We start from the raw sequence: 57,178 nt of genomic DNA, 5'->3' as shown, positions 1-57,178 counted from the left end.
GACGACACCAAGACCTGGCCCGAGCAGGACTTCCCGCCCCGGCCGGTGGGCCGGATGGTCCTCGACCGGATGCCGGAGAACTACTTTGCGGACAACGAGCAGATCTCCTTCGGCACCGGCGTCCTCGTCGACGGCCTGGACTTCTCCGACGACAAGATGCTGGTCGGCCGCACCTTCTCCTACAGCGACACCCAGCGCTACCGGGTCGGCCCCAACTACCTCCAGCTCCCGGTCAACCAGCCCAAGCACGCGCCGGTGCACACCAACCAGCGCGACGGCCAGATGACGTACCACATCGACGGCGGCGGAGCGAATCCCCTCGTCAACTACGAGCCGTCCATCACGGGCGGCCTCCAGGAGGCGGTGTACCCCGCGCACGAGGAGCAGGGGCCCGAGATCCGCGGCCGGCTGACCCGCGCCCGCATCCCGCGCGCCAACGACTACCAGCAGGCCGGCCAGCGCTATCTGCTGATGGAGCAGTGGGAGCGCGACGACCTCGTGAAGAACCTGGTGGGCCAGCTCTCCCGGTGCGACCGGCCGGTGCAGGAGCGCATGGTGTGGCACTTCCTGCTGGTCGAGAACGAGCTGGGCGTGAGGGTCGGCGAGGGCATCGGCGTCTCGCCCCAGGACGTGGCGGGTCTTGAGCCGCTGGCCGGGCAGGACCTCACCGACGAGGACCGCAAGCGGCTGTCCCGGCTGGGCGAGAACCCGCCGCGCGACGTGGAGGGCCTGACCATGACCCACTGCGTCCCCGACGAGCGGCACACCGTGACCCGCTGACCACCCGCACGCGTGGGAACGGGCGCCGGTCCCGGGATCTCCTCCCGGGACCGGCGCCCGTCCTCGGCGTCACGCTGGCGCGGCCGGCGCGCGCCGGCCGCGACGACCGCTCAGTGCACGCTCAGCAGGCCCTGCCGCAGCCGCCCCAGCAGCCGGTTGAGCAGCCGCGAGACATGCATCTGCGAGATCCCCAGCCGCTCGCCGATCTGCGCCTGCGTCAGCTCCTCGACGAACCGCATGTGGATGATCTGCCGGTCCCGATCGTCCAGCTCCTCCAGCAGCGGCGCGAGGCTGTGCAGATCCTCCACCAGCTCCATGCCCATGTCCTCGGCGCCGATGAAGTCGGCCAGGACGCTCTCGCCGTCCTCGCTGCTGCTGACGGCGGCGTCCAGGGACGCGGACGTGTAGCCGTTGGACGCCACCCGGGCGTCGATGACCTCCTGCTCGGGGAGGTTCATCAGCTCCGCCAGCTCCTTGGTGGTGGGCTTGCGCCCGAGCCGGCTGCTCAGCTCCTCGGTGGCCTTGGCCAGCTCCACCCGGGCCTCCTGGAGCCGCCGCGGCACATGCACGGCCCAGGTGGTGTCCCGGAAGAAACGCTTGATCTCGCCGACGATGTACGGCACCGCGAAGGAGGTGAACTCCACCTCGCGGGAGATCTCGAACCGGTCGATCGCCTTGATCAGGCCGATCATGCCGACCTGGACGATGTCCTCCATCTCCTGGGGACCCCGGCTGCGGAAGCGGCCCGCCGCGTACCGCACCAGCGACATGTTCATCTCGATCAGCGTGTTGCGGGCGTACTGGTACTCGTGCGTGCCCTCTTCCAGGTGCGCGAGCCGGTCGAAGAACACCCGGGACAGAGCGCGTGCGTCGGTCGGCGCGACCTGTGAGGGGTCGGGCACCTCCGGCAGCTCCGTCCGAGCTCGGATCGCCTTCGCCTCCGCGGTCAACGCCATCGCGCGGCCCTCCCTCTCAGCTGCTGTTCCTGCCCGTCGTGACCGCCCCGTCACCGAGTGCGGCCTGGGCAGCGTGTACCCGGCTTCCAACCTCTCACACCATTATTTCTCCACCGGAGCGATTTCACCCACGGGGGCCGGCGCGCGCGGCCGGCCGCGCGCGCCGGACGCGACGCGCTGAAGTGGCCCCGGACGCGCTGAGCGGCGATCGTGTCCGTGAGGGTGTTCCGCTCCGCGGCCCGGGGAACGCGCCCCTGGAGCGCGCGGGACGCCGACGGCCGGTGCGCGCCCGCGAGCCGCGACCGGGAGGAGCGTGGGTGAACAGGCAAGTGCGGTCCGGCGGTCGCCGCGGCGACCCGGCGGGCACGCCCGACCCCAGGCGCTGGAAGGCCCTGTGGGTCACGCTGGCGACCGGCTTCATGAGCCTGCTCGACGTCACCATCGTGGCCGTGGCGCTGCCGTCCATGCAGCGCGACCTGGGCACCTCGGCGTCCTCCGTGCAGTGGGTGGTGTCCGGCTACGCCCTGGCGTTCGCCCTGGTCCTGGTGCCCGCAGGCCGCCTCGGCGACGCGATGGGCCGCCGCCGGATCTTCCTGTGCGCCCTGGCCGGCTTCGTGCTGTGCAGCGCCGGTGCCGGTGCCGCGCCCAGCATCACCTGGCTCGTCGTGGCCCGCCTCGCCCAGGGCGCCTGCGCGGGCTGCCTGGCCCCGCAGAACTCCGCGCTGATCCAGCAGATGTTCCGCGGGGCCGAACGCGGACGCGCCTTCGGCCTCTTCGGCGCCGTCGTGGGCGTCTCCAGCGCGGTCGGGCCGATCACCGGCGGCCTGATCCTCGCCCTGGCCCACGGCACCCAGGGCTGGCGCTGGATCTTCTACGTGAACGTCCCCGTCGGCGCCGTCGCCCTGCTGCTCGGCCTGCGGCTGCTGCCCAAGGTGGCGCCCGGCCGCCGGGAACGGCTCGACCTGCCCGGCGTGACCCTGCTCGGCACCGGCGTCCTGGCCCTGATGCTGCCCCTGGTCTTCGCCGAGAGCGGCGGCCTGCACCGGCTGTGGTGGCTGTTCCCGCTCGGCGCGCTGCTGCTGGCCTGCTTCGCCCGGTGGGAGGCGCGGGTGGCGGCCCGCGACGGACAGCCGCTGCTGGACCCGCGGCTGCTCACCGGCACCCGCGGCTACGGCCTGGGCACCGCGCTCGGCGCGCTGTACTTCGTGGGCTTCAGCGGCGTATGGCTGGTGTTCGCGCTCTTCTTCCAGAACGGCCTGGGCTACGAGCCGCTGCGCTCCGGGCTCGCGGTGACGCCGTTCGCCATCGGCTCGGCCGCCGCCGCGGTCGTCTCCGGGCGCCTGGTGGAGCGGCTGGGACGGCTGCTCACGGTCTGCGGCCTGGTCGCGGTGGTGCTCGGCCTCGGCGCCACCGCGCTGATCCTGCACTCCGCCCCGCCCGCCATGCTCACCTGGCTCGCGGCGCCCGCCCTGCTCGTCGGCGGGCTCGGCAGCGGCTGCGTCATCTCACCGAACGTGACGATGACGCTCCGCGACGTACCCGTGCGGATGGCCGGGGCGGCGGGCGGCGCCCTCCAGACCGGCCAGCGCCTGGGCGGCGCCGTGGGCACGGCCGCGCTGCCCGGCCTGTTCTACGCAGTGCTCGCCGCCACCGGACAGGATTACCGCGCCGCCGTTGCGCTGGCCGTGGGCTCCGCGCTCGTGGCGATGCTGGCGTCCCTGGCGGTGGCCGTCCTCGACTGGCGCCGCGACCACCGGCGGCGGCCCCCGGCCCCGGCGTCCGGCGGGCCCGCGCGCACCCCCTCGCCGGGTCCGGACGGCTCCGTTCACTCCGACGGCCGTACGGACAGGTGCGCAACGCGCGGCGGGGGTTCCCCCGGACGCGGTACGCCCGGACCGGGGCCAGGTTTGCCGCGCACCGCACAGGACACCCGGCGCGGTGACACCGACCTCGATCACGGCTGGGAGTGAGCGACCGTGGCTGGAGACCAGAAGGCCAAAGGCAAGAAGGAACAGATGAAGGGCAAGGCCAAGGAGACGGTCGGCCGCACCGTGGGCAACGAGCGGATGACCGCCGAGGGCCGCGCCGAGAAGACCAAGGGCGACGCGCGCCAGGCCAAGGAGAAGGGCAAGGACACCCTCAAGCCCTGACGCCGCCGTCACGCAGGACTTCGCGGGCCCCAGCCGTACACCGGCTGGGGCCCGCGAAGTCCTGCGTGCGCCGCCGGGGCTCAGCCCGGCAGCCTGGCCCGCAGGCCGCCGACCGCGGCGGCCGGTCCCGCAGTCGCCCGGACCGAACGCCGCACCAGAGCGGCGTCGCGCCGCAGCTCATGGGCCCGGTGCCGGCCGCGCCACAGCCACGACGGCGCGGCACCGGTGTCGTCGGCGGCGATGAGCAGCCCACCGAGCATGGAGAGGTTCTTCAGGAAGTGGATGCGCTGCTGCGCCCGCTCGCCGGGGTCCTTCGCCTCCCAGAAGCGGTGCCCGGCCAGCGTGGTCGGCACCAGCGTGGCCGCCAGCGCCAGGGCGGAGAGCCGGGGGAGCCGCCCGAGACCGAGCAGCACACCGGCGGCGACCTGCACACCCCCGCTGAGCCGTACGACCTGTTCGGTCCGGTCGGGCAGGAGGGCCACGCGTTCGGTGACCGGACGGACGACCGGTTCGGCCAGCGGGGTGACGGCCTCGGGGTTGCGGACGGAGTTCAGGCCGCCGACGACGAACATGGAGGCGAGCAGGGGACGACCGGCCACGCGCAGCAGACTCATGGTCCTCTCCAGACGTGAGGGGTGTACGGCCTGTGCCGGGTTCCCGGACCCGCCGGATGCATTCGAGCCGGAGGGACCGGACCGGATCTGGCCGGAACACCGGGCAACCCTCTTCGTCTTTCGGAACTGTGACAGTTTTCCGGGACATTACGGAACCGGAGAGCGGTGCGCACCGGTCTTGTCCGACGACCGACGAGCCGGGAACCGACCCGGCCCCATGCATTGGGGGAACACTCACATGCCCATGCGTGTCCGCACCCGACGAATCCTGATCGCCGCCGCCGCGCTCACCGCGGCCGGCTCCCTGACCGCGATGACCCCGGTGGCCGCGGGCCCCGGGACCTCTCCGGCCCGTACGGCGCGCACGGCGGCCGCGCCGGGGACCGCCGCCCGTACCCTCTCCGCGTCCGTCGCGCCCGCCGCTGCCGCCCAGGGCGACCCGCGCAGCGTCACCCAGCGGGTCGCCGACTTCTACGGCGCCTACATCGACACGGCCTGGGACGGCTCCGATCCCGCCGCGGGCGCCGACGCCAAGGCGCTGAAGGCGTTCTACCTGACCGCGGGCGCCCGCAGGGCCGTCGCCGCGTACGAGGCCAGGGAGCACGCCGACGGCGTCCTCTTCGCGCAGAACGTGCCGGTGAAGTGGAAGGTCGCCTACGCCGGCTCGGGCGGCGGCCACGCCACCAGCAGGGTCTACCTCACCTGGAGCGACGGCAGGAACGCCCAGGTGACGAAGATCGACGTACGGTCCGACCTCAGGACCCGCAAGATCACGGACCTCAGGCCGGTCCGCTGACGGCGGCGGCGGTCGGCCCACCCCTCCCCGGGGCACGCCGCCCGCCCCGCCGCCGCTCACGGGACCACGCGGACACGCACCGTATCCGCGTGGTTCCGGCACGCCGCCCGGGGAACCCGGCCCGGCATGGACGCCGACCGACGCCCCCGCCATCTCCTCGCCGACCAGACGCTCCCGCTGCTCGCGGCCGGGTACACCTGGCTGCCCCAGCTCATGGAACGCAGCACCGACGGCGTCGTGGAGACCCGCCTCCTGGGACGGCCCGCGCTCGCGCTGCGCGGACCGGACGCCGTGCGGTTCTTCTACGACGAGCGGCACGTCCGCCGCGACGGAGCACTCCCCGGACCGGTCAAGGCCACCCTTTTCGGCCACGGCGCGGTCCACACCCTGGACGGCGAACAGCACCGCGCGCGCAAACGCCTGTTCCTGCCGCTGCTGCACGCCGACCGGATCGCGGGCGTCGTCGACGAGGTCACCCGGGCGTGGGACGAGGCCGCCGCCGACTGGGCACGCCGTCCGGACGTCGTCCTCTTCGACGAGGCGGCCGTGGCGCTCACCCGGGGCGTGCACCGCTGGGCCGGGGTCCCCCTGGACGCACCGCGGGCGCGGGCGGTGGCCCGCGACCTGATCGCGATGGTCGACGGCTTCGCCTCCCCGGGCCCGCGCCACTGGCGCGCCCGGCGCGCCCGCCACCGTCAGGAGGAACGCCTCGCCCTCCTGGTGGCGAACGTGCGCGCGGGCCGCGTACCGGCACCGGCGGGCTCCGTGCTGGAGCGGGTCGCCCGGCACCGCGACGCCTCGGGTGCCTGGCTGCCGCCGTACACCGCCGCGGTGGAACTGCTCAACGTGCTGCGCCCCACCGTCGCCGTCAGCTGGTTCGTCGCCTTCGCGGCCCACGCGCTGCACCGCCACCCCGAACACCGGGCCCGGCTGCGGAAGCCGGACCCCGCCGAGTCCGTCGCGTTCGCCCACGAGGTGCGCAGGTTCTATCCCTTCGCGCCCTTCCTCGGCGGCCTGGCCGCCCGCGACCTGACCTGGCGCGGGCACACGCTCCCGGCGGGCGGCATGGTCCTCCTGGACGTCTACGGCCAGAACCACGACCGGGCCCTGTGGGGCGATCCGTACACCTTCCGCCCGCACCGCTTCCTCGCGCACCCGCCCGCACGCGACGAGCTGATCCCGCAGGGCGGCGGCGACCCGCGCACCGGGCACCGGTGCCCCGGCGAGGGCGTGACCCTCGGGCTGCTCCAGGCCCTCGCCGTGCGCCTGGCCCGGCTGGAGTACGACGTCCCCGACCAGGACCTGCGCATCTCGCTGCGCCGCGTCCCGACCCGCCCGCGCAGCGGCTTCGTCATCAGCGGCGTACGCCCGCACGGGCGGCGCGCGACGGTGTGGCCGGGACCGGTCCGGGAACCCGCCGGGCCGTCCGGCGGTACGCATCACCTTCGAGCGGCGAGGAGCCCGGCCATGGGACACGGCGGAGACGTCATCCAGGAACTGACCACCGACCACCGCGAGGTGGAGGAGATCTTCGCGCAGATCGAGGCCCTCCCCACCGGGGACCGACGGCGCAAGAACCTGGCGGACCAGGCCACCATCGAACTGGTCCGGCACTCCGTGGCCGAGGAGATGTACCTCTACCCGGCCGTACGGCGGCTCCTGCCGGACGGCGACGCGATCGCCGACCGGGAGATCGACGACCACGCGCGGGCGGAGCGCACCATGAAGGACCTGGAGGGCTGCCCGGCCGACGAGATCCGCTTCGACCAGCTCATGGGACGCCTGATGCGCGAGATCCGCGAACACGTCACGGACGAGGAGCAGAACCTCTTCCCCCGGCTGCGCGAAGCGGCGGGCGCCGGGGAACTGGAGGAGCTCGGCGACAAGGTGCGCGCGGCGAAGCGGACCGCGCCGACCCGGCCGCATCCCTCCGCCCCGGACACGCCGCCCGGCAACAAGCTCCTGGCGCCCGGCGCGGGCATGATCGACCGGCTCAGGGACGCCCTGTCCGGGCGCGGCGGGGCCGGCTGAGACGAGCCGCCGCCCGCACGGAGCGCCGGCGCGTTCCGTGCGCCGCACCGCGGGTCGCTGCCCGCCCGCGGCCCCCGTCGGTGCTGGGATGGAGCCGGTGGAAGGATCCGGAGGTCCGCGGCGCGCCCGTCCGGATCCCCGGACCGTGGGAAAGGGGCGGCCGGTGCAGGGCGAGCAGGGACCCGGACCCGGTGCGGCGGACGCGGGCCGCGCGGCCCGCGCGGACGGCTTCGCGCGGGCCGAACGCGCCGTCGGCGCGATCGGCACCACCCTGGACGTCCGCAGGACCGCCGCCGAACTGGCCGAGTTCCTCGCCGGGGAGTTCTGCGAGGCCGCCACCGTGGACCTCTTCGACCACCCGCGGGGCACCGGCCGCCGGGCGGCCGGGCCGCCCGGCGCCCTGCACCGCGCGGCCGTGTCCGGCCGCCGCGCCCTCCTCGCCGGCCTCGAACGGGTCCCGCGCCTCGACGTCGTCGTCCAGGCGCTGGACGCGGGCCATCCGATCACCGCGTCCTTCACCGCGGCCGGCGGGGTGAGCCTGGCCGCCCTGTCGGTGCCGCTGCTCGCCTGGGGCCGGGTCTACGGCGTCGCCCTCGCCCTGCGCACCGGGCGGCTCTTCGACGACGACGAGACGGCGGCGGTGCACTACACGGCACGCGTGGCGGCGGCCCATCTGCGGCACGCGGAGGAGCACGAGGAGATGGGCGAGCAGGTCCGCCGGCTCCAGCAGGTGCTGGTGGCCGACCCGGGCCGCCCGCACCCCAACATCGAACTGGCCACCCGCTATCTGCCCGCCGACCGGGGCACGCTGGTGGGCGGCGACTGGTGCGAGACGGTACGTCTGCACTTCGGCCGGACGCTGCTGGTCATCGGCGACGTCATGGGCCACGGGCTGGACGCGGCGGTCGACATGAACGCCTACCGCTCGATGCTGCGCTACGTCGCCGCCGCCGACCTGCCGCCCCACCGCATCCTGCGCCAGGTGGACGCCACGATGGCCGAGGAGCGGGGCCGCCGCCCGGCGACCTGTCTGCTGGCGCTGCTCGACCCGGCGCGGGGCACCGCCACCTACGCGGGCGCGGGCCATCCGCCACCGGTCGTCTTCCACGGCGACGGCACCGCCGGGCCCGTCCCGGTGCCGGTCGGCCCTCCGCTCGGCACCGGACTGGGCGCCTACGAGCCGGTCGGGCGGCCACTGCTGCCCGACGACACGCTGGTCCTGTTCACCGACGGCCTCATCGAGCGGCGCGGCGAGGACATCGACGTCTCGCTCGCCCGGCTCGCCGCCCTGCGCGTCCGGCCGGGGCAGGCCGTGTCCCGGCTGCTGGACGAGATCCTGGCCGGGCTGGCGGCGGGCCGGGCCGACGACGACGTCGCCGTCCTCGCGGCCCGCCCGCGCCACCGCTCCTGACCGGCGCGGCCCGCCCGGCCGCCGCCGCCTCGGCCTCCGGCATCGCGGATGCCTCAGCCGCCGGTGCCGCCGGCCGCCGCGGTGGCGGCCCGCGCGGACTCCCAGAGCGCGCCGGTGAGCCCCGCGGGATTGCCGGCCGGGATCAGACCGGCGCGCAGCACCGTCTCGGCCAGGGGTTCGAGGAGCGCGGCCAGCCGCGCCCCGGCGTCCGCCCCCACGGCCGCCCACGGCTGCGCCGCCGCCGCGTCCGTCCGCGCCTCGATGTCGGCCCGCCCGGCGACCCCGGCCGCGGTCAGGGCGCCGTCCGCGTCGAGCCAGCCGCGCGCCCGCAGGGCGGCCTCGGCCGCCTGCCACGCCTGCGGCTCCCAGGGACGGATCTCCCGCAGCAGCCCCGCGTCGGACTCGCCCGCCGCCGTCTTCAGCACCATCGCGGCGACCGGGCCGAGACCGAGGGAGACCAGGACGGCCACATGTCCGTCCCCGCGGTGCTCGCGCAGCGTCGTCAGGGCCTGCCAGAGCCGCAGATGCGGCTGCGCGGGCCGGTCCAGGGCCTGGTTCGCGGCGGAGAGGACCCGTCCGGCGGTGTCCGCCGCCTCGGCCGCCGCCCACGCCAGGTCGGCCGCCTCGGTCAGGGCGGCACCGGTGACCGCGTCCCGCCCGAACAGGCGGGTCAGGGCCTCGTCCATGGCGTGCTGCCGGGCCGCGAGCGCGTCCGCCGGGGCGGCCAGCTCCCACGCGTCCGGGAGGGCACGGCGCACGTGGTGCGGCGGGAAGACGTAGAACGAACTGGTGACGACCGGTGCGCCGACCGGGCCGAGCGGGGCTGCGCGCAGCGCGAAGTAGCCCATCCAGAAGCCGCGCAGACCGGCCTCGGCGGCGGCCTGCCGCGCCTCGGGCGCGAAGTAGACCAGGCTGTGGACGGGCTCGTACCGCTCCCACAGCGTCCGTGCCAGTACCGCGCTCATATGGCTCCTCCCCGAGACCCGCCCCGCCCGCACGCACGCACGCCGTCGTACGGCCGTCATGGGCAGCAGCATGGACCATGACAGCCGTCATAACAACCCCGTGGCCGGCGCGCCCGGCCCGGCTCAGTGCCTGCCCGGCGTCAGCTCGGCCAGCAGCAGCGTCCGGTCGTCGGAGACGTCGTCGGCGCCGGAACCGGCGAGCAGCCTGCGGCACAACGACGGCAGGGCGTCCGGGCCGTCGGGCTCCGGCGCCTCCTCGGTACCGGCGTCGAGGTCCCGGGCGAGCCGGGTGATGCCCTGGTCGATGTCGCGGGTGCGGGACTCGACCAGACCGTCGCTGTAGAGCAGGACGAGGGAGGGCTCCGACAGCGGCAGCACGGTCGGCTCGTAGCGGCCCGTGCCCAGCCCCAGCGGCAGTCCCGGGGTGACGAGGGAGACGCGCCGGGCCGGGCCGCCCGGCCCCCGGATCAGCGGCGGCGGATGACCGGCCCCGACGAAGGTGCACAGGTTCAGATCCGCGTCCCACTCCGCGTACATGCAGGTGGCGAAGGGCGCGCCGGGCGTGTCACCGGCGACGGCGTCCAGCCGGTGCAGCAGTTCGCTGGGGCCGATGTCGAGCGCCGCCAGGGTCCGCACCGCGGTCCGCAGCTGGATCATGGCGACGGCGGACTCCGGGCCGTGCCCCATCGCGTCGCCCACGATCATCCCGAGGCGGCGCCCGGCCCGGGGCAGCACGTCGTACCAGTCGCCGCCGATGACGGTGTCCTGCCCGGCGGGCCGGTAGCCGTGGGCGACCCGGCAGCCCTCGAAGCTCTGCCCGGTGTCCGGGAGCAGGCTGCGCCGGATCGCCAGCGCGGTGCGGCGCTCCCGCTCGTAGCGCCGGGCGTTGTCCAGCGCGACACCGGCCCGGGAGCCCAGCGACTCCACGGCCACGGCCTCCACCCGCGCGAACGGCTCGCGGTCCGGGCCGCGGGTGCAGGCGATGAAGCCGACCGCCGTGCCGCGCAGGCGCAGCGGGACGATGAGGAACGACGCGCTGCGCACCAGGGCGTCCACGCCCATGTGGTCCGGGCCGGTCTTGAGCAGCCGTTCGGCGGTGTGGTCGTCGACGCCGTCCAGCAGCTGCGTCTGCCCGCTGGCGACGGCCCGCGCGTACGGCGTCTCGCGCGGGAAGACCAGTACCTCGCCGACCGGCAGCAGATGCTCCCAGTCCTCGGCCGCGTCCGCTCCTATCCGCAGGGCGAGGCGGCGCGCCTCGATCTGCGGCGGATCGGCGGCCATGCGCGCCTCCTCCTCCACCAGCCAGCGCTGGAGCAGGTAGACCGAGGCCGCGTCGCAGAAACCGGGCGCCAGCGCGTGCACGACATGGCGGCCGGTCAGCTCCAAGTCGAGTTGCGACCCGATGGCGTCGGCGGCCGGGGAGAAGTACCGGCGGCGGACGGCAGGCGCGGGGTGGGCGCCTTCCGGCTCACGGCGGACGCGGGGTTCGGTGCGTTCTGTGTTCCGCAGGGTCGTTGCCTTCCGGGTGGGGCCGGTGTCGGCGTGGGGCGGGTGGTGAGGTGCGCGGCGGTGTGTCCGGAGCGCGGGAAGCCGTCCGGCTGTGGGGTGGGTCCGGGGCTTCCAGGTGGTCGGGTGTACGGGGGAGCGGTGGCGTGTGCCGTGCGCAACTATATGATGCCGGGTCAAGGTCACCGATCAGTAGGGGAGTTGGTCATGCTCCAGGGGGACGGTCTGCCGCAGGGCGTGGATCCGGGCAAGGCCAGTGTGGCCAGGATGTACGACGCCATGCTGGGCGGTGAGCACAACTTCGCCATAGACCGCGAGGCGGTGGCCGCCTTCACGGCGATCGACCCCCAGGTCCGCACCCTGGCCCGTGCCAACCGGGCCTTCCTGGGCCGCGCGGTGCGCTTCCTGGCGGAGGCGGGCGTACGCCAGTTCATCGACCTCGGCTCCGGCATCCCCACCCAGGGCAACGTCCACGAGGTCGCCCAGGCCGCCGCTCCCGGTGCCCGGGTGGTGTACGTGGACAACGACCCGGTGGCGGTCGCGCACAGCGAGGCGCTGCTCGCCGACAACCCGGGCGCGGCCATCGTCGCCGGTGACATCCGGCGCCCGGAGGAGATACTCGCCGCGCCCCGGGTGCGCGAACTCATCGACTTCGGGCAGCCGGTCGCCGTCCTGATGATCACGATCCTGCACTTCGTCACCCCGCAGGAGGACCCGGCCGCCATCGTCGCCGCGTTCCGGGACGCGCTGCCCGAGGGCGGCTGGCTCGCCCTGACCCATGCCACCGACGAGGACCGCCCGGACACCGCGGCGGCCGTCGGGCAGTTGTACCGCGACCGGGCGACGTCACCGGTCACGGCCCGCTCGTACGACGCGATCCTGTCGCTGTTCGACGGGTTCGACCTGGTGGGCCCCGGCCTGGTCCATGTACCGCTGTGGCGGCCCGGCGACGCGGACGAGATCCCGGAGAACCCCTCCCAGTACTGGGTGTACGCGGGCGTGGGGCGCAAGGCGGCGGCGACGCCCGCCCGTTGAGGCGTAACGTCACCTCTCGCCGCGGGCACGGCCGCGCGGGCCGGCCGGCACGGCGCGGCCCCGCCCGGACAACAGCCGATGCGCCGATGACGGCCGATCCCGCGACGGGGCCGCAGGCCGGCGTGCGGTCCGCCACCGGGCACGGGCGCGGGGACCTGCGCTCCCGGCGCGCCGGACGGATCGGAGAGGCGAAACCGCGGGCGGCCGGGCCGTTCTCCGTCAGGCGCCGTCGTCCGACGTCAGGCGCCGCAGCAGCAGGAGCAGCTGCTCCCGGTCGTCGTCGGACAGCGCGGCGAAGCACGAGGCCAGCACCTCGTCGGCGACCTGGTGGCCGGAGGCGAGGACGCGCTCGCCCGCCGGGGTGAGGTGGTGCTCGATCCGCCTGCCCCGGCCCGGTGTGCGCTCGACCAGCCCCTGCGAGGCCAGCCGGCCCACGAGCGTGCCGAAGGCCTGCTCGCTCTGGAAGGTGGCGGCGGCCAGCTCGCGCGCCGAGGCGCCCGGCGTACGGCCGACCGCCCGCAGCGCGTCCCACTGGGCGAGCGTCGTCCCCACCGCGGACAGGGCGCTGTCGAGCGCCCGGTGCTGGCGGTACTGGGCGAGCTTGACGGCCCGGCCGAGTGTCTGCAGGTCGGCGTCCATGGGGAGAGTCTAGAGCATGACTAAGCTAGCTTATATAAAGATGCTTAGTTACAGTGTCCGGCATGTTCACGGACCACACGGCGCACGCGTACCCCGACCTGCCCCTCACCCTCTCCGCGTCCGGCACCGGCCGCCCGGTGCTGATCCTGCACGGCGGCGGAGGCCGCGCCACCGTCGCCGGGATCGCCGCGCGCCTCTCCCGCACCGCCCACACCCTCACCCCCGTCCACCCCGGCTGGGAGGGCACCCACCGGCCCGCGTGGCTGACCGGGGTCGACGACCTCGCCCTCGCCTACCTCCACCTCCTGCACGACCGCGGCCTGGACGACGTCCTGGTCGTCGGCTCCTCGCTGGGCGGCTGGACGGCCGCCGAGATGGCGGTGCGGGACACGGCCGGGGTGATCAGCGGCCTGGTCCTCGTCGACGCCGTCGGCGTCCGGGTACCGTCCGAACCCGTCACCGACGTCTTCGCCCTCGACGCCCGCGGTCTGGCCGAGCGCTCCTGGCACGACCCGGCGCCCTTCCTCGCCGCCACGGCCGGCGCACCGCCCGGAGAGGCGGCCCGGCGGCAGGCCGACCTGGCCACGATGCGCGTCCTGGCCGGCGACCCCTACATGCACGACCCCAAGCTGCTGCGCAGGCTCGGACGCGTCCGTACGCCCGCCCTGCTCGTGTGGGGGGAGAGCGACCGCGTGGTGACTCCCGCCTACGGCGCGGCGTACGCCGGTGCCTTCGCCGACGGCCGGATCGAGGTCGTGCCCCGGGCCGGCCACCTTCCGCAGCTCGAACAGCCCGACGCCACCCTCGCCCTGATCGAGGACCATCTGCGCCGGACGGGGAGCCCCGCACGCCGATGACTCCCGCCCCGGCGCGTGGCGCCCACGGCCGGGCCGGAGCGCCCCGTACGGTGACCGGGACCTGACCGTACGTCGGCAGCGGGAGGCGCGGTGACGGATGCGGGCGGTGCGGCGGCCGGGCGGGGCCGCGGGCGCCGGCCGGGCGACATGGTCCTGGGCAGCAGACCGGCGCACTCCACGAGGCTCCCGCCGCGACCACGCCCCGAGCGGACCGCCCCGGCCGCCGAGCACCCGCGCGCCGAGCGCACCGTCCCCTGGCTGCGCGTCGCCGCCGCCTACGCCTGGCGCCTCATCCTGGTCGGCGCCGCCGTCTACGGCGTCTTCACCGTGCTGGGCCGCTTCCAGCTCATCGCGGTGGCCGTGTTCGTCGCGCTGGTCGTGACCTCGGTCCTGCGCCCGTTCGCCGACCTGCTGAACCGGGTGCTGCCCCGGCCGCTGTGCGTGGCCGCCGTGCTGGTGCTCTCCCTGCTGGTGCTCGCCGCGCTGCTCGCCTTCGTGGGCGAGGCGGTGGCGGGGGAGTGGGGGCGCCTGACGAACGAGCTGACCGGCGGCATCCACCGGATCGAGCAGTGGCTCCAGCGCTCGCCGTTCCGGATCGGTCCGGGTCGGCTCTCCGCGCTCCAGAACCAGTTCATGTCCTATCTTTCCGCCCACCGGGCGAGCCTCGTGGACAGCGCGGTGAGCGGTCTGGGGCGGCTCGTCGAACTGGTCACGGCGGGCGCGCTCGCCCTGTTCACCTCGGTCTTCTTCATCCACTCCGGGGAACGCCTGTGGCGCTGGGCGCGCGATGAGCTGCCCGCCGGTGCCCGGCCGGTCTGGGAGCGGGCCGGGCAGGCGGCCTGGCGGGCCTTCGCCGGGTACACCCGCGGCATCATCATCGTGGCCGCCACCAACGCCGTCCTCGTGGGCGTCGCCCTGTTCGTGCTGCGGGTGCCCCTCGCGCTGCCGCTGGCCCTGCTGGAGTTCTTCGCGGCCTTCATCCCGCTGGTCGGCTCGCCGATCGCGCTCGCGGTGGCCACCGTGGTCGCCCTCGCCGGACGCGGCCCGCTCACCGCGCTGGCCGTGATCGTGCTCATCGTCGTCATCGGCCAGTTGGAGGGCCATGTCCTGCATCCGCTGGTGATGAGCTGGGCGGTGCGGCTGCACCCGCTGGTCGTCGCGGTCTCCGTCATCGCGGGCAGCATCGTCGCCGGGGTGATCGGCGCGATCGTCGCGGTCCCGTTCGTCTCGGTCGTCTGGGCGGTCCTCCAGGCGCTGCGGCACCGGCCGGACACGACCTAGGAGCCGACGGAGGACGGGGCCACGGCCCGGAGGGGGCCCGTGGAGGGCGGCCGACGGCCCGGCCGGGACTTTTCGACCCGGCGGGAACGGGCACGCGGTCGGGACACGAAACCGAGCGGAGGGACGGTGCCGCCATGTCCGAGTACGAACGCTCCCGCACGATGCCCGCACAGCCGGAACACGTCTTCGACCAGGCCGCCGACGTCGGACGGTTCGACGCCTGGCTGCCCGAGGTCCTGCACGTGCACGCCGAGGACCCGCCCGCCGTCACCGTCCACGAGGACGACACCGGGCAGGACACCGCCGCCCTGCTGCGCACCGAGCCCGACCAGATGCGGATCGAGTGGGGCACCCGTGAGCAGGGCGGCTACGCGGGCTGGCTCCAGGTCGCCGGGATCGGCAGCGGCGCCAGCGAGGTGACCGTGCACCTGTCGTTCTTCGAGGACAGCCACGACCCCGGGGAGCGGGCCGCCCGCGACGCCCTCGACAGCAGCCTGCGGCGGCTGGAGGAGCAGGTCAGGATACGGGTGGACAACGCGGCGGGCTGAGCGGACGACACGGCGGGCCGAGCGGCGGCGGCCCGGCCGTCACCCCTCGGCCCGCAGACACCGCACGGCGTGCGGTCCGGACGACCGGGCCGCACGCCGTGATCTGTTGTGTTGTGCCGGGGTCAGCGTCCGTGACCGCCGCCACCGCCGTGACCGCCACCGCCGTGACCGCCGCCACCATGACCGCCACCGCCGTGGCCGCCGCCGTGGTCACCGCCACGTCCGCCATGGTCGCCACCGTGGTCGCCGCGTCCGTGGTCACCGCCACGTCCGTGGTCACCGTAGTCGCCCCGGTGATCGCCGTGGCCACCACGGTCGCCGCGATGGTCGCCGTAGCCGTTGCAGTCGTTCCACCAGCCGCCACGGTCGGAGCAGTCCCTGCTGTAACCGGAGTTGTGGTGGGAGTCGTAGCCGGAGTCATGGGCCGAAGCGGTCCCGGCCGCGCCGATCGCGGCGCCACCGGCCATCACGATGCCGGCCGCGGACACGGCGAAGAGGCGCTTGACGCGCTGTGCTCGCATGAGTAATACCTTTCCTTCCATCGTCCCGTGCAATGGATCGACCGCACGGGATTGATGGCCGCGCCCTGGACAGAGAATGTGCGGCGCGGTCGTAGGCGTCGCCGCGTGAGTGAGAAGCACGTCCCGGTCTCCGGCACCGCCGTGCCGCCCGCGTGAACTCTCACGGGCCGGTACCGCGGCGACGGGCCCCTCTGCGGAGACCTGGCCGGACGGGGCGTGCCCCCGGTTGCGGCTCTCACTGGTAGACGCTAGTCGCCCGTTCGCGGGTCGGCATCTTGAGCACGGGACACGTCCGGAACTCGTCCGGAACCCGCGTGGACCTGGGCGGAACCCGGGCCGAATCACGCGGCCGAGCGCGGTCAGACGCGATCAGGACGGGGGATTCGCGCGGGAAGGGGGGATTCGCGCATGAGGCCCTCGAGGACGGGCACGCGGAACAGTGCCCAAGGGGGTGCATCACATGTCCACGGGAACACTTCTCGCCATCATCATCCCGATCGTCGTCGTCCTGGCACTCATCGCCGTGGCGGCCTCTCTGCTGACGAGGCGTCGCCGTCTGCGCCAACGCTTCGGGCCCGAGTACGAACGGACCGTCGGCGGCGCCGAGAGCCGCAGAGCCGGTGAGCGCGAACTCAAGGAACGCGAAAGGCGGCACGACTCGCTGGACATCAAGCCACTGCCCGCGGTCTCGCGGGAGCGCTACACGCGCGAGTGGAGCGGCGTCCAGGAGGAGTTCGTCGACCGGCCCGCGGAGGCGGTGCACGACGCGGACCGGCTCGTCACCTCGCTGATGCACGAGCGGGGCTATCCGACCGAGGGGTTCGAACAGCAGGCGGCCGACCTCTCGGTGGAGCACGGCAGCACGCTGGAGCACTACCGGGCCGCCCACGAGGTCGAGACGCTCAGCACCAGGAGCAAGGCCACCACCGAGCAGTTGCGGGGGGCCATGGTGCACTACCGCGCCCTCTTCGACGAACTGCTCTCCGACGGCGGCCGGGCGCAGCCCGCCCGGTCCTGACACACCCGGCCTGCCACACCGGCCGGCGCCCCCGCGGCACCGGCCGGGCAGGGAGGAACACCATGCACGCAGACAAGGACCAACCGCGCCGCTTCAGCGGCGGCCTGTCCACCGAGGACCTGGCACAGCAGCCCTCCGGCGCCCCCGCGCAGGAGACGGAGGAGCAGCGGACCGGCGCCCGCAGAGCCCCCGTCTACCCCGGCGAGAGCACCGGCACCGTGCGCAGGGAGCAGACACCGAACCGGGACCGCACCTCCGGTGGCGCCCGGGACACCGCGGGCACGGCACCCGGCACGGAGGGCGCGGCCGACCCGTCCGCGGCCCGGGAACGGCCGGACTCACGGCCCGGCGCGCCGGACACCGGCCGTACCGACGCGGCGACCGGGTCCGCCATGGATGAGCCCGCCACCGGCGACGGCCGCACCGACGCGTCCGCCGCGAGCACCGGCACGGCCGCCGACGAGGGCGAGGCAGCCCCGCGGCTGCTCACCCCGGAGGACGAGCAGGGCTTCCGTGAGCGCTGGCACGAGATCCAGAGCCAGTTCGTGGACGACCCGAGAGAGGCCGTGCACACCGCCGACGCCCTGGTGGCCGACGTCATGCAGACGCTGGCCGCGACCTTCTCCCGGCACAAGCAGGAGCTGGAGAGCCAGTGGAGCCAGGGCGAACGGGTCGACACGGAGGACCTGCGCAAGGCGCTGCGCCACTACCGGTCGTTCTTCAACCGCCTGCTCAGCACCTGATCCCGCCGCCTCTCCCTCCATCGGGTCCATCGGGTCCGTGCGTGTCCTCCGCCGCCGCCGGGGTACCGGCGTGTCGTGCGGAGGACCGCGGCCGCTGAGGGACGATGGGCTGCTCGGACGGCCGGAGAACGGGCTCGGCCCGGAACGGAGGGACGGCGTGGACCAGCGGGTCGCGGGACGGCACCTTCAGGAAACACCCGGACGGCCCGAACGGCCCGGCTCCTCGGGACGACCCGAACGGCCAAGTCCCTCCGAACGGCCTGAGCCCAGTCCCTCCGAACGGTCCGAGCCCAGTCCCTCCGAACGGCCTGAGCGGCCCGGCACCTCGGACCTGTCCGGCCCAGGGGCGGCGGGAGCCGCGGGCTCCCGCCCCGATGGCGGCGACGGCGACGCACGGCGGCGCGTACCCCGCACCGACGCCGTACTGCGCGATCCCCGTCTGGTTCGGGCCGCGCAGCGGCTCGGACCGCGCCCCGTGAAGGCCGCCGTGCGGCAGGCCCAGGACCGGGCACGGCACGGCGCCCTGGCCCCCGAGGACGTACCGGACGCGGCGGTCGCGCTGCTGCCGCCCACCGCCGGGGGACTGCGCCCGGTGATCAACGCCACCGGCGTCCTGCTGCACACCAACCTCGGCCGGGCGCCCCTGTCCGAGGCGGCCCGGCGGGCGGTGCGGGACGCGGCCGGACCCACCGACGTCGAACTCGACCTGGCCACCGGCACCCGGGCCCGCCGCGGCCGTTCCGCGCTGGCCGCGCTGCGCGCCCGGGTGCCGGACGCCGCGGCGGCACACGTCGTCAACAACGGCGCCGCCGCCCTCGTCCTCGCCGCCACCGCGCTCGCCGCGGGGCGGGAGATCGTCATCAGCCGCGGCGAGATGGTGGAGATCGGCGACGGCTTCCGCCTGCCCGACCTGCTGGTCTCCACCGGCGCCCGGCTGCGCGAGGTCGGCACCACCAACCGCACGGACGCGGCCGACTACGCCGCCGCCGTCGGCCCCGGCACGGGCTGCGTCCTCAAGGTCCACCCGTCCAACTTCCGTGTCACCGGCTTCACCCGCGCCGCGCAGACCCGGGAGCTGGCGGCGCTGGGCGTCCCCGTCGTCGTCGACATCGGCTCCGGACTGCTCGCCCCGCACCCGCTGCTGCCCGAGGAACCCGACGCGGCGACCGAGCTGCGGGCCGGAGCGGCGCTGGTCACCGCGAGCGGCGACAAACTCCTCGGCGGCCCGCAGTGCGGCCTCCTCCTCGGCGACGCCGGCCTCGTCGGCACGCTCGCCCGCCATCCCCTGGCCCGCGCCCTGCGCGTCGACAAGCTGACCCTGGCCGCGCTGGAGGCGACCCTGACGGGCCCCGCCACCCCGACCGAGACGGCTCTCACCGCCGACGCGGGCGAGCTGACGCGCCGCGCCGAACGGCTCGCCGCCGCGCTGCGCGGCACCGGAGTCGACGTCCGGGCCGTCGCCTGCGCGGCCGCGGTCGGCGGCGGCGGCGCGCCCGGAGTGGTGCTGCCCAGTGCGGCCCTGTCCCTGCCGGAGCCCTACGCCGCCGCGCTGCGCGCCGGTCCGCGGCCCGTCGTGGGACGCGTCGAGGCCGGGCGCTGCCTGCTGGACCTGCGGGCGGTGCCGCCCGAGGACGACGAACCGCTGGCCGAGGCCGTACGACAGGCCGAGGCAGTACGCCGGGCAGCGGAAAGGTAGGCGGGGCGCCATGCGGGTCCTGGCCACCGCCGGGCACGTCGACCACGGCAAGTCCGCCCTGGTGCGCGCACTGACCGGGATGGAACCCGACCGCCACGAGGAGGAGCGCCGCCGAGGACTCACCCTCGACCTCGGCTTCGTGTGGACGCCCGCCGGACCGGACGGCGAACACCTGGCCTTCGTCGACGTGCCCGGACACGAGAAGTTCGTCGCCACCATGCTCGCCGGGGTCGGCCCGGTGCCCGCCGTGCTCTTCGTGGTCGCCGCCGACCAGGGCTGGCAGGCCCAGTCCGCCGAACACCTGGCGATCCTCGACGCGCTCGGCGTGCGGCACGCCGTGCTCGCCGTGACCCGCGGCGACCTCGCCGATCCCGTACCGGTGCGCGCCGACGCCCTGCGGCGGCTGGCCGCCACCTCGCTGGGCGCCGTGCCGTCCGTCGCGGTGAGCGCGGTCACCGGCGCCGGTCTGGACACGCTGCGCACCGAGCTGACCCGCCTCGCCCGCACCCTGCCGGCGCCGCCGGCCGACGCCGACGTACGGCTGTGGCTGGACCGCGCCTTCACGATGCGCGGCCACGGCACCGTCGTGACCGGCACGCTCGGCGCGGGCACCCTGCGGGTCGGGGACCGGCTGGTCACCTCGGACGGCACGACCGCGCTGCGGGTGCGCGGGCTGCAGTGCCTCCAGGAGCAGCGCACGGACGTCAGCGGCGTCGCCCGGGTGGCGGTCAACGTGCACGGCGCCCCGGACGGTGTCCTCCGCCGCGGCGAGGTGCTGCTGACCCCGGACCGCTGGCTGCTCACCGAGGTCGCCGACGTCCGGATCGGCGGCGTCCCGGCCGGTGAACTGCCCCGGGAGGTCCATCTGCACCTCGGCACGGCGGCCGTCCCGGTGACCGTGCGCCCGCTGGGCGAGGACACCGCGCGGCTGGCACTGGCCCGGCGTCTGCCGCTGCGCGTCGGGGACCGTGCGGTGCTGCGCGAGCCGGGCGGCACCCGGCCGCCCTGCGCCGTGACCGTCCTCGACGTCCGCCCGCCGCGCCTCGAACGGCGCGGCGCGGGCCGGGCCCGCGCGGCGGACCTCGCGCGGATGACCGGCGCACCGGACGGCGCGGCGGAGCTGCGCCGCCGCGGGCTCGTGCGCCGCGCCGAGCTGCTGGCGATGGGGGTGCCCGCGCCGGCCGCGCCGGTCGCCGGTGACTGGCTGGCCGACCCGGAGCACTGGACCGGCCTGCGCGCACGGCTGACCGCCGAGGTCGAACGGCACGCGCGGCAGCACCCCATGGAACCGGGCCTGCCCGCGGAGGCGGCCCGGCACCTCCTCGGCCTGCCCGACCGGACCCTGGTCGACGCCCTCGTCCGCACGCCGGGCGACCACGGACTCGTCTCCGGACAAGGCCGGTTGTACGTCCGAGGCGGCCTCCGCCCGGCCCTGCCCCCGCCCCTGGCAGCCGCCGTCGACGTCCTGCGCGGGGAACTGGAGAAGACGCCCTTCCGCGCCCCCGAGGCCGACCGCCTCGCCGGACTCGGCCTCCACCGCAAGGAGCTGGCGGCGGCCGTCCGCTCCGGCGCCCTGCTGCGGCTCGCCGAGGGCGTGGTCCTGCTGCCGGGCGCCGACACCGAAGCCGCCGCCGTGCTGCGCCGTCTGCCGCAGCCCTTCACCCTCAGCGAGGCCCGCCGGGCCCTGGACACCACGCGCCGGGTCGCCGTCCCCCTCCTGGAACTCCTCGACGCACACGGCCACACCGAACGCCTGGACGACCGGCACCGCCGCTGCCGCCCGCAGGGACACAAGGAAGAAGAGGCGGGAGACGGAGGCGGACGGGAATCGAACCCGCCTGCCCGAGATCCTCGGGCACCTCGGTTTTGAAGACCGGGAGGGCCACCAGGCACCCACACGCCTCCACCGCCCGCTCAGGCTACCGGAAGGGACCCGCATGACGACGACCGGCGAAACGCCCGTACGGCTCACGCAGTTCGCCCACGGAGGCGGCTGCGCCTGCAAGATCCCGCCGGGCGAACTGGAGGAGGTGCTCGGGTCGCTGACGGCGGCGCCGCCGGTGCCCAGCAGGGCCGCGCTGCTGGTGGGAGCGGCCACCGGGGACGACGCGGCGGTCGTACGGCTGCCCGCGGCGGCGGACGGCGGCACACAGGGCATGGCCATGGTGTGCACGGCCGACTTCTTCACACCGGTCGTCGACGACCCCTACGACTGGGGGCGCATCGCCGCGGCGAACGCCCTCTCCGACATCTACGCGATGGGCGGGCGTCCGGTCCTCGCCGTGAACCTCCTCGCCTGGCCGCGCGAGGTGCTGCCCTTCGCACTGGCCCGCGAGGTGCTGCGCGGCGGCCTGGACATCGCCGCCGAGGCGGGCTGCCACGTCGGCGGCGGGCACAGCGTGGACGACCCGGAGCCCAAGTACGGCATGGCCGTCACCGGACTCGCCGACCCGGCCCGGCTGCTGCGCAACGACACCGGCCGCCCCGGAGTGCCGCTGTCCCTGACCAAACCCCTCGGCCTCGGGGTGCTGAACAACCGGCACAAGGCCACCGGAGAGCGGTTCGAGCAGGCGGTGGCCACCATGGTGGCGCTCAACCGGGCGGCCGCCGAGGCGGCGCTGGCCGCCGGTGCCACCTGCGCCACCGATGTGACGGGCTTCGGGCTCCTCGGCCATCTGTACAAACTGGCCCGCGCCTCCGACGTGACCGCGGTCCTCGACACCGCCGCCGTGCCGTATCTGGACGGGGCCCGGCAGGCGGTGCGGGACGGATATGTCAGCGGCGGCACCCGGCGCAACCTGGAGTGGGTGACCCCGTTCACCGACTTCGGCACCACCGACGAGGACACCCGGCTGCTCCTGGCCGACGCCCAGACCTCCGGCGGCCTGCTGGTGGCCGGAGAGGTCCCCGGCGCCCCCGGTGATCGGCGAGCTGTGCCCGCGCGGCACGCACGCGCTCGTTCTCAGATAGCCCCCCGGCAAGGCAGCCCCGGACCGGCACGGAGCTGTGGACGGCACCCGGCCCGGACCGGGCGCGGCTCACAGCTCCGTGCCGGTCCGCTCGTCGATGCCCGCCCGCGCCCGGTAGGCGCGCACCAGCGCCGGGGCCGCCGGGCCCCGCGGGCGGCGGCCGGGGCCGGATGTCCACGGCGAACGCCTTCGTCTCCTGGATGTGGGTGTTCGGGTCCAGGGACAGGTGCACCAGCTCGTTGGCGGCGTCACCGGTGCTGTAGCCGTTGGGACCCCAGTGGTAGGGCAGGCCCACCTGGTGCAGGGTCCGGCCGTGCACCCGCAGCGGTGCCATCCGGTCGGTGACCAGCACCCGTGCCTCGATCACGCCCCGGGCGCTGACGATCGTCGCCCAGCCGGTGTGTTCGAGCCCGCGTTCGGCGGCCAGCTCCGGGGACACCTCGCAGAAGAACTCCGGTTGCAGCTCCGCCAGATACGGCTGCCAGCGGGACATGCCGCCCGCCGTGTGGTGCTCGGTGAGCCGGTAGGTGGTGGCCACGTAGGGGAAGACCTCCGCGCCCGGCTCGCCGCCGCTGGGCTGGTAGCGGTTGTCCGGCACCGGCGGCATCAACTGCCGCACCGGGTTGCGCTGCTGCCCGTACAGCAGGTTCTCGAAGGGCGAGTCCTGCGGTTCGTAGTGCGTGGGCAGCGGCCCGTCGGTGAGCCCCGAGGGCACGTACAGCCACGCCTTGCCGTCGGCCTGCATGATGAACGGATCGGTGCCCGACAGCGCCTCGGGGCCGGTCGCGTCCGGCGGCGGCCGGTGACCGGGGGACTTGTCCTTCTTGAAGTCGGCGACGTCGTGGCCGGTCCACTCCCGCCGGTCCGCGTCCCACCACACCAGCGCCTTGCGCTCGCTCCACGGCTTGCCGTCGGGGTCCGCCGAGGCCCGGTTGTAGAGGATCCGGCGGTTGGCGGGCCACGCCCAGCCCCATTCGGCGGCCACCCAGTCCTGCTCCCGGCCCGGCCTGCGGCGGGCCGCCTGGTTGACGCCGTCGGCCTGGACCCCGCAGTAGATCCAGCAGCCGCAGGCGGTCGAACCGTCGTCGCGCAACTGCTCGTACGAGGACAGCGGCCGGCCCTCGGCGTCCCGGCCGTTGATCTCGGCGAGCACCGCCTCCGCGTCCGGCTCGCCCCACTCGCCCCGCGCGGCGTAGTCCCAGGCCAGATCGAGCACGGGCCGGTCCATGGGCTCCGGCGAACCGGCCAGCTTCTCCCGGACGAGCCGCCCGAGGTGGTAGGTGAACCACAGGTCGCTGCGCGCCTCGCCGGGCGGGTCGACGGCCTTGTGGTGCCACTGGAGCAGCCGCTGCGTGTTGGTGAAACTGCCGTCCTTCTCGGTGTGCGCGGCGGCCGGCAGGAAGAACACCTCGGTGCCGATGTCCTCGGTGCGCAGCTCACCGGACTCGATCTCCGGGCCGTCCTGCCACCAGGTGGCCGACTCGATCAGCGAGAAGTCGCGCACGACCAGCCAGTCCAGGTTCGCCATGCCCAGCCGCTGGAGCTTGGCGTTGGCGGAGCCGACCGCGGGGTTCTCACCCATCAGGAAGTAGCCCTTGCAGGCGCCCTCCAGCTGCGCCATCACCGTCTCGTACGTGGAGTGCGAGCCGGTCAGCCGCGGCAGGTAGTCGAAGCAGTAGTCGTTGCCGGCGGTGGCCGCCTCGCCCCAGTACGCCTTGAGCAGGCTGACCAGGTACGCGCGCATGTTGCCCCAGTAGCCCTTGCGGGCCGCCTCGCCACGCACGAAGGCGTCCAGGTCCTCCTGCTGGTGGGCGTGCGGCATCGGGATGTAGCCGGGCAGCAGGTTGAACAGGGTGGGGATGTCCGTGGACCCCTGGATGGAGGCGTGCCCGCGCAGCGCCAGGATGCCGCCGCCCGGCCGGCCGATGTTGCCCAGCAGGCTCTGGAGCACCGACGCGGCCCGGATGTACTGGACGCCCACGGTGTGCTGGGTCCAGCCGACCGCGTAGGCGAACGCGGTGGTCCGCTCGCGCCCGGAGTTCTCCGTGACCAGCTCGCACACCTGGCGGAACAGCTCCTGCGGCACCCCGCAGACCTGTTCGACCAGCTCCGGCGTGTAGCGGGCGTAGTGCCGCCTGAGCAACTGGAGCACGCACCGCGGATGCGTCATGCTCTCGTCGCGCTCGGGCTCGCCCTCGCCGATGTCGGCGCCGCCCGATCCGTGGGACTCGCCGCGCGCCGCCTCGCTCACCGAGGCGCCGCCGCCGGTGCGCTGCTCGTACTCCAGGTCGCGTTCCCCGGAGGCCGCCTGCATCTCGGTGCCCTCGTACTGCCAGCTGCTGTTGTCGTAGGTGCGGGTGTCCGGGTCGAGCCCGGAGAACACGCCGTCCAGGTCCTCGGCGTCCCGGAAGTCCTCGCGCACCACCACCGGGCCGTTGGTGTAGGCCGCCACGTAGTCGCGGAAGTACGCCCCGGTGCTCAGGACGTGGTTGATGATCCCGCCGAGGAAGGCGATGTCCGAGCCCGCGCGCAGCGGCACGTGCACATCGGCCAGCGCGCTGGTGCGGGTGAAGCGCGGATCGACGTGGATCACCTTCGCGCCCCGGGCCTTGGCCTCCATCACCCACTGGAACCCGACCGGATGGCACTCGGCCATGTTCGAGCCCTGGATGACGATGCAGTCCGAGTTCTGCAGGTCCTGCTGGAAGGTGGTCGCGCCGCCGCGGCCGAACGAGGTTCCCAGACCGGGAACGGTGGAGGAGTGTCAAACACGCGCCTGGTTCTCGATCTGGATCGCGCCCAGCGCGGTGAAGAGCTTCTTGATGAGGTAGTTCTCCTCGTTGTCCAGCGTGGCGCCGCCCAGGCTCGCGATGCCCATCGTGCGCCGGGTGCGCGTGCCGTCGACCTCCCACTGCCAGCCCGCCCGCCGCGCCGCGATCACCCGGTCGGCGATCATGTCCATCGCCGTGTCCAGGTCGAGCCGCTCCCAGCCGGTGCCGTGCGGCCGCCGGTACAGGACGTGGTGCTCGCGGGCGTCCCCGGTGGTCAGCTGGAGGCTGGCCGAGCCCTTGGGGCACAGCCGCCCGCGCGAGATCGGCGAGTCGGGGTCGCCCTCGATCTGCGTGACCCGCCCGTCCTCCACGTACACGTTCTGGCCGCAGCCCACGGCGCAGTAGGGGCAGATCGACTTGACCACCCCGTCCGCGGTGGACACCCGGGGCGTGAGCCGCTCGCTCGGCCCGCTCTTGGCGGCGGCCCCGCGGCCCAGCGGGTCGGTGCCCTTCAGCTGGCGGTAGACCGGCCAGGAGTCGATCCAGGTGCGTACACCCATGACGGGGGCCTCCTTTCCGGTACGGCGCTCGGCCCCGGTACGGCGCTCGGCGGCGCGGTGGCTGCTGAGTACCCTCCGGCGCCCCGGGGAAACCGGCCTCGACGCGGACGGGTCAGCCCGCGCGGGCCCGCAGCCGCTCGCGCTGCGGTACGACGGTGTACCGGGGGTCCTCGGCCGATGCCACGCCCGCGTGGAACACCCCGAAGCGCAGCGCGGCCGACCCGGCCAGCAGGGCCGCCCCCGCGACCACCGCCGCACCGCGACCGCGACCGGACCCCGGCAACCGGCCGCGCCCTCGCCGCCCGCGCCCGCCCGCACCCGTGCCCGTGCACGCCGCCAGCACGGCGCCGCCCGCGGTCAGCAGCTCAGCGGCCCGCAGCAGCCGGTGCGCCCGGCCCTGCTCGAAGACCTCCGCCACCAGACCCATCCGGCGTTTCATCAGCCGGAAGCCGCCCAGCTCCAGCGCGGCGCCCAGCACGGCCGCCCGGCGCGCCGGTCCGGTCTGCGCGAGGGGTGCGCAGACCAGGGCGAGACCGGCCGCCGCGCTCGCCCCGGAGCCCGCGAAGACGAACGGCAGCGTGCGGTAGCCCTCGTGCCAGGCCGGCACCGCCGTGTCCGACAGCAGGACCGCGGTGTACGTGACGACGGCCGGTCCCAGCACGGCCGCCCCGGCGGTGGCACCCGCGCCGAGGAGCCGGAGGCGGCCGGTGACGTCGGCGGCGACGGCGGCCATGGTCAGCGGCGCGTACCCGGCCAGCAGCCAGGATCCGGTGTTCATCGGCGAGGTCGGCTTGAACACGCGCAGCATGTTGAGGAACCGGGCGGGCCGGCCGAGGTCGTGCACCAGCGCGCCCAGGGAGAGCGTGATGGCGCCCGCCGCGCCCGCCTTCGCCACCCGGGCCAGTCCGGGCCGCCCGGTGGCGTGCCCGCCCGCCGCCAGCAGCGACGACCCGCCGGCCAGCCCGCCGAGGTAGAGGTATCCGGCGATGTCGACCGGCTTCCACGTGGGTGCCTTCAGGACCGGCTCGCCGTAGTACGAGGTGAACGCGGCCTCGGGGACCATCGGCCGCTCCCCGCGCCCGCGCCGCCGCCCTCCTCCGCGGCGTCCGCCCGCCGCTCTCCCGGAGGGGGCGGGCGCGAGCGCGTCGCGGCCGGGGCGCGCGCCCTCGACGCCCTCCCGGGTGACGTCCGACCGCCGCCGGTCCGGCCGCTCCGGCCCGTTCATCGCGGCCTCCGGGCGAAGGCGGCGGCGCCCAGCAGGGCGAGCGAGGCGGCGGCCGTCGCCGCGTGCCTCCACATCGCGGCCAGGTCCCGGGTGGTCACGACCGGGTCGGGCGGCAGACCGTAGACCTCGGGCTCGTCGAGCAGCAGGAAGAACGCCCCGTCGCCGCCGACCCCGTCCTCGGGGTCCTCGCCGTAGAGCCGGGCCTCGGTGACACCGGCCGTGTGCAGCCGCGCCACCCGGGCGGCGGCCCGCTCGCGCAGCTCGTCCAGCGGGCCGAACTGGATGGAGTCGGTGGGGCACGCCTTGGCGCACGCCGGTTCCATCCCGGCGCCGAGCCGGTCGTAGCACAGGGTGCACTTCCAGACCCGGCCGTCCTCCTTGCGCTGGTCGATCACCCCGTACGGGCAGGCCGGCACGCAGTAGCCGCAGCCGTTGCACACGTCCTGCTGGACCACGACCGTGCCGAACTCGGTGCGGAACAGCGCCCCGGTGGGGCACACGTCGAGACAGGCCGCGTGGGTGCAGTGCTTGCACACGTCGGAGGACATGAGCCAGCGCAGTTCGGTGCGTCCCTCGGGGGCGGGCGGCGCGGCGGGGGAGAGCGCGGGGTCGTCGAGCGCGCGGGCGGCCTCGAAGGCGTCGAAGCCGCCGTGGCCGCCGCCCTGCCCGCCGGCACCGTGGCCGGCGGGGCGCTGCTGCTCGATGAAGGCCACGTGCCGCCAGGTGTCCGCGCCCAGACCGCGTGTGTTGTCGTAGGACATGCCGGTCAGTTCCAGGCCGTCCTCGGGGACCGAGTTCCACTCCTTGCACGCCACCTCGCACGCCTTGCAGCCGATGCAGACGGAGGTGTCGGTGAAGAAGCCCACGCGCGGCGGTGCGTCGGGGTACCCCGCCGCCCGCGCCACGTCCGGCTGCGGGCCGTACAGCTGGTTCGCGTGGTTCGCGGTCGTCTGTGGCCTCTGCGGCATCTGTGGCCTCCTCGCTCGGCGCGCACCCGGTGCTCGCGGACGGGCGCGCGACGGGTGCCCGGGGACCGTACGGCCGAAACCACCGTGTCCCCGGACGGCCGACCGCTGTCCGGAGACTCAGGCTCCGGGCGCCTCATCCGGCGGCAGGTGCGCGTTGTGCCAGGCGATGGCACGCCGGATCTCCGGTTCGTGCAGACCGGTGCGGCAGCCGAGCCGTTCCATGGTGAGCACCGGAGTGCCGCCGCTCAGCGCGCGCTCGATCTTCGCGGCCCACAGCTCCTCCTGCACGAAGGGCCGGTGCCGGTAGCGTTCACGGACGACGGCCAGGTGCGCCTCGCTGCACGCGGTGACGAGGCGCAGCCCGTCGAACCAGTCGTCGGTGGGGTGGACGGCCGAGGAGTCGGGCACCCGTCCCCGCACCGCCTCGCACGCGGGGAAGGTGAGCGCGCACAGATCGCACAGCTCCAGCGCCACGGGCTCGGCGGGCCGCGCCCGCCGCCTGCCCCTGCCGCCCCTCGCGCCCCTCACGTCCCCCGTGCCCTTCCTGCGCTTCCAGCGCTTCCACATGGTGGCTCCCGCACACGGCTAGGTCAGGACAAGGGGTTGCCCGCCCGGCCGGTGCCGAAACCGCCGGCCGCCTCGACCGGTGCGGAACGCGCCGCGCCGGATCCGGCCGCCGCGTCCGACGCCCGCGCGGCGGCCGTGGTCGCGCCCGCCGCCGTCTCGGCGGCCAGGGCGGCGACGGCCGCGGCCGGGCCCCGGCGTTCGTACACGCCCCGCAGCCGCCGCGCCGCGCTGCCGTCGGCCAGGGCGAGTTCCAGCAGCTCCCGTACGGCGTCCCAGTCGCCGTACGCCTCCAGCACCGGCCGGAGCCGGGCCAGCAGGGTGTGCAGGACCGTGCGGGCGGGGGCCGGGCGCAGGGTGACGGGATCGGTGAGCGGCCCTTCGAGACCCGAGCGCGCCGCCTGCCAGGCGGCGGCCCGCAGCCACTCGTGCCGGCCGTCGCAGCCGGGGTGCTCGCGCCGGGCGAGCCGGGCGCAGGCGTCGTGGACGAGGGCCCGGAACAGACCGGCCACCAGCACCACCGTCGTCACACGCGGGCAGGCGTCGCAGATCCTCAGCTCCAGCGTGCGCTGGTGCGCCGAGGGGCGGACGTCGTAGTAGACCATCCCGGGGTCACTGATGACGCCCGAGCGGATGAGGTCCGCAAGCAGGGCGTCGTAGGAGGCGGCACCGGAGTGGCAGCCCGCCGGGCCCGCGGTCGGCCAGCGCTGCCACAGCATCGTCCGCCAGCTCGCGTACCCGGTGTCCGCGCCCAGCCAGTACGGGGAACTCGCGGAGAGCGCCAGCAGCGGGGCGAGCCACGGCCCGACCAGGCACATGGCGCGTACGGCGGTGTCCCGGTCGGGCACGTCGACATGCACCTGCGCACTGCAGATCAACTGCTCGTCGGCGAGCCGCCGGTACTGGTCGGCCATGCGCTGGTAGCGCGGGTCGGGGGTGACGTCGCCCCGGGCCGGGGCGGCCAGCGGGACGGTGCCCGCGGCCACCGCCGTGAGCCCGAGGGCGGACGCGGCGGCGGCCAGCCGCCGCCGGGACGCGGTGAGGTCGGCCAGCAGCCCTTCGAGGGTGGCGTGCACCCCGCTGTTGCTCTCCACGACGGACCGCTGGAGCTCCGGCGCGTACCCGGGCCCGCCCAGCCGTTCGAGCACGGCGCCCGCCCGGGGCACCAGACGGCCCGTCTCCGCGTCGACGAGGTGGAACTCCTCCTCGGCACCGATGCGCAGCGTCACTGTGCCTCCCCGCTCCTGTGGTCCGGGTGCCGTCCGCTTCCCCTCCTCGCCTTCCTCACCTTCCTCGCCTTCCTTGCCTTCCTCGCCTTCTCCGCCCCGCTCGTCCCGCCGGTCAGCGCATGGCGTGGTAGGCCGCCGCGGTCGTCAGGCCGTACACCAGGTGCGGGACGATGTCGGACACCCAGGACGCCAGGTCCCAGGAGCCCGGATCGGTCAGCCGGAGCGCGGTCGCGGGCGCGTTGGCGCCCGCCATGACGGCGGCGCCCAGCAGCGGCCCCGCCACCAGCACCGGCAGCGGCCGCCGGGGCCGCAGCAGGCCGTAGGCCACGCCCGCGCCGATCCCGGTGGCGTACCCCATGAGCGCCCCCGCGGCCTGGCTGCGGTTCTCGCGCTCCTCGCCCTGTCCCAGCGGCACCCCGGCGCGGCCGGCCAGCCGGTCCGCGACCTGCGCCGGGACGGTGCTGGCCGCCCGTCCGCGCAGCAGCATGTCGCCGTACGAGACCAGGTCGAGCGCGAGTGTGCCCGCGGCACCCGCCAGCAGGCCCTTGGTGATCGAGTGCATCCCGGCTGCTCCCTTGCTCGGCAGACACCCCGGGTTCCCCTGTGAGCGCGGCGAAACAGTGTCAGACCTGCGGAAAAGCCCAGACACGACGCGACCGGCGGCGACCCGGGGAGCGCCCGCCGGACACGCGCGCCGCCACCGGACCGCCGTTCGGGGACGACCGGGTTCCGGACCCCGCTCAGTTCCACAGGGGGTAGGTCACCGTGCGCTCGTACCCGGCCGGCCGCGCGCCCGGGAAGACGAGGGTGAGCTGCGTGAAGTGCTGGACCCGCGGGTGCTTCTTCCAGGGCTCCGCGCGGTCGAGCCGCACGACGACCGGGTACGAGTGGAAGGTGCCGGCCGCGCAGTACGGCTTGCAGTCGTTGACGACGTTGACGCCCCGGGCGACCGCCGCGCGGCCGTCCCACCTCGTCCAGCGCAGCGAGGACAGGCGGCTGTTGCCGTCACCGCAGGCCAGGATGAACGCCTCGGGCCGCGCCCGCGGCTTCCACAGGCAGTCCACGAAGACGGGCTGCCGGTGCCATGTGTGTCCGGCCGCTGTCGGTGTCGCCGGTGCCGCTGAGGCCGCGGAGACCGTTCCCAGAGCCGCGCTGAGCACTACGGCTGCACCGAGTGTGACTGCTGTCCTCACTGTGTGTCCGCCCATGTTCCGCTCCCGGCGACGACGTCAGAACCTTCCAATGACGCTACGACGGGGCGCAGGGACGCACCACTCGGACGGAGCAGCAGCACCACTCGCACGGGGGACGTGCGTCACCCGGACGGAGGAGGCGGCGGCCGCTCAGTCCGGTGCGTGCCGGGGCGCGGCGGTCGGGCCGAAGGGCGGGCCGCCGTCCGGGCCGGACTGGCAGGTGCCGCACAGTTCGTGCCGGCCGTCATGGGTGACGACGGTCCCCCAGCCCAGGCAGTGCTCGCAGTCGCGGGCCGGACCCAGGTCGGGGCGGGGCGGCGGGGTGGGGCTGTGGTGGGCTCCGTACGCCATGCGGGGGCGGCTCCTCGAGATCGCGGTGAGTCGCGGTGCGTCGCGATGACAACGTTGACTATTTTGTCTGATTTTTTTGAGTTGTCCAGAAGTTTCCTCCGTGGAACCTCCGTGCGACCGAAATCCACCGCAATCCACTGCAATCCGCCGCAATTCATCGGAAGCTGCCCGCATCCGTCGGGAGTCCGTCGGCCGTCGGCCGGTACCGGTCAGGGCAGTACGCCGTCGATCGCGATGTTCAGATGCCGCGGGCCGCGCAGCACCGCGTTCTGCCGGTACGGCGGCGGGTCCTCGACGAGCCGGGGGTTGTCCAGGCGCCGGGCCAGCGCGGTGAGCGCGATCTGGGTCTCCAGCCGGGCCAGCGGGGCGCCGAAGCAGACGTGGACGCCGCTGCCGAACCCGAGGTGCTGGATGTCGCCGCGGTCCGGGTCGAACCGGTCGGGGTCGGTGAAGCGCTCCGGATCCCGGTTGCCCGCGCCCAGGACCAGCCAGATCCGCGAGCCCTTGGGGATGGTCACCCCGCGCAGCTCGATGTCGGTGATACAGGTGCGCGAGGGCACCAGCTGGACCGGCGGCTCGTAGCGCAGCAGTTCCTCGACGATACCGGCCGACAGCCCCGGGTCCTCGCGCAGCCGCCGCAGGTGCTCCGGGTACCGCAGCAGCGTCAGCATGCCGTTGGTGATCAGGTTGACCGTCGTCTCGTGGCCCGCGATCAGCAGCAGCACGGCCGTGCTGAGCACCTCCATCGTGGACATGGCGCCGTCCGGGCCGTGACCGGACATCAGGTCGGACAGCATGTCGTCGCGGGGCTCCTTGGCGCGCTGCTCCGCCAGACCGGCCAGGTACATGCCGAGCTGGACCCGCGCCTCCTGCGCGGCGCGCTGGACCGGGGCCCCGGGGTCGTTGCGCGAGTCCGGGTCCAGACCGGTGACGATCGGGTCGACCCAGGCGCGGAAGCGCGGTTCGTCCTCGCGCGGCACCCCGAGGAGCCGGCAGATGACGGTCACCGGGAAGGGGTAGGCGAACTGGTCGACGAGGTCGATCTCCCGCTCGTCGCCCAGTTCGTCGAGGAGTTCGGCGACGATCCGGCCGAGCTCCTCGCGCATGTCGTCGATCCGGTGCGGCCGGTGCGGCGGCCCGAACGAGCTGTTGGCGATCCGGCGCAGCCGGTCGTGCTCGGGCGGGTCGAGCCGGATGAAGCTCGGCGGCAGCCCCGTGGCCTCCGGCTCCGACAGCTCGTCGGCGCCCGGGGCGGTGAGGTTGCCCGCGTCCGAGCTGATCCGGGGGTCGTGCAGCAGTCCCAGGATGTCGTAGTAGGAGCTGACGACGTACGGGCCGCCCTCCTCCTCGTGCAGCACCGGCGTCCTGCGGAGTTCCGCGTAGAGCGGGTAGGGGTCGGCACGGCTGGAGTAGTCGGTGATCCGGCGCAGCAGCGACGGTTGCGTCATGGGAGGTCCTCGGGTGGGGAAGGAGGGGCGGGGCTCGGGCCGTGCGGCGGTCAGTGGCGGGACGGGGTGAACACCAGGCGCCGGTCGGCGGGGGAGTATCCGCTGAGCGTCACCGTCGGGCCGTGCGTCGGCAGGGACGGGTCGGGGAAGTCGGCCGGCATCGCCTTGCGGCCCTCGGGACGGCGGTCCATCGTCGGGTACTCCACCGGGAACGGGGCGCCCGTCTCGATCTGCCGTTCGTAGAACTCCAGCCAGCGCGTGTTGTCGAAGCTCACGGCGGCGATGACGCGGCCCTGGTAGCCGTAGACGCCGACGAAGCGCCGCTCGGTGAGCGAGCCCTGCGTGATCATGATCTGCTCGCCCATGGACGGCACGCCCACGGACTTGATGTTCACACCGAACTGCGACGACCAGAAGGCGGGCACCCACATGTGCGGGATGCGGTCCGAACTGGCGCTGATCATGTTGTGCGCGGCCACCTCCGCCTGGGCGACGGCGTTGCCCCAGTGCTCCAGCGACAGGAACTGGTAGCTGAACAGCGGATGCGGGGAGCGGGCCACGTCCCCGGCCACGTACACGTCGTCGGTGACGATGCCCCGGAAGTCGAAGGCCCGGCAGCCCGCGTCACAGGCGATGCCACGCGGACCGGCGCCGAGCCCCGAGCCGGTCAGCCACTCGGTGTTGCGGGTCGCGCCCAGGCAGACCACCACGAGGTCCGTCTCGACGACGCTGCCGTCGGACAGGTGGGCGGCCCGCACCCGGCCGACCGGGCTGCCCTCCAGGCCGGTGACCATGACGCCGGTGCGCAGATCCACCCCGTGGTCGTGGTGGAGTTCCGCGGCGACGGCGCCGACCACGCCGCCCAGAGCGCCCACCAGCGGCGCGTCGGCCCGCTCGGCCACGGTGACCGGAATGTCCTGGTCCCGGCAGGCGGAGGCGATCTCCGAACCGGTGAACCCGGCGCCGATCACGAACACCCGGCGCGGACCGGCCTTCAGCCGCCGGTGCAGCCGGACGGCGTCGTCCCGGGTGCGCAGCACGAAGACCCCGTCGAGCTGGGCCTCCTCCTCCTTGGGCCAGGGCCGGGCGCGCACCCCGGTCGCGATCAGCAGCCGGTCGTAGGGCACCTCGTCGCCGTCGGCGAGCCGGACCCGCTGGGCGGCCAGGTCCAGCCCGGTCGCGGCCGTGCCCAGCCGCCAGACGGCGTCGACGTCGCGGCGCCGGGGCAGGTCGGTGCGGTCCGGCGCCGCCTTGCCCAGCAGGACCGCCTTGGACAGCGGCGGCCGGTCGTACGGCTGGTACGGTTCGTCGCCGATCATGGTCAGCGAGCCGCGGAAGCCTTCCGCGCGCAGGGTCTCGGCGGCCCGCAGACCGGCCAGCGAGGCGCCCACCACGACGATGCGGCCCTCGCGGCGCAGCCACTCGTGGAACTGCTCAGCGGGCATCGGGCGCCCCCTTTCCCGCCGCGGCCGCCGGCTCGGCCGGACCGCCGAGACCGTCGGCGGTGATCGCCTGCACCGGGCAGGCGGCGACCGCGCGGGCCACCTTCTCCCGCTGTTCGTCGTCGGCCCAGGGGCTGTAGACGAGCGACTCCTCGCCGTGCATCGTGAACACGTCCGGCGCGAGGAACGCGCACTGAGCGTAGCCCTGGCATCTGTTGAGATCGACGACAAGCCTCATCGGTGACCCGCCCTTCCGGCGGCCAGGTCCTCGGGGACCACCCGTTCGGCGGGCGCCCTCGGACGGCGGTCATCTCCCCTCGGACAGCATCCCGGGCCCGGCGGCCGGTCCGCGCGCCGGAACCGTCCGTCGGAGTGACGGGCCGCCGCGCTCAGTCCGCCGTCGCGGCGACCGGCCCGGCGCGCCCGGCCACCGCGAGGATGTACGCGCTCAGCACCAGCGCCCAGGCCGGGAAGACCAGCTCGGCCCAGGGCACGGTCGAGGAGGCGAACAGCAGGGTCAGCGCGGCGAGCAGTCCGAGCACGGTCAGCCAGCGGGGCAGGATCCGCAGCCGGTGTCCCATCACCGACAGCGAGCAGGTGAAGACCGCCGCCATCCGCATCGCGTACCCGGTCATCAGCTCGTGGGCCAGTCGGCGGCCGAACTCCCAGGCGGCGGGGGAGGCCACCGCGCCGGAGGACGGGTGCGGGGCAGCCACGACGGCGCTCGCCGCCGCCGCTGCCCCGAACATGGTCGCGACGAAGACGAGCCCGCTGCCCAGGAACACGGTCGCCAGGAACTTGTCCTCGGCCGCCCCCACATGGGTGCGCACGACGCCGGTGAACCACAGGAAGAGGATCCCGGCCAGCGGCACCAGGGCGAGGGCCGCCCGGACCGCGTCCCGCCGCGCGGGATCGGTGCGGACCGGCGCCGTCGCCGCGTCCGCGCCCTCCGGGATCCCCAGCCGGATCAGCACGATCGCCGCCGCGAGCAGCAGCGCGAACAGCACCCCGGCCAGCCCGGCCGCGCGCGGGGTGCGCAGCGCCCGCCGGGCCGGTGTGCCCGCACCGGTCGTCACCTGCGGTAGCCGAGGATCGTCATCATGCCGGACTCGGAGTGGTACTGGTTGTGGCAGTGCAGCATCCACAGGCCCGGGTTGTCGGCGTAGAAGTCGGCGACCAGCTTGCGGTGCGGCAGCACGATCGCCGTGTCCTTGCGTGTGCCGATGTCGTTGAGGCCGGTCAGCGCGAACGTGTGGCCGTGCAGATGCAGCGGGTGCCACATGTCGGTGGCGTTGATCAGGGTGAGCCGGACCCGTTCGTCCTGGCGGACGGCGTGGCGGTGCTCGGTGGAGTAGGGCTGGTGGTCGAAGGCCCAGTTGTAGTCCTTCATGTTGCCGGTCAGCCGGATGCGGATCTCCCGGTCCGGCTTCTCGTCGCTCAGGGCCACCGACTCGTGCGGCTTGAGGCTGTGGGCCGGGAGCAGGAGGCCGTCCAGCTCGTCCGGGTGGACGGAGGGCGCGGGCAGGCTCTTGCCCTGGTCGGTGCGGAGCACGGCCAGCGCCTTCGCCCGGTCGCCCTTGCCCTCGGCCAGCGCGACCAGCGGGAAGGTGCCGTCCTTGACGGTGACGAGCACGTCGTAGCGCTCGGCCATGCCGATGAGCAGCGCGTCGGTGTCGCGGTGCTCGACCGGGTAGCCGTCGGTGTGCGTGACCGTCATCCGGTGGCCGCCCAGCGCCACCCGGAAGGCGGTGTCGGCGCCCGCGTTGATGAGCCGCAGCCGCACCCGGTCCCCGGGCTTGGCCCGGAACACCTGCGCGGACTGCGGCAGCCGCCCGTTGATCAGGTAGTACGGGAAGTCCACATTGCCGCCCATGCCGTCCAGGAGACGGCTGTGGGACTGCCGCAGGATGCGGGACGGGCCGCCCGCCGCCCTGCGCAGCGGCGCGCTCCGGCCGCCGGACGGACGCGGACTGCCGGAACCTTCCTGCTGATGATCGCCGCCCATCTCCATGCTCATCGCCGGATGCTTGCCGCCGTGCAGCTGCGCCAGCACGCCGTCCGGGGTGGAACCCTCCACCCCGTCCACCCAGTCGTCCAGGACGACGACCCACTCCTTGTCGTAGGACAGCGGTTCCTTGGGGTCGTCCACGATCAGCGGCGCGTACAGCCCCCGGTCGGGCTGCATGCCCTCGTGGGAGTGGAGCAGGTACGTGCCCGGGTAGGACACCGCGAAGCGGTAGCGGAACTCCTCGCCGGGCTTGATCCCGGGCTGGGTGAGGCCGGGCACACCGTCCATGTCGCAGCGCAGCCGGACCCCGTGCGAGTGCAGCGTCGTCGCGACGGGCAGCCGGTTGGCGAGCGTGAGGTCCAGGATGTCGCCCTGTGTCACCCGGATCTCCCGGCCGGGCAGCCTGTCGCTGTACGTCCACGTCCGGAACGAGCGTCCGCCCACGTCGCACGTGGCCTCGGCGGCGGTGAGGCGGAAGGTGCGCACCGGTCCCGTGCCGCGCTTGCGCTCGGCGGCCAGCACCTCGGGGTCGGACGGGTTCACGTACCCCTTGGGGCCTTTGGGGACGAAGGGGCGGTGGCCGCCGTCCGCGGTGCCGGAGCCCTGGACGGTTCCCGGGTGCGGACCCGTCTCCGAGGAGGAGCCGGACCCCGAGCAGGCTCCCAGGAGACCCGAGCCGGCAGCCATGATCGAGGCACTGAGCAAGGTGCGCCGCGTAGGTGTGTGCATGAATGAATAACACACGTTTTATGGCGATATGTGGGAGAACTGGGGCGGCGCGTCCGCTGATCTCGACGGTCAATTTCCGCGCGGTGGCCCCGGCCTTCGGGGGTGGTCACCCGGTCGGCCGAAAGGGGCGCGTGGCGGTGCGCGCGGCAGCCGGTACCGCACCCGGCGGCACGGAGGGCGCCGGTCCGCCGGATCCCCGGTGCCGTCCGGCCCGCGTGCACCAACCTGCCGTCCTTCGCGGCACGTTGGCCGGAACCGGCCTCTCGCCGGCCCCATGCGGCGCCGCCCGGTACGACGGAGCGGCGGCGGGAACCCGGTCCGAGGTCCTGCCGCCGCCGCTGTCACGTCAGTTGACGCGTGCCGCCGCCCTGCGCGTGTTGTTGTACAGGCGCAGCAGATGCTTCGCCACGGGGCAGGGCGCGGCGTCGGCACGGCACTGGCGGCACGTCTCCAGATGGTTGCGGTAGTCAGAATGCGCTTGCGGCAGAGCATCGCCCTGGGGCGGCATGAGGATCCTCGCACGGGGGGTTCGGACGGCGAACGGCGCTCAACTCGGCTGTACGGAGCACCTGGAGCCAAAGTTGATCACGTTACTGCCGGTAGGGGAAAGCGGCATCAGGCCACGCTGCGCCACGCCGAACCCCATGACCGGCCGGTCCCGAACGACAGGTCCTAGCCCTAGCCGCTCTGCCGCCCGGAGTACGCCCACCAGCGGCCCTCGTGCCGGTTCACCGCGATCGGCCGGCCGAAGCAGGACGTCAGCCGGTCGCCGGTGAGCACCTCCGCCACCGGCCCGCTGGTCAGGATGCGGCCCTCGCGCAGCAGCAGCGCGTGGCTCACTGCGGGGAACAGCTCCTCCAGATGATGGGTGACCGTCACGGTCGCGAGCCGCGGACGCCCCTCGGCCAGCCGGTGCATGGCCTCCACCAGGTCCTCCCGGGAGGGCAGGTCGAGGGCGTTGAACGGCTCGTCCAGGAGCAGCAGCGCGGGCTCGGCCATCAGCGCCCTGGCGATCAGGATCCGGGCCCGCTGCCCACCCGAGCAGACGCCGTACGGCCGGTCGGCCAGCTCCTTGATCTCCAGCTCGGCCAGCAGCGCGCGGGCACGCTCGCGCACCTCGTCGTCGTAGGACCGCCACAGCGGCTGCACCGTGCCGGTGTGGCCGGTGAGGACCACCGTGTGGGCGTCGAGGTCCTGCGGCACGCGCTGCGCGGAGGTGACGTGTCCGATCCGGGCCCGCAGCTCCCGCACGTCGACCCGGCCGAGCCGGGCGCCGAGCACCTCGACACTGCCGGAGGTGGGGTGCATGAGCGCGCCGAGCAGCCGCAGCAGCGTGGTCTTGCCCGCGCCGTTGGCGCCCAGCAGCGCCCAGTGCTCGCCGGGCCGGACCGTCCAGTCGACGCCGTCGAGGATCACCTGGTCGGTGGTGTAGCGGCGTACGCCCACCTCGCGGAGCGCCACGACGGCCTCCGGTCCGTGCGGCGCTGTGCGTTCCGTCGTCTCCTCGGCCATCCCAGGGCTCCCCTTCGGTGCGTGCGGTCCCCGTCCGTCGGCACGACAGACAGTAGATGCATCCGGCACCTTGTCGCCGGTCCGTCCGGTTCGTGGACGCCGGCTCAGGCGGCGAGGTCCCGGGTGTCGCCCATGACCACGACCGGGTGGAGGCGCGGGTCGAGCGTGCGCAGCAGGTAGCGCATGGCGTCCTCGGACTGGCTCACGCAGGCGGAGGTGCCGCTGCCGTGGTCCATGTGCAGCCAGATGCTGCCGCCCTTGTGCTGTCCCTCGGGCCGGGTGGGGTCCTCCGGCGAGGTGCCGCGCACCCGGTTGTAGTCGATGGCGATGACGTAGTCGAAATCGTGCCAGGAGTTCTTGTTCCAGGAGTGCGGCGCCTGGAAGGAGGCGGACCTGGTGTACGGCAGCCGGGCCCCCGGATCGGCCAGCACCCCGCCCGCGTCACTCAGCGTGAACACGCCCACGGGGGTGCGCTGGTCGCCCTCGTGGTGGTCGGCCGTCCAGCCGTTGCGGCCGTTGTGCGCGGGCCAGGAGCGCTCCTGCCGCCAGCCGGAGCCCTGCCGGGTGAAGAGCCGCACCGTCGCGTCGGGGGAGTCCGGCCCGGCGCCGTAGACGGCGACCACCTGGCGGGTGGCGGCCGGGACCTGCCGCCAGAGCCGGTCGCCGATGCCGGGCACCCGGGCCGGTGCCGTGCCGTGCGGAGCGGCGGCCGTCCCGCTCGCGCCGCCGTTCCCGCCGCCCTTCGCCCTGGAGTGGCCCGAGCCGCCGCACCCGGTCAGGGACACCGCGAGGGCTCCGCAGGCCACCGTCGCGGCAGCCGTCCGTATCGCACCGCTCTTCCGCATGGCGCCCATGATGGCACCGCGCCCGCCCGGTCCGGCCCGCGGGCCCCCACCCGGCGTGTCACCCGAATGGCCCTCCGTGACTGCGTGCCTACGGCTGATCGGGTGTCTTCTGGAGTCAGAGAGGCGTCCATCAAGGGAGCCGATCATGTATGAGATGTGTGCAGGAGCCGAGGAACCGGGCGGCGCGCCGGTGTGGCATGTCATGGCCAAGAACACGGTGACCACGCTCTGCGGGCGGCGGCTCGGCCGGCGCGTCGACGGGGCGAACGCGCAGCGGGCCGGTCACTGTTCCTCGTGCATGGCCCTGTTCGGGAAGCTGATGACCGCTCCGCCGGCCGTCGGTTCTCCCGCCGGCACGGACCACTAGCGGTCCGGGTCCGTGGCCGGAGGGCCCCGTCCGCCCGGGACACCACTCGGGCGGACGGGGCCCTTCCGGCGCCCGGGGGCGGCACCTCGGGACACCGGGACGCCATGACGACCCATGACGACCCGTGGCGGACGACCCACGACGGCCATTTGCCTAACATCTTTAGGCGCGGGCACAATCCCTTCAGGGAACAGAAGGGAGCACTGTGCCACGCGCGGGACTCACCACCGACCGCCTGGTCCGGGCCGGGGCGGAACTGGCCGACGAGGTCGGCTTCGAACAGGTGACCGTCTCGGCGGTCGCCAGGCGGTTCGACGTCAAGGTCGCGAGCCTGTACTCGCATCTGAAGAACTCCCAGGACCTCAAGACCCGCATCGCCCTGCTCGCCCTGGAGGAACTGGCCGACCGGGCCGCCGAGGCGCTGGCCGGACGGGCGGGCAAGGAGGCGCTGGCCGCCTACGCCGACGTCCTGCGCCGGTACGCCCGTGAGCACCCCGGCCGCTACACCGCCGCCCGGCTCCCGCTCGACGCGGAGACGGCCGCCGCGAGCGCGGGCGTGCGGCACGCCCAGATGACGCGGGCCGTCCTGCGGGGCTACGACCTGGCGGAACCGCAGGAGACCCACGCCGTCCGGCTGCTCGGCAGCGCGTTCCACGGCTATGTGAGCCTGGAGCTGGCCGGCGGATTCAGCCACAGCGCGCCCGACTCCGGCCAGACCTGGTCCTGGATCCTGGACCGGCTGGACGCGCTGCTGCGCGACCCCGCCACCCGCTGAAGCCGCCGTCTCAAGGACCGGTACCGGCCGACGAACATCCGCCCAACCCGTGACGACTCGGGCGTGTCGGTGCTACAAAGGCCGCATGGCAGACCGTTTTGCCCGTCTTCGACGGATACCGGGGCGGTCGCTGGCGGGAAAGAGTCCGCGAAGCGTTGCCGGACAGGTGTTCGTTCTCCAGGTGGCCCTCGTGGTACTGCTGGTGATCGGCGCCGTCCTCGCTCTCCTCCTCCAGTCGCAGCGGGACACCAGTGCCGAGGCCAGACGCCGCTCCGTCGCCGTCGCCCAGACCTTCGCCCATGCCCCCGGTGTCGTCGCCGCGCTGCGCGGGCCCACCCCCTCGGCCGTGCTCCAGCCGCTGACGGAGGCGGGCCGCCGGACCGCGGGCGTCGACTTCATCGTCGTCATGGACACCCACGGCATCCGCTACACCCATCCCCTGCCCGACCGCATCGGCCGGCGCTTCGTCGGCACCATCGGCCCGTCGCTGGCCGGTCAGGTCCGCACCGAGAGCGTGCACGGGCCGCTCGGGCAGGAGGTCCAGGCCATCGTCCCGGTCGAGGACACCGGCGGCCATGTGGTCGGCCTGGTCTCCGCCGGGCTGAAGGTCAAGAACGTCACCGGGCAGGTCTACCACCAGATCCCGATCATCCTGACCGCCGGAGCCATCGCCCTGGGCCTGGCCACCGCCGTGACCGCCCTGGTCGGCAGGCGGCTGCGCCGCCAGACCCACAGCCTCGGCCCGGACGAGATGACCCGCATGTACGACCACCACGACGCGGTCCTGCACTCCGTGCGCGAAGGCGTGCTCATCGTCGGCGGCGACGGCCGGCTGCTGCTGGCCAACGACGAGGCCCGGCGGCTCCTGGACCTCCCGCCGGACGCCGAGGGCCGGCCGGTGGCCAAGCTCCCGAAACTGGAGCCGGAGACCGCGGCGCTGCTCGCGTCCGGCCGGGAGGCCACCGACGAGGTCCATCTCGCCGGCGGACTCCTGCTCGCCGTCAACCAGCGCCCCACCGACCGCGACGGAGGACCCGCGGGCACCGTCGTCACCCTGCGTGATTCCACGGAACTCCAGGCGCTGTCCGGCCGCGCCGAGGTCGCCCGGGAACGGCTCAACCTCCTCTACGACGCCGGGCTCGGCATCGGCACCACCCTCGACATCGCCCGCACCGCCGACGAACTCGCCCAGGTCACCGTGGACCGCTTCGCCGACTTCGTCACCGTCGACCTCGACGACGCCGTCCTGTGCGGCGAGGAGCCGGAACCCGCCTCCGCCGGGATGCGCCGTGTCGCCGTGCGCGGCGTACGGGACGACCATCCCCTCTACGAGAAGGGCCGGCTGATCGACTTCGTGCCCACCACTCCGCAGGCCCGCGGCTACGGCACCGGAGTGTCCGAACGGCTGCCCGACCTGGCCTCGGCGGCCGGCTGGCAGGCACAGGACCCCGAGCGCGCCGGGCGGATCGTCGACTACGGCATCAACTCGCTGATCACCGCACCGATCCGGGCCCGCGGCGCGGTGCTGGGCGTGGCCAACTTCTGGCGCTCCAAGGAGCACGGCCCCTTCGAGGAGGAGGAGCTGTCGCTGGCCGAGGAACTCGTGGCCCGCGCCGCCGTCAGCATCGACAACGCCCGCCGCTTCACCCGCGAGCACGCCCTCGCCGTCACCCTCCAGCGCAGCCTGCTGCCGCGGGCCCTGCCCGAACACGGCGCCGTCGAGGCCGGCTACCGCTACCTGCCCGCCCAGTCCGGCGTCAGCGGCGACTGGTTCGACGTGATCCCACTGCCCGGCGGCCGGGTGGCCCTCGTCGTCGGGGACGTGGTCGGCCACGGTCTGCACGCCGCCGCCACCATGGGCCGCCTGCGCACCGCGGTGCACAACTTCTCGACCCTCGACCTGCCTCCCGACGAACTGCTGAGCCACCTCGACGACCTGGTCGGCCGCATCGACCAGGACGAGGACTGCCCCGAGACCGCGGCCAACGTCGTCGGCGCCACCTGCCTGTACGCGATCTACGACCCCGTCTCCCGCCGCTGCGCCATGGCGCGCGCCGGACACCTGGCCCCCGCGCTGGTCCGCCCGGACGGCACCGTCACCTTCCCCGACCTGCCCTCCGGACCGCCGCTCGGCCTCGGCGGCATGCCCTTCCGCACCGCCGAACTGGAACTGGAGGAGGGCACCCAGCTCGCCCTGTACACCGACGGCCTCATCGAGGACCGCCGCCGCGACCTGGACGAGGGGATGGAACTGCTGCGCCGGGCGCTGGCCGGACACCCCGAGCGGGACCCGGAGGAACACTGCCGGGCCGTGCTCGACGCCCTGCTGCCCGCCCGGCCGCGCGACGACGTCGCCCTGCTCGTGGCCCGCACCCGCGCACTGCCGCCCGAGCGGATCGCCGACTGGGACGTGCCGCCCGACCCGGCCGCCGTCGCCGGCATCCGGGTCGCCGCCTGCGCGCAACTCGACGCATGGGGCCTGGCCGAACTGGGCTTCGTCCTGGAACTGGTCCTCAGCGAACTGGTCACCAACGCCATCCGCTACGGATCGGCACCGATCCGCGTCCGGCTGATCCACGACCGCGCCCTGGTCTGCGAGGTCTCCGACGGCACCAGCGCCTCCCCGCACCTGCGCTACGCGGCGACCACCGAGGAGGGCGGCCGGGGCCTGTTCCTGGTGGCGCGCACGACCGAGCGCTGGGGCACCCGGTACACCCCCGACGGCAAGGTGATCTGGGCGGAACTGGCGCTGCCCGAGCTCCCTCAGGAGACCTGAGGACGGCCCACCGAGACGATCACCTCCCGCAGTTGCTCCACGTACAGCCGCATGTTCTTGTACGCGATGTCGGTGTCCGGATAGCGGCTCGCGAACTGGAGCCCCTCGTGCAGCCGGTTGATCCACGCGCACACCTGGTCGCCGTAGGAGACCCTGATCAGGCCGTACGCCTTCAGCCCCGTCCAGTCGCCGGAGCCGGGGATGTCCCGGGCGTCGACGAACGAGATGATCGAGTACAGATCCGGGGAGGTCGGCCGGAAGTCGGCCCCCAGCAGCCGCAGCACCCGGGCCAGTGGCATCCTGGACAGCGGCCTGGCGGCGCGGAGCCGGTCGCTCACCATCCGCAGCAGGGCCGGGAAGTCGGCCGCCCGCGCGGTCTCGACCTCGATCGGCGCACCGCCCACGTACCAGCCCACCGAGTCCCGCCACTGCGACTTGCGCCGGGTGTGGAAGGGGACCACCGTGCGGTAGACCGGCTCGCCGCCGATCTCGTGGACGATCAGGGCGGTGGCCGCCAGGATGCCGACCAGGCTGCCGCCGTAGGGCCGGCAGTACGCCTCGAAGGCGGCCGCGTCGCCGGCGTCCACGAGCATCTCGTTCATCAGCTTCTGGCGGGGCAGCGGACCACCGGGCTCCAGACCGAGGTCCAGGGGGAAGTTCGGCAGCCGGCCGTCGCAGCGGCCGATGAAGTCCCGCCAGCGCCCGACGACGGCGTCCGTGCGGTCGATCCCGTCCGCGTCGGCCCGCTCGGTCCGGCAGAAGTCGACATAGCTGCTGACCGGCCGGGGCTCCGGGCGGCTCCCTCCGGCACCGGCACCGTACAGCTCATGGATCTCGGCCGGGATCCGCTGCACCGAGTAGGAGTCCACGTTGCTGTGGTCGAACGCCATGTACACGCTGGCACCGTCCTCCCGGACGACCGCCGTGAACAGGAAGTTCGGCCAGCGCAGCGCGTCCGCGGTCCGGTCGAAACGGTCCTGCAGATGCTGGACCAGCATGCCCGGGTCGTCGAAGTCGCCGATCGTCTCGCGGCGCAGTGCCACGTCGGCGGCGTCGAGCGTGAAGCGGCGCATGTCGTCGCCGGTCCAGCGGAAGCCGCTGCGCAGCGTCTCGTGCCGGAGCATCCAGCCGCGCAGGGCCTCTCCGAGCACGTCGAGATCGACTCTGCCGGGGACGTCGAACGCGGTGCCCAGCCAGGTCGGCACGAACAGCCCGCCCTCGCGGACGGACCTGGCCGTCCTGATGTGCGACTCCTGGATGTACGCCGGCGGTCGGGCATCGTCCGGGAGATCCGATGCGGTCCGGACGGCCGCCGGGTCGAGTGTCCACTCGACCAGCCGTCCGGGCCGGACCTCGCAGCGCTGGATGTCGGTCATACGCAAGAGAAGCCTCCGTCGCAGAGGGGGTACCAGGGAAGCAACTGCGTACGGGCACGGGGGGTTGCGGGTCGCCGGGCGGCGTTCGAACGGCGGGGTCACCCGTTCCGGGGGCGCGTCAGCGGACGGGCAGGGTGTCGTAGGTCCGGAACGTGTAGATCGCGTCGTAGCTCATCAGGTTGCCGCTCGGCGCCGGCAGTCCGAGCCGGCGGCCGAGTATGCGGGTCAGCGGACCGCAGTGCGCGGCGGCCGGGGCGGCGAAGGTGTCGTCGTACGCGGAGAACCGGATCACGGGCGGGTCGGTGGACAGCCACTCCGAGGGGCTCGGCCGCTTCAGGGCGAAGTCGACCGGCGCGTCGGCCCCGATCACGCAGCTGCGGGGCAGCAGCGGGCTCACCAGCCGGAAGCGGAGGCTAAACCGGCCCGTGTAGAAGTCGGACCGGCCGCCGTACTCGGGCTGCAGCGACAGGCCCGTCAGCGGTGTCAGGCCGGCCCGCGCGGTGCCGGTCAGGCCGCCCGGGACGGGGGTGGCCGCGCTGTGCATCGCTCCCCACACCTGTCCCGGCGTCCCGTCGGGCAGCGGTCCTTCGGCGTGGGTCATGGTGATCGGTGCGAGCGTCACCGCGAGGCCGCCCATCGACAACCGCGGGGCGGCGGCGTGCACTTCGCAGCGCCAGGCGGCCGGGTCGACGCCCGCCGGGAGGGCGGGGCAGTCGCGGAAGTCCGTCGGCACGGCCACGGAAGCGGTGACGGAGCCGGTGACGGAGCCGGGACGGCCGGAACTTGACGGAGCGGAGCCGGACGGACCGGAGCCGGAGGAGGGAGCGGAGACGGAGGAGGGAGCGGAGACGGACGAGAAGGACGGAGCGCCCGGCTGTGCGGCACTCGCGGGCAGCGCGCCCGCGAGGCCCACCAGGGCGACCGCACCGGCCAGGGCCCCGGCGAAGAGGGTACGGGGACGGGGACGGGAGCGGGGGCGGGGGCGGGAGCGGGGACTGTGCGCAGTGGTCTTCGGCATGCCCCCAGCCTGCCGAACCGCACCGGTCGGTCACTATCCGTGACATCCCCGGCGCCACCCTGACCGGACCCTGACGCCGTGTCAGGGTCCGACCCCGAGATCCCTCACCCGGCCTTCGCCGCGGCCCGCGGCAGGGTCAGCACCGCGGCGCAGCCGAGGACGGCGACCATCGCGAAGAAGTAGAAGCCCCACGGGTGGCCTATCCCGGCGGTGACCAGGGCGCCGGTGACCGACGGACCCACGATCGAACCGATCCGGCCGATCCCGGACGCCGAACCGAGGGCGGTGCCGCGCACGGCCGCCGGGTAGAAGTCGGTCACGTAGGCGTAGACCAGCACCTGGGCCGAGAAGACGAACACTCCGGTGAGGAAGACGACCAGGTCGAGCAGCAGGTCGTTGTGCATCCTGACGCTCAGACAGGCCAGCATCAGCACCGAGACCGCGAACCAGGCGACCGTGGTGCCCTTGATGCCCCGGCGGTCGGCGACGTACCCGCCCACGAGCAGACCGACGACCCCGCCGACGTTGAGCACCAGGAGCTGGGTGACGGCCGTGGGCACCGGGTAGCCGGCGTCGTTCATCAGCTTGGGCAGCCAGGTGTTGAGCCCGTAGACCAGCAGCAGCCCCATGAACGAGGCCACCCAGACACCGATGCCCGCGCGCAGGTACGCCGGCTTGAGCAGTTCGGTGAACGGCACCCGTGAGGAGCCGTCGCCGTCCGTCTCCCGGGTGCGGACGAACGCCTCCGACTCCGGCAGCCGGAACCACTGGACGGCCGCGATGACGAGACCGGCGGCGCCGAGCACATAGAAGAGGATCTTCCAGTCGTCCGTCACCTGGAGGGCCAGCAGCGAGGTGATCACCGCACCGGTGTGGTAACCGGTCATGGTCAGGGTGCTGGCCCGTGCCCGCCGGTGCGCGGGCATGTGCTCGGCCATCATCGTCAGCGACACCGGCATGCAGGCGCCCAGCCCCAGCCCGGCCACCAGCCGCAGCAGGGCGAACACCGTCACCGAGCCGGCCAGCGGCACCAGCAGCGTGAAGACGGAGAACAGCAGCACCGAGGCGATGAGCAGCAGCCGCCGCCCCAGCCGGTCGGCCAGCGGTCCCACGCACACCGCGCCGACGGCCACGCCGACGAGCGAGAGGGTCGCGATCGTGGTCGCGTCCCCGGCGGTCATGCCGAGATGGTGGGTCTTGAGCAGGGTCGGGATGATGGCACCGAGGACGACGAGGTCGTAGCCCTCCAGCATGACGGTGATCCAGCACAGGACCACGGTCCAGACGTTGCGTCCGGAGGCGGCGGTCCGGTCCGGGGCGTGGGACGGGACGGTGGATGTCATCGGGACATACCCCCCTGGTGAGCGGGTGCGGACGGAGCGGAGGATCGCGCAAGGGAACGGGCTGCCGGTTGTCGGGGACGGGACGGCGGGCGGGCGTCCGCGGACGGACGGCGGGCCGCTCGGAACGGGGAGCCGACTCGGAACGGGGAGCCGGCTCAGAACGGGTAGTCGGCGATGTCCGGGCGGATCGTGACCCACTGGGTCTCGGTGAACGCCTCGGCGTTGGCCCTCGCGCCGCCGAAGCGGGAGCCGGTGCCGGACGCCTTGACCCCGCCGAAGGGCGCGTTCGGCTCGTCGCCGACCGTCTGCTCGTTGATGTGGACCTTGCCCGACTCGATCCGGTCGGCGAGCTTCATCGCCGTACCGACGTCGCCGAGGATGCCCACCGACAGGCCGTACTCGCAGTCGTCCACGATCCGCGCGGCCTCCTCCAGCGTGGCGAAGCCGAGGACCGGCGCGACCGGGCCGAAGACCTCCTCCCGCCAGGCCGGCATGTCCGTGGTGACGCCGGACAGCACGGTCGCGCGGTAGCAGGCGCCGTCGCTCTCGCCGCCCGCCGCGAGCGTGGCGCCCGCCACGACCGACTCGGTGACGATGCGGTGCACCCGCTCCAGCTGGCCGCGGTCGATGAGCGGGCCGAGCGCCACGTCCGCGCGGGCCGGGTCGCCCACCGGCAGTGCGGCGGCCTTCGCGGCGAGCGCGGCCGTGTACTCCTCCAGCAGCGACTCGTGGACGATGTGCCGGCCGGTCGTCATACAGATCTGCCCCTGGTGCAGATAGGAGCCGAAGGCGCCCGCCGACGCCGCCTTGCCCACGTCCGCGCCGGGCAGCACCACCAGGGCGTTGTTCCCGCCCAGTTCCAGATGGGCCCGCTTGAGCAGACGGCCCGCCTGCTCGCCGATGGCCCGGCCGACCGGAGTGGATCCGGTGAACGAGACCACCCGCACCTGCGGGGCCTCGACGACGGCCCGGCCGACCTCGCCGTCCCCCGGCAGCAGGTGCAGCACGCCTGGGGGAAGCCCCGCCTCCTCGAAGATCCGTGCGATGACGACCCCGCCGCTGACCGCGGTCCGCGGGTCCGGCTTGAGCAGCACCGCGTTGCCCAGGGCGAGCGCGGGCGCCACCGAGCGCAGCGCGAGCAGCAGCGGGAAGTTGAAGGGGGCGATGACGCTCACGACCCCGGCCGGGCGGCGCCGGGCCAGGGACCAGCGGGCCTCCTCGGAGGTGAGCACCTCGCCCTGAGGATGCGTGGGCAGGCCCGCGCACTCGAAGAACTCGCCGACCGCGAGCCCCACCTCGAAGGCCGCCTTGGCGCGCACCGACCCCGCCTCGCGCACCAGCCACTCCTCTGCCTCGGCGGCGTGTTCGGTGAGCAGCTCGCCCGCCCGGCGCAGGACGCCCGCCCGGCGGGCCGGCGGCAGGGCCGCCCACCCGCGCTGCGCCTCGGCCGCCCGCGCGGCGGCGCGCGCCGCGTCCTCGGCCGTGGCGAGGCCCACGGTGCCCAGCCGGTCGCCGGTGGCCGGTTCGGTGACCGGCCGCGTCGCACCGGCGTCCGCCCAGCCGTCGCCGAAGAGCTTTCCGGCCCAGACGCCGCTGTCCAGGAGTGTCATCGAAGGCTCCCTCTCGTTTCCGTGGGTGGTGCGCGGGGGCGGCCAGCAGGTGCCGCGTGCCGCGCTGCGGGCGTTGTTCCCGTCAGGAGGGCGTCGTGAGCACCGTGTCCACCTGGATCAGCCGCGGTCCGTCCGGACGCTCGGCGAGCAGGGCCCGCAGTTCCTCGGCGTCCCCGGCCTGCCGGGCGGCGACTCCGTAGCCCTCCGCGATCCTGGTGAAGTCCAGGCCGGGGATGTCCAGGCCCGGCGCGTCGGGCACCCCGAGCAGGTCACCGAACCAGCGCAGCGCGCCGTACGTCCCGTTGCGCAGCAGGACGACGGTCAGCGGGACCCGGTGCTGGGCGGCCGTCCACAGCGCGGTGATGCCGTAGTTCGCCGAGCCGTCCCCGATCACGCCGACGACCGGCCGGTCCGGCTGCGCCAGGGCGACCCCGACGGCGCCGGGCAGCCCGAATCCGAGCCCGCCGGCCGCGGGGAAGTAGTAGGAGCCGGGCCGGCGCAGGTCCATCTGGCGCCACCACGCGGCGCTCGTGGAGGTCGACTCGACGACGTACGCGGTGTCCTCGGGCTGCTCGTCGCGGAGCGCGGCGAAGACCTGCTCGGGGTGCAGGCGTCCGGCCTCACCCGCGGCCGGTTCGGGCACGGGCCGGTACGGGCCGACGGGCGCGGTGGGCGCGCCGAGCCGTTCGGTCAGCAGTTCGATGACCGCGCCCGGGTCGGCGACCAGCGCCTCGCCCATCGGGGCCCGCGCCGCCGCTGCCGCGTCCTCGGTCACCTGGATCAGCCGGGTGCCCTCGGGCAGATACCGGCCGGGCAGGTACTCGTGGTAGCGGAACACCGGAGCGCCCAGCACCAGCACCAGGTCGTGGCCCTCCAGCGCCGCGCACACGGGGGCGATCCCGGCGGGCAGCACACCGCGGAACAGCGGGTGCCGGTTGGGGAAGGGCAGCCGGAACTGCGAGGGCGCCGCCCACACCGGACCGCCCAGCCGCTCGGCCAGCCGCACCGCGCCGTCGAAGAGCCCGGCCGCGTCGATGTCGCCGCCCAGCACCAGCGCGGGCCGGCGCGCCGAGGCGACCAGCTCCGCCAGCCGGCGGCCCTGTCCGGCGCTCGGCTCGGCACCGCGCTCGACCCGCCGGTCCAGCACCGCCAGGGTGTTGTCGCCGGCCTCGGCCGCCCAGTCGTCGTACGGCACCGACAGGTACGTCGGCCGCCGCTGGAGCCGCGCCTCGAAGACGGCCTGGGCGAGGGCGCGCGGCACATCCTCGGCGCACGCCGGCTCCGCCGCCCAGCCGACCAGCGGCTTCATCAGGGCCGGGGCGTCGACGTTGGCGAGGTTCGCCTCCGGGCCGACGGCCGGGCGCACCTGCTGCCCGGCGACGATCACCAGCGGGGTGCGGGCGGAGACGGCGTTGGTGAGCGCGCCCATGGCGTTCCCGGAGCCGGAGGCGGCGTGCAGGTTGACCAGCACAGGTCGGCCGGTGGCCTGCGCGTAGCCGTCCGCCATGCCGACGACGGCACCCTCGTGCAGACCGAGGACGTAGCGGAAACCGGCGGGCAGGCCGGCGAGGAACGGCAGCTCGTTGGAGCCGGGGTTGCCGAACACGGTGGTGAGGCCCTGACGCTTCAGGAACTCGTGGGAGACACGACGTACGGAGGACACCGGAAGTTCCTTTCGGAGTGACGCAACGCACGCTAGGCAACGCTCCGACATGAACACCAATAGATGTTGTGCGCCCGCGTTATAGAGTTGGTCGATATGAAGACCTTCGATCTCAACCTCGCGCGGGTCTTCGTCCTGCTGTACGAGACCGGCAGCGTCACGGCCACCGCCGAGACCCTGCACGTCACCCAGCCGACCGTCAGCTACAGCCTGGGCAAGCTGCGCCGGCACTTCGACGACGAGCTGTTCCGGCGCACCGGACGCGGGCTGAGCCCCACCGCGGGCGCCCGGCGGCTGTACGAGCCGCTGCGCCGTGCCCTCGCCGAGATCGACGGCACCGTCCGCCAGGCCGACACCTTCGAGCCGGAGGTCATGGCGGGCTGCTTCACCGTGGCCCTGTCCGACCTCGGCGAGGCCACCCTGCTGCCCCGGCTGCTGGCCGCGGCCCGTGAGCGCGCGCCCGGGGTCTCCTTCACCGTACGGGCGCTGGACGTGGACGACGCCGAGCAGCAACTGCGCCGCGGCGACCTCGACGCGTTCGTGGCCACCCCGGTGCTGACCTCCCACCGGACCGTGCGGATCCCGCTCTTCCACGAGCGCTACGTCGGCATGGTCGCCGCCGACCACCCGCGCATCCGCGGCGACGCGGTCACGCTCGCGGACCTGGCCACCGAGCACCACGCCACGGTCTTCGGTCCCAGCGGGCACGTCGTGCCGCGGGCCGTGCTCGCCGCGCACGACCTCCTGGACCGGGTAGCCGTGGACGCCACCCGCTTCTCGATGCTGCCCTATCTGCTGGAGCAGACCGACCTCATCGCGATCGTCCCCGAGTACGTCGGCGAGGTCTTCACCGCCTCCCACCGGGTGCGCCTGGTCCGCCTGCCGTTCGAGACCGAGCCGACCGAGGTGGCGCTCTACGCCCGGCACGAGTCCTCGCGCACCCCCGCGCAGCAGCGCTGGCTGGCGGTTCATGGCCGAGGTGCTGGGCGAGCGGGTGAGCCCGGCCCAACTCCCGCCCCACACCGTCGCCACCGACCGGCCGGCGCCCCCCGCGCCCCCGGCCGAGGGACCGGGGGAGTAGGCCGACCGGGTGCATTCCGCCGGGCGTTGGGCCATTCCGGCGACGACGGACGGCCCTTCGCGCGCGCAAGACGCGAGGATGAGGACGAGCCCTGCGGGGCGGAACCCACGCATCCATGTCTTGAGAGAAAGCGTGTCACGGGCCGCATGACAGACGTTCAGCAGATCACACCGGAAACCACCGGTCCCCGTCGTCGCCTGCGACCCGGAGCCGTCGTGGTCAAGTGGGTCACGACGACCGATCACAAGACGATCGGATCGCTGTACCTGGTCACCTCGTTCGTGTTCTTCCTGTTCGGCGGCATCCTGGCGCTGGTGATGCGCGCGGAGCTGGCCCGGCCGGGACTCCAGATCGTGTCCACCGAGCAGTTCAACCAGGCGTTCACCATGCATGGCACGGTCATGCTGCTGATGTTCGCGACGCCGCTGTTCGCCGGCTTCACGAACTGGATCATGCCGCTGCAGATCGGCGCGCCGGACGTGGCCTTCCCCCGGCTGAACATGCTGGCCTACTGGCTCTACCTGCTCGGCTCGCTGATCGCGGTGGGCAGCTTCCTCACCCCGAACGGCGCCGCCGACTTCGGCTGGTTCGCCTACTCCCCGCTGACCGACGCGGTGCACTCACCGGGCATCGGCGGCGACCTGTGGATCATGGGTCTGGCGCTGTCCGGCTTCGGCACCATCATGGGCGCGGTCAACTTCGTCACCACGATCGTCTGCATGCGCGCCCCGGGCCTGACCATGTTCCGCATGCCGATCTTCGTGTGGAACGTGCTGCTCACCAGTGTCCTGGTGCTGCTCGCCTTCCCCGTCCTCGCGGGCGCGCTGCTCGCCCTGGAGGCGGACCGCAAGTTCGGCGCCCATGTCTTCGACGCGGCCAACGGCGGAGCGCTGCTGTGGCAGCACCTCTTCTGGTTCTTCGGGCATCCCGAGGTGTACATCATCGCGCTGCCGTTCTTCGGCATCGTCACGGAGATCATCCCGGTCTTCTCCCGCAAACCGATCTTCGGCTACATGGGCCTGGTCGGCGCCACCATCTCCATCGCCGGGCTCTCCGTGACGGTGTGGGCGCACCATATGTTCGTCACCGGCGGAGTGCTGCTGCCGTTCTTCTCCTTCATGAGCTTCCTCATCGCCGTCCCGACCGGCGTGAAGTTCTTCAACTGGATCGGCACCATGTGGAAGGGGTCGATCTCCTTCGAGACCCCCATGCTGTGGGCGGCCGGCTTCCTGGTGACCTTCCTCTTCGGCGGTCTCACCGGTGTCCTCCTGGCCTCCCCGCCGCTGGACTTCCACGTCTCCGACAGCTATTTCGTGGTGGCCCACTTCCACTACGTCGTCTTCGGCACGGTCGTCTTCGCGATGTTCGCCGGATTCCACTTCTGGTGGCCGAAGTGGACCGGCAAGATGCTCGACGAGCGGCTGGGCAAGATGACCTTCTGGATGCTGTTCGTCGGCTTCCACACCACCTTCCTGGTGCAGCACTGGCTGGGCGCGGAGGGCATGCCCCGCCGCTACGCCGACTATCTGGCGGCCGACGGCTTCACCGGCCTGAACATGGTCTCCACCATCGGCTCCTTCCTGCTGGGCCTGTCGATGCTGCCGTTCCTCTACAACATCTGGAAGACGGCGAAGTACGGCCGCAAGGTCGAGGTCGACGACCCGTGGGGCTACGGCCGGTCGCTGGAGTGGGCGACGTCCTGCCCGCCGCCGCGGCACAACTTCGTCACCCTGCCCATGATCCGCAGCGAGTCCCCGGCGTTCGACCTGAACCACCCGGAGGTGTCGCTGGCGGACCGGCAGGAGAACCTGGGCCTGCCGGCATGACGGACGCGGCGGGACGCACGGGCGAGGAGCCGCTCGCCCCCGCCCACCTGGCCGACCAGGTGGAGGGCTATCTGCTGTGGCAGGCCAGGATCGCCGAGGCCGAGGAGCGGGCCCGCGCCTTCACCGAGCCGCTGCCGTGGCTGACCACCGCCCAGCGCGAGGAGATCGAGGCGCACTATGTCCGCGACAGCCTCACCCGGGCGCGGGCCGATCTGCAACGCGTCGCCGACCGCTGCCGGGCGCTGCGCGGCGAGTACGAGGAGCGCTACCAGCGGCTCCGCGCCCGCTGTCTGGCCTTCTCGATCGCCGGACTCACGGTGATCGCCGCGGCCGTCCTGCTGGCCGCGGCCGTCACCCAGACCTGACCCCGGCCGGCCTCGCCGCGGACCCGTCCCCGGCGCTCACAGCTGCCCGCGGACGCCGGGCTCGCGCGGCGGCCGGTCCGCCCCGTCGTCCGCCTCCTCCATGACGCGCCGCGCCTCGCCGCGCCGCCGGACGGGCAGCGCCGTACGCCGGCGCAGGTCCTCCAGCAGGAAGGCGGTCCCCGCGTACAGGGCGAGCAGCACCAGCAGCAGCGCGGCGGCGGCATCGGCGAGCCGGACCGCCTCCGGCGCACCCAGCTCGTCGGCGGCCGCCAGCGCGGTGCGCACCGCCGACACGCTCAGCACCGCGCCGAGCAGCGTCTTGCCCAGGAAGCCGGTGACCGCGAGCGGCACCAGCATGAGGGCGAAGGCGCCCAGGTACATGCCGGTGGCCACGCTCCGGTCCTGGTCCGGCGCGGCGATGTGGAGCACGCCCTGCGCCGCCCACGAGGTGGCGAACAGCCCGAGCGCCGCCGCGGCCGCCGTGTCCCGGGACAGGAAGGCCATCACCGCGGCCAGGAACTCCAGCGGGAAGACGAAGACCGCGAGCAGGATGCCCGCCGGGCGCATCTGGTCGCCGCCGATCAGCCCGAGGGAGATCCCGGCGAGCAGGAACATGCCGATGCCGAAGGCGAAGAACCCCAGCGGCAGGGGATTGCCGTACGGCCGGACGGTGACGGTGGCGCCCCGCGCCCGGTCCGCTTCGGTGCGGGTCACGCCCGCCGCGTACCCGTCGGCCTCCGCGGGAAACGCCGAGGTGGCGCCCGGTGTCAGAGCCGCGTCAGGGCCACGTCAGGGCGGCGTCAAGGCCGGGGCGCGGGCCGTATGAGAGGCGTCAACGGACGTTCGGACCGACCTGTACAGGGGTTTTCCTCTACTCGTCCGAAGCATCCGAACCATTCCAGGAGCTCACGATGGCCGATCTGGCCTTCGTCGTCACCACACTCGCGGTCTTCGCGCTGGTGGCCCTCGTCGCCAAGGGGGTGACGAAGCTGTGACCGCCGAGAACGTCGTCGGCCTGATCGTGGCCGTCGCCCTGCTGGGCTATCTCGTCCTCGCCCTGATCTTCCCGGAGAGGTTCTGAGCCCCGCCATGAGTTCCGTACTCGCCGGTGTGCTCCAGCTGCTCGCCCTGATGGGCGCACTGGCACTGGCCTACATACCCCTCGGCTCCTACATGGCCCGGGTCTACACCACCGAGCGGCACTGGTGTGTCGAGCGGTGGATCTACCGGGGCATCGGTGCCGACCCCGGGGCGCGGATGCGCTGGCCCGCCTATCTGCGGGCGGTCCTCGCCTTCTCCGCGGCGGGTGTGCTGTTCCTGTACCTGCTCCAGCGGATCCAGGGGGTGCTGCCGCTCTCTCTCGGCTTCCGTTCCGTCGAGCCCGCGCAGGCGTTCGACACCGCGGCGTCCTTCGTCACCAACACCAACTGGCAGTCGTACGCCGGCGAGCAGACGATGGGGCACGTCGTGCAGACCGCGGGTCTGGCCGTGCAGAACTTCGTGTCGGCCGCGGTCGGCATCGCCGTCGCCATCGCCCTGGTCCGCGGCTTCTCCCGGTCCCGCACCGGCGAGCTGGGCAACTTCTGGGTGGACCTGGTGCGCGGCACCGTGCGCGTCCTCGTGCCGATCGCCGCGCTCGCCGCCGTCGTGCTGGTGGCGTGCGGCGCGATCCAGAACTTCTCCGGGATCCACGAGGTCGGTCAGTTCTTCGATGGACACAGCATGGGAGGCTCGCAGCAGTGGAACGGCGGCGCGGTCGCCTCGCAGGAGGCCATCAAGGAGCTGGGCACCAACGGCGGCGGCTACTTCAACGCCAACAGCGCCCACCCCTTCGAGAACCCCACGCCGTTCACCAACCTGTTCGAGATCTTCCTGATCCTGGTCATCCCGTTCTCGCTGACCCGCACCTTCGGCCTGATGGTCGGCTCGGTGCGCCAGGGCTACGCGATCCTGGCGGCCATGGCCACCATCTGGCTCGGCTTCACGGCCCTGATGATGTGGACCGAGTTCGCCCACCACGAGGGCGCCCTGCAGCTCGCGGGCGGCGCCATGGAGGGCAAGGAGACCCGCTTCGGCGTGGGCGCCTCCTCGATCTTCGCGGTGGCCACCACCCTCACCTCGACCGGCGCGGTGGACTCCTTCCACTCCTCCTTCACCGGACTGGGCGGCGGCATCACCCTGCTCGGGATGATGCTCGGCGAGATCGCGCCCGGCGGCACCGGATCCGGCCTCTACGGCATGCTGATCATGGCCGTGATCGCGGTGTTCATCGCGGGCCTCATGGTCGGCCGCACCCCCGAGTACCTGGGCCGGAAGATCGGCGCCCGCGAGATCAAGCTCGCCGCCTGCTACATCCTGGTCACCCCGACGCTCGTCCTGGTCTTCACCGCGCTGTCCATGGCGCTGCCGACCCCGCCGCACTCGATGCTCAACCCGGGCGCGCACGGCTTCTCCGAGGTGCTGTACGCCTTCACCTCGGCGGCCAACAACAACGGCTCGGCCTTCGCCGGTCTGAACGCGAACACGGACTGGTTCAACACCACCACCGGACTGGCCATGCTGCTCGGCCGCTTCCTGCCGATGGTGTTCGTCCTGGCGCTGGCCGGCTCGCTGGCCGAGCAGCGGCCGGTACCGGTCACCGCGGGCACCCTGCGCACCGAGAAGCCGCTGTTCGCCGGGCTGCTCGTGGGCGCGATCCTCATCATCACCGGGCTGACCTACTTCCCGGCCCTGGCGCTGGGCCCGCTCGCCGAAGGGCTGGCGTGATGACCCCGCGAATCGAGAGCCGCACCGACAGCCGTACCGGTACGGACAGCCGTACCGAGAGCCGCACCGACAGCCATACCAGTACGGACAGCCGCACCGAGAGCCGCACCGAAAGCCTTTCCGAGAGCCAAGAGGACTCCATGTCCACCGTCACCCCCGCCCGTGCGCCGCACCCCGACCTGCCCACCGGGCACTCCCCGGACCGGGGCCGGGTCGGCGCGGGCCTCTTCGACCCGGCGCAGCTGCTCAGGTCGCTGCCGGACGCCTTCCGCAAGCTCGACCCGCGGGTGCAGGTCAAGTCGCCCGTGATGTTCGTGGTCTGGGTCGGCTCGGCGCTGACCACCGCCTTCTCCTGTGTCCACCCCGGCGACTGGTTCGGCTGGACCATCAGCGTCTGGCTGTGGCTGACCGTGGTCTTCGCCAATCTCGCCGAGGCCGTCGCCGAGGGCCGCGGCAAGGCCCAGGCCGACACCCTGCGCCGGGCCAAGTCCGACACCGTGGCCCGGCGGCTGGCCGCCGACGGCACCGAGGAGCAGGTCGCCGGGACCGCCCTCGCCATCGGCGACCGGGTGGTCTGCGAGGCCGGCGACATCATCCCCGGGGACGGCGACGTCGTCGAGGGCGTGGCGAGCGTCGACGAGTCCGCGATCACCGGTGAGTCCGCGCCCGTCATCCGGGAGTCCGGCGGTGACCGGTCCGCGGTGACCGGAGGGACCAAGGTGCTCTCCGACCGGATCGTCGTACGGATCACCACCCGGCCGGGGGAGACCTTCATCGACCGGATGATCGGCCTGGTCGAGGGCGCCGCACGGCAGCGGACGCCCAACGAGATCGCGCTGAACATCCTGCTG

Annotated in this window: 47 protein-coding genes, 1 tRNA gene and 5 pseudogenes (2 of these 53 only partly in view); 25 read left to right on the top strand and 28 right to left on the bottom strand. The window is 73.9% G+C overall.

What is annotated here, in order from left to right; genetic code table 11:
* Positions 1-780, top strand: the end of a protein-coding gene (locus R4Z62_RS02145; protein ID WP_064531139.1) for a catalase. It extends 873 nt beyond the left edge of the window; the window shows 780 of its 1,653 coding nt (coding positions 874-1,653); the start codon falls outside the window, past its left edge; the stop codon is at positions 778-780.
* A gap of 110 nt (positions 781-890) precedes the next feature.
* Here R4Z62_RS02145 and R4Z62_RS02140 read toward each other — a convergent pair whose 3' ends face one another.
* A complete protein-coding gene (locus R4Z62_RS02140; protein ID WP_382852418.1) occupies positions 891-1,736 on the bottom strand; it encodes a SigB/SigF/SigG family RNA polymerase sigma factor in 846 nt (281 codons plus the stop codon).
* Positions 1,737-2,053: 317 nt separating this feature from the next.
* Between R4Z62_RS02140 and R4Z62_RS02135 the strand changes: the two genes are divergently transcribed.
* Positions 2,054-3,706 carry an MFS transporter gene (locus R4Z62_RS02135; protein WP_491518977.1) on the top strand — a complete coding sequence of 551 codons (1,653 nt, stop codon included), beginning with the start codon at positions 2,054-2,056 and terminating at the stop codon, positions 3,704-3,706.
* Between the two features lie 6 nt (positions 3,707-3,712).
* Positions 3,713-3,886 carry a CsbD family protein gene (locus R4Z62_RS02130; RefSeq protein WP_064531136.1) on the top strand — a complete coding sequence of 58 codons (174 nt, stop codon included), beginning with the start codon at positions 3,713-3,715 and terminating at the stop codon, positions 3,884-3,886.
* Between the two features lie 80 nt (positions 3,887-3,966).
* Here the strand turns inward: R4Z62_RS02130 and R4Z62_RS02125 are convergent, their stop codons facing one another.
* Entirely contained in the window at positions 3,967-4,500 is a 534-nt protein-coding gene (locus tag R4Z62_RS02125; RefSeq protein WP_491518976.1) for a DoxX family membrane protein, read from the bottom strand.
* Between the two features lie 238 nt (positions 4,501-4,738).
* Here R4Z62_RS02125 and R4Z62_RS02120 point away from each other — a divergent pair, with 238 nt between their 5' ends.
* The 4 genes and pseudogenes from R4Z62_RS02120 (at position 4,739) to R4Z62_RS02105 (ending at position 8,738) form a co-directional block, all read left to right on the top strand.
* Positions 4,739-5,296: a hypothetical protein gene (locus R4Z62_RS02120; RefSeq protein ID WP_491518975.1), complete on the top strand. Its 558-nt coding sequence runs from the start codon at positions 4,739-4,741 to the stop codon at positions 5,294-5,296.
* 126 nt (positions 5,297-5,422) lie between these two features.
* A pseudogene (locus tag R4Z62_RS02115) lies at positions 5,423-6,676 on the top strand (cytochrome P450); the annotation flags it as partial.
* Between the two features lie 87 nt (positions 6,677-6,763).
* Positions 6,764-7,327: a hemerythrin domain-containing protein gene (locus R4Z62_RS02110; protein WP_491521824.1), complete on the top strand. Its 564-nt coding sequence runs from the start codon at positions 6,764-6,766 to the stop codon at positions 7,325-7,327.
* 163 nt (positions 7,328-7,490) lie between these two features.
* Complete coding sequence (locus tag R4Z62_RS02105; protein WP_491518974.1) at positions 7,491-8,738, top strand: PP2C family protein-serine/threonine phosphatase; 1,248 nt, start codon at positions 7,491-7,493, stop codon at positions 8,736-8,738.
* Positions 8,739-8,791: 53 nt separating this feature from the next.
* On the opposite strand, the gene R4Z62_RS02100 is transcribed toward R4Z62_RS02105, so the two are convergent.
* The gene (locus tag R4Z62_RS02100) at positions 8,792-9,703 is read right to left on the bottom strand and encodes an SCO6745 family protein (protein WP_355480664.1); all 912 of its coding nucleotides are present in this window, start codon (positions 9,701-9,703) and stop codon (positions 8,792-8,794) included.
* 123 nt (positions 9,704-9,826) lie between these two features.
* Positions 9,827-11,089: a PP2C family protein-serine/threonine phosphatase gene (locus tag R4Z62_RS02095; protein WP_491518973.1), complete on the bottom strand. Its 1,263-nt coding sequence runs from the start codon at positions 11,087-11,089 to the stop codon at positions 9,827-9,829.
* A gap of 327 nt (positions 11,090-11,416) precedes the next feature.
* On the opposite strand from R4Z62_RS02095, the gene R4Z62_RS02090 reads away from it, so the two are divergent.
* Positions 11,417-12,244 carry an SAM-dependent methyltransferase gene (locus R4Z62_RS02090; protein WP_491518972.1) on the top strand — a complete coding sequence of 276 codons (828 nt, stop codon included), beginning with the start codon at positions 11,417-11,419 and terminating at the stop codon, positions 12,242-12,244.
* A gap of 219 nt (positions 12,245-12,463) precedes the next feature.
* On the opposite strand, the gene R4Z62_RS02085 is transcribed toward R4Z62_RS02090, so the two are convergent.
* A complete protein-coding gene (locus tag R4Z62_RS02085; RefSeq protein ID WP_064531130.1) occupies positions 12,464-12,883 on the bottom strand; it encodes a MarR family winged helix-turn-helix transcriptional regulator in 420 nt (139 codons plus the stop codon).
* Positions 12,884-12,945: 62 nt separating this feature from the next.
* On the opposite strand from R4Z62_RS02085, the gene R4Z62_RS02080 reads away from it, so the two are divergent.
* From R4Z62_RS02080 to R4Z62_RS02070, 3 genes are all read left to right on the top strand, one after another.
* Positions 12,946-13,740, top strand: coding sequence for an alpha/beta fold hydrolase (locus R4Z62_RS02080; protein WP_491518971.1), 795 nt, complete (start codon positions 12,946-12,948; stop codon positions 13,738-13,740).
* Positions 13,741-13,830: 90 nt separating this feature from the next.
* Positions 13,831-15,021 (top strand): AI-2E family transporter, encoded by a 1,191-nt coding sequence (locus R4Z62_RS02075; protein WP_491518970.1) that lies wholly within the window; start codon positions 13,831-13,833, stop codon positions 15,019-15,021.
* Between the two features lie 134 nt (positions 15,022-15,155).
* Positions 15,156-15,569, top strand: a complete 414-nt coding sequence (locus R4Z62_RS02070; RefSeq protein WP_064531128.1) for an SRPBCC family protein — start codon at positions 15,156-15,158, stop codon at positions 15,567-15,569.
* A 122-nt stretch (positions 15,570-15,691) separates the two neighbouring features.
* Here R4Z62_RS02070 and R4Z62_RS02065 read toward each other — a convergent pair whose 3' ends face one another.
* The gene (locus tag R4Z62_RS02065; protein WP_355480673.1) at positions 15,692-16,090 is read right to left on the bottom strand and encodes a hypothetical protein; all 399 of its coding nucleotides are present in this window, start codon (positions 16,088-16,090) and stop codon (positions 15,692-15,694) included.
* 460 nt (positions 16,091-16,550) lie between these two features.
* Here R4Z62_RS02065 and R4Z62_RS02060 point away from each other — a divergent pair, with 460 nt between their 5' ends.
* From R4Z62_RS02060 to R4Z62_RS02045, 4 genes and pseudogenes are all read left to right on the top strand, one after another.
* Positions 16,551-17,108: a hypothetical protein gene (locus tag R4Z62_RS02060; RefSeq protein ID WP_064531126.1), complete on the top strand. Its 558-nt coding sequence runs from the start codon at positions 16,551-16,553 to the stop codon at positions 17,106-17,108.
* Between the two features lie 62 nt (positions 17,109-17,170).
* Positions 17,171-17,851 (top strand): hypothetical protein, encoded by a 681-nt coding sequence (locus R4Z62_RS02055; protein ID WP_491518969.1) that lies wholly within the window; start codon positions 17,171-17,173, stop codon positions 17,849-17,851.
* A 331-nt stretch (positions 17,852-18,182) separates the two neighbouring features.
* A complete protein-coding gene (gene selA, locus R4Z62_RS02050) occupies positions 18,183-19,547 on the top strand; it encodes an L-seryl-tRNA(Sec) selenium transferase (RefSeq protein ID WP_491521823.1) in 1,365 nt (454 codons plus the stop codon).
* Between the two features lie 10 nt (positions 19,548-19,557).
* Positions 19,558-21,306 (top strand): annotated as a pseudogene (locus R4Z62_RS02045) (SelB domain-containing protein); the annotation flags it as partial.
* A 53-nt stretch (positions 21,307-21,359) separates the two neighbouring features.
* Here the strand turns inward: R4Z62_RS02045 and R4Z62_RS02040 are convergent.
* Positions 21,360-21,452 (bottom strand) — tRNA-Sec (locus R4Z62_RS02040).
* A gap of 32 nt (positions 21,453-21,484) precedes the next feature.
* Between R4Z62_RS02040 and selD the strand changes: the two are divergent.
* Positions 21,485-22,517 (top strand): annotated as a pseudogene (gene selD / locus R4Z62_RS02035) (selenide, water dikinase SelD).
* Positions 22,518-22,585: 68 nt separating this feature from the next.
* On the opposite strand, the pseudogene fdh reads toward selD, so the two are convergent.
* The 15 genes and pseudogenes from fdh to R4Z62_RS01960 all read right to left on the bottom strand — a co-directional run bounded on the left by fdh (position 22,586) and on the right by R4Z62_RS01960 (position 39,361).
* Positions 22,586-25,847, bottom strand: a pseudogene (fdh, locus tag R4Z62_RS02030) (formate dehydrogenase).
* Positions 25,848-25,959: 112 nt separating this feature from the next.
* Positions 25,960-27,072: an NrfD/PsrC family molybdoenzyme membrane anchor subunit gene (nrfD, locus tag R4Z62_RS02025; protein ID WP_491518968.1), complete on the bottom strand. Its 1,113-nt coding sequence runs from the start codon at positions 27,070-27,072 to the stop codon at positions 25,960-25,962.
* Positions 27,069-28,040: a 4Fe-4S dicluster domain-containing protein gene (locus R4Z62_RS02020; protein ID WP_491518967.1), complete on the bottom strand. Its 972-nt coding sequence runs from the start codon at positions 28,038-28,040 to the stop codon at positions 27,069-27,071. The genes nrfD and R4Z62_RS02020 overlap by 4 nt, the downstream gene beginning before the upstream one ends.
* A 117-nt stretch (positions 28,041-28,157) precedes the next feature.
* Positions 28,158-28,607: a hypothetical protein gene (locus tag R4Z62_RS02015; protein ID WP_355480683.1), complete on the bottom strand. Its 450-nt coding sequence runs from the start codon at positions 28,605-28,607 to the stop codon at positions 28,158-28,160.
* Positions 28,608-28,630: 23 nt separating this feature from the next.
* Positions 28,631-29,833: a carboxylate-amine ligase gene (locus tag R4Z62_RS02010; protein ID WP_491518966.1), complete on the bottom strand. Its 1,203-nt coding sequence runs from the start codon at positions 29,831-29,833 to the stop codon at positions 28,631-28,633.
* Between the two features lie 112 nt (positions 29,834-29,945).
* On the bottom strand, positions 29,946-30,395 hold the full coding sequence (locus R4Z62_RS02005; RefSeq protein WP_491518965.1) for a hypothetical protein: 450 nt from the start codon (positions 30,393-30,395) through the stop codon (positions 29,946-29,948).
* Positions 30,396-30,573: 178 nt separating this feature from the next.
* Positions 30,574-30,897 carry a hypothetical protein gene (locus R4Z62_RS02000; RefSeq protein ID WP_335743737.1) on the bottom strand — a complete coding sequence of 108 codons (324 nt, stop codon included), beginning with the start codon at positions 30,895-30,897 and terminating at the stop codon, positions 30,574-30,576.
* 279 nt (positions 30,898-31,176) lie between these two features.
* Positions 31,177-31,377, bottom strand: a complete 201-nt coding sequence (locus R4Z62_RS01995; RefSeq protein WP_064531115.1) for a hypothetical protein — start codon at positions 31,375-31,377, stop codon at positions 31,177-31,179.
* Between the two features lie 209 nt (positions 31,378-31,586).
* Complete coding sequence (locus R4Z62_RS01990) at positions 31,587-32,825, bottom strand: cytochrome P450 (protein WP_491518964.1); 1,239 nt, start codon at positions 32,823-32,825, stop codon at positions 31,587-31,589.
* Positions 32,826-32,875: 50 nt separating this feature from the next.
* On the bottom strand, positions 32,876-34,270 hold the full coding sequence (locus tag R4Z62_RS01985; RefSeq protein ID WP_355480691.1) for an NAD(P)/FAD-dependent oxidoreductase: 1,395 nt from the start codon (positions 34,268-34,270) through the stop codon (positions 32,876-32,878).
* On the bottom strand, positions 34,260-34,505 hold the full coding sequence (locus tag R4Z62_RS01980) for a ferredoxin (RefSeq protein ID WP_491518963.1): 246 nt from the start codon (positions 34,503-34,505) through the stop codon (positions 34,260-34,262). Before R4Z62_RS01980 ends, R4Z62_RS01985 begins: the two co-directional genes overlap by 11 nt.
* A gap of 151 nt (positions 34,506-34,656) precedes the next feature.
* Positions 34,657-35,343, bottom strand: a complete 687-nt coding sequence (locus R4Z62_RS01975) for a hypothetical protein (RefSeq protein WP_491518962.1) — start codon at positions 35,341-35,343, stop codon at positions 34,657-34,659.
* Positions 35,340-37,004, bottom strand: a complete 1,665-nt coding sequence (locus R4Z62_RS01970) for a multicopper oxidase family protein (RefSeq protein WP_491518961.1) — start codon at positions 37,002-37,004, stop codon at positions 35,340-35,342. The genes R4Z62_RS01975 and R4Z62_RS01970 overlap by 4 nt, the downstream gene beginning before the upstream one ends.
* A gap of 678 nt (positions 37,005-37,682) precedes the next feature.
* A complete protein-coding gene (locus R4Z62_RS01965; protein WP_491518960.1) occupies positions 37,683-38,516 on the bottom strand; it encodes an ABC transporter ATP-binding protein in 834 nt (277 codons plus the stop codon).
* A 104-nt stretch (positions 38,517-38,620) separates the two neighbouring features.
* Complete coding sequence (locus R4Z62_RS01960; protein WP_491518959.1) at positions 38,621-39,361, bottom strand: L,D-transpeptidase family protein; 741 nt, start codon at positions 39,359-39,361, stop codon at positions 38,621-38,623.
* Positions 39,362-39,515: 154 nt separating this feature from the next.
* Between R4Z62_RS01960 and R4Z62_RS01955 the strand changes: the two genes are divergently transcribed.
* The 3 genes from R4Z62_RS01955 (at position 39,516) to R4Z62_RS01945 (ending at position 43,279) form a co-directional block, all read left to right on the top strand.
* Positions 39,516-39,728 (top strand): hypothetical protein, encoded by a 213-nt coding sequence (locus R4Z62_RS01955; RefSeq protein ID WP_234029296.1) that lies wholly within the window; start codon positions 39,516-39,518, stop codon positions 39,726-39,728.
* A gap of 205 nt (positions 39,729-39,933) precedes the next feature.
* Positions 39,934-40,503 carry a TetR/AcrR family transcriptional regulator gene (locus R4Z62_RS01950; protein ID WP_491518958.1) on the top strand — a complete coding sequence of 190 codons (570 nt, stop codon included), beginning with the start codon at positions 39,934-39,936 and terminating at the stop codon, positions 40,501-40,503.
* Between the two features lie 85 nt (positions 40,504-40,588).
* Positions 40,589-43,279, top strand: a complete 2,691-nt coding sequence (locus R4Z62_RS01945) for a SpoIIE family protein phosphatase (protein WP_491518957.1) — start codon at positions 40,589-40,591, stop codon at positions 43,277-43,279.
* Here R4Z62_RS01945 and R4Z62_RS01940 read toward each other — a convergent pair.
* From R4Z62_RS01940 to mdlC, 5 genes are all read right to left on the bottom strand, one after another.
* Positions 43,267-44,661 (bottom strand): condensation domain-containing protein, encoded by a 1,395-nt coding sequence (locus tag R4Z62_RS01940; RefSeq protein WP_382847955.1) that lies wholly within the window; start codon positions 44,659-44,661, stop codon positions 43,267-43,269. The two genes, R4Z62_RS01945 and R4Z62_RS01940, sit on opposite strands and share 13 nt — an antisense overlap.
* A 112-nt stretch (positions 44,662-44,773) precedes the next feature.
* Entirely contained in the window at positions 44,774-45,673 is a 900-nt protein-coding gene (locus R4Z62_RS01935; protein ID WP_491518956.1) for a hypothetical protein, read from the bottom strand.
* Between the two features lie 104 nt (positions 45,674-45,777).
* Positions 45,778-47,016, bottom strand: a complete 1,239-nt coding sequence (locus R4Z62_RS01930; protein WP_382847959.1) for an MFS transporter — start codon at positions 47,014-47,016, stop codon at positions 45,778-45,780.
* Positions 47,017-47,171: 155 nt separating this feature from the next.
* On the bottom strand, positions 47,172-48,626 hold the full coding sequence (locus R4Z62_RS01925) for a benzaldehyde dehydrogenase (RefSeq protein ID WP_491518955.1): 1,455 nt from the start codon (positions 48,624-48,626) through the stop codon (positions 47,172-47,174).
* A gap of 82 nt (positions 48,627-48,708) precedes the next feature.
* The gene (mdlC, locus tag R4Z62_RS01920) at positions 48,709-50,289 is read right to left on the bottom strand and encodes a benzoylformate decarboxylase (RefSeq protein WP_385504562.1); all 1,581 of its coding nucleotides are present in this window, start codon (positions 50,287-50,289) and stop codon (positions 48,709-48,711) included.
* Positions 50,290-50,352: 63 nt separating this feature from the next.
* Between mdlC and R4Z62_RS01915 the strand changes: the two are divergent.
* From R4Z62_RS01915 to R4Z62_RS01905, 3 genes and pseudogenes are all read left to right on the top strand, one after another.
* Positions 50,353-51,195, top strand: a pseudogene (locus R4Z62_RS01915) (LysR family transcriptional regulator); the annotation flags it as partial.
* 321 nt (positions 51,196-51,516) lie between these two features.
* Complete coding sequence (gene ctaD / locus R4Z62_RS01910; protein WP_491521822.1) at positions 51,517-53,196, top strand: aa3-type cytochrome oxidase subunit I; 1,680 nt, start codon at positions 51,517-51,519, stop codon at positions 53,194-53,196.
* On the top strand, positions 53,193-53,561 hold the full coding sequence (locus R4Z62_RS01905) for a hypothetical protein (protein WP_064531100.1): 369 nt from the start codon (positions 53,193-53,195) through the stop codon (positions 53,559-53,561). Before ctaD ends, R4Z62_RS01905 begins: the two co-directional genes overlap by 4 nt.
* A gap of 36 nt (positions 53,562-53,597) precedes the next feature.
* Here R4Z62_RS01905 and R4Z62_RS01900 read toward each other — a convergent pair whose 3' ends face one another.
* Positions 53,598-54,275, bottom strand: a complete 678-nt coding sequence (locus R4Z62_RS01900) for a GPR1/FUN34/YaaH family transporter (RefSeq protein ID WP_491518954.1) — start codon at positions 54,273-54,275, stop codon at positions 53,598-53,600.
* 277 nt (positions 54,276-54,552) lie between these two features.
* Between R4Z62_RS01900 and kdpF the strand changes: the two genes are divergently transcribed.
* From kdpF to kdpB, 3 genes are all read left to right on the top strand, one after another.
* The gene (kdpF, locus tag R4Z62_RS01895; protein WP_018566520.1) at positions 54,553-54,642 is read left to right on the top strand and encodes a K(+)-transporting ATPase subunit F; all 90 of its coding nucleotides are present in this window, start codon (positions 54,553-54,555) and stop codon (positions 54,640-54,642) included.
* Between the two features lie 8 nt (positions 54,643-54,650).
* Positions 54,651-56,327, top strand: coding sequence for a potassium-transporting ATPase subunit KdpA (gene kdpA, locus R4Z62_RS01890; RefSeq protein ID WP_491518953.1), 1,677 nt, complete (start codon positions 54,651-54,653; stop codon positions 56,325-56,327).
* A gap of 140 nt (positions 56,328-56,467) precedes the next feature.
* Positions 56,468-57,178, top strand: the start of a protein-coding gene (kdpB, locus tag R4Z62_RS01885) for a potassium-transporting ATPase subunit KdpB (protein ID WP_491518952.1). The gene runs 1,392 nt beyond the window's last position; only the first 711 of its 2,103 coding nucleotides appear in the window; its start codon is at positions 56,468-56,470; its stop codon lies off the right edge, out of view.

This window comes from Streptomyces sp. PL-25 (assembly GCF_058344915.1).
This window is presented reverse-complemented; position numbering and strand designations above follow the sequence as displayed.

What these genes read in the sequence shown, in the direction of transcription:
- R4Z62_RS02140 (WP_382852418.1), bottom strand. Translation starts at nt 1,736, where the DNA reads ATGGCGTTGACCGCGGAGGCGAAGGCGATCCGAGCTCGGACGGAGCTG.
- R4Z62_RS02125 (WP_491518976.1), bottom strand. Translation starts at nt 4,500, where the DNA reads ATGAGTCTGCTGCGCGTGGCCGGTCGTCCCCTGCTCGCCTCCATGTTC.
- R4Z62_RS02120 (WP_491518975.1), top strand. Translation starts at nt 4,739, where the DNA reads ATGCCCATGCGTGTCCGCACCCGACGAATCCTGATCGCCGCCGCCGCG.
- R4Z62_RS02110 (WP_491521824.1), top strand. Translation starts at nt 6,764, where the DNA reads ATGGGACACGGCGGAGACGTCATCCAGGAACTGACCACCGACCACCGC.
- R4Z62_RS02100 (WP_355480664.1), bottom strand. Translation starts at nt 9,703, where the DNA reads ATGAGCGCGGTACTGGCACGGACGCTGTGGGAGCGGTACGAGCCCGTC.
- R4Z62_RS02090 (WP_491518972.1), top strand. Translation starts at nt 11,417, where the DNA reads ATGCTCCAGGGGGACGGTCTGCCGCAGGGCGTGGATCCGGGCAAGGCC.
- R4Z62_RS02085 (WP_064531130.1), bottom strand. Translation starts at nt 12,883, where the DNA reads ATGGACGCCGACCTGCAGACACTCGGCCGGGCCGTCAAGCTCGCCCAG.
- R4Z62_RS02080 (WP_491518971.1), top strand. Translation starts at nt 12,946, where the DNA reads ATGTTCACGGACCACACGGCGCACGCGTACCCCGACCTGCCCCTCACC.
- R4Z62_RS02070 (WP_064531128.1), top strand. Translation starts at nt 15,156, where the DNA reads ATGTCCGAGTACGAACGCTCCCGCACGATGCCCGCACAGCCGGAACAC.
- R4Z62_RS02065 (WP_355480673.1), bottom strand. Translation starts at nt 16,090, where the DNA reads ATGCGAGCACAGCGCGTCAAGCGCCTCTTCGCCGTGTCCGCGGCCGGC.
- R4Z62_RS02060 (WP_064531126.1), top strand. Translation starts at nt 16,551, where the DNA reads ATGTCCACGGGAACACTTCTCGCCATCATCATCCCGATCGTCGTCGTC.
- R4Z62_RS02055 (WP_491518969.1), top strand. Translation starts at nt 17,171, where the DNA reads ATGCACGCAGACAAGGACCAACCGCGCCGCTTCAGCGGCGGCCTGTCC.
- nrfD (WP_491518968.1), bottom strand. Translation starts at nt 27,072, where the DNA reads ATGAACGGGCCGGAGCGGCCGGACCGGCGGCGGTCGGACGTCACCCGG.
- R4Z62_RS02020 (WP_491518967.1), bottom strand. Translation starts at nt 28,040, where the DNA reads ATGCCGCAGAGGCCACAGACGACCGCGAACCACGCGAACCAGCTGTAC.
- R4Z62_RS02015 (WP_355480683.1), bottom strand. Translation starts at nt 28,607, where the DNA reads ATGTGGAAGCGCTGGAAGCGCAGGAAGGGCACGGGGGACGTGAGGGGC.
- R4Z62_RS02005 (WP_491518965.1), bottom strand. Translation starts at nt 30,395, where the DNA reads ATGCACTCGATCACCAAGGGCCTGCTGGCGGGTGCCGCGGGCACACTC.
- R4Z62_RS01995 (WP_064531115.1), bottom strand. Translation starts at nt 31,377, where the DNA reads ATGGCGTACGGAGCCCACCACAGCCCCACCCCGCCGCCCCGCCCCGAC.
- R4Z62_RS01990 (WP_491518964.1), bottom strand. Translation starts at nt 32,825, where the DNA reads ATGACGCAACCGTCGCTGCTGCGCCGGATCACCGACTACTCCAGCCGT.
- R4Z62_RS01985 (WP_355480691.1), bottom strand. Translation starts at nt 34,270, where the DNA reads ATGCCCGCTGAGCAGTTCCACGAGTGGCTGCGCCGCGAGGGCCGCATC.
- R4Z62_RS01980 (WP_491518963.1), bottom strand. Translation starts at nt 34,505, where the DNA reads ATGAGGCTTGTCGTCGATCTCAACAGATGCCAGGGCTACGCTCAGTGC.
- R4Z62_RS01970 (WP_491518961.1), bottom strand. Translation starts at nt 37,004, where the DNA reads ATGCACACACCTACGCGGCGCACCTTGCTCAGTGCCTCGATCATGGCT.
- R4Z62_RS01965 (WP_491518960.1), bottom strand. Translation starts at nt 38,516, where the DNA reads ATGGCCGAGGAGACGACGGAACGCACAGCGCCGCACGGACCGGAGGCC.
- R4Z62_RS01960 (WP_491518959.1), bottom strand. Translation starts at nt 39,361, where the DNA reads ATGCGGAAGAGCGGTGCGATACGGACGGCTGCCGCGACGGTGGCCTGC.
- R4Z62_RS01955 (WP_234029296.1), top strand. Translation starts at nt 39,516, where the DNA reads ATGTGTGCAGGAGCCGAGGAACCGGGCGGCGCGCCGGTGTGGCATGTC.
- R4Z62_RS01945 (WP_491518957.1), top strand. Translation starts at nt 40,589, where the DNA reads ATGGCAGACCGTTTTGCCCGTCTTCGACGGATACCGGGGCGGTCGCTG.
- R4Z62_RS01935 (WP_491518956.1), bottom strand. Translation starts at nt 45,673, where the DNA reads ATGCCGAAGACCACTGCGCACAGTCCCCGCTCCCGCCCCCGCCCCCGC.
- R4Z62_RS01930 (WP_382847959.1), bottom strand. Translation starts at nt 47,016, where the DNA reads ATGACATCCACCGTCCCGTCCCACGCCCCGGACCGGACCGCCGCCTCC.
- R4Z62_RS01925 (WP_491518955.1), bottom strand. Translation starts at nt 48,626, where the DNA reads ATGACACTCCTGGACAGCGGCGTCTGGGCCGGAAAGCTCTTCGGCGAC.
- ctaD (WP_491521822.1), top strand. Translation starts at nt 51,517, where the DNA reads ATGACAGACGTTCAGCAGATCACACCGGAAACCACCGGTCCCCGTCGT.
- R4Z62_RS01905 (WP_064531100.1), top strand. Translation starts at nt 53,193, where the DNA reads ATGACGGACGCGGCGGGACGCACGGGCGAGGAGCCGCTCGCCCCCGCC.
- kdpA (WP_491518953.1), top strand. Translation starts at nt 54,651, where the DNA reads ATGAGTTCCGTACTCGCCGGTGTGCTCCAGCTGCTCGCCCTGATGGGC.